Origin of the sequence: Pseudomonas sp. 1 R 17, assembly GCF_900067035.1 — a bacterium.
GTDB classification, from domain to species: Bacteria; Pseudomonadota; Gammaproteobacteria; order Pseudomonadales; family Pseudomonadaceae; genus Aquipseudomonas; species Aquipseudomonas marginalis.
Genome location: NZ_FKLB01000024.1, coordinates 1 through 57,671 on the forward strand (window position 1 = coordinate 1; position 57,671 = coordinate 57,671).

Below are 57,671 nucleotides of genomic sequence, written 5' to 3' on the forward strand. Positions count from 1 at the left end.
AGTATAACCAGATTGCTTGGGGTTATATGGTCAAGTGAAGAAGCGCATACGGTGGATGCCTTGGCAGTCAGAGGCGATGAAAGACGTGGTAGCCTGCGAAAAGCTTCGGGGAGTCGGCAAACAGACTTTGATCCGGAGATGTCTGAATGGGGGAACCCAGCCATCATAAGATGGTTATCTTGTACTGAATACATAGGTGCAAGAGGCGAACCAGGGGAACTGAAACATCTAAGTACCCTGAGGAAAAGAAATCAACCGAGATTCCCTTAGTAGTGGCGAGCGAACGGGGACTAGCCCTTAAGTGGCTTTGAGATTAGCGGAACGCTCTGGAAAGTGCGGCCATAGTGGGTGATAGCCCTGTACGCGAAAATCTCTTAGTCATGAAATCGAGTAGGACGGAGCACGAGAAACTTTGTCTGAATATGGGGGGACCATCCTCCAAGGCTAAATACTACTGACTGACCGATAGTGAACTAGTACCGTGAGGGAAAGGCGAAAAGAACCCCGGAGAGGGGAGTGAAATAGATCCTGAAACCGTATGCGTACAAGCAGTGGGAGCCCACTTTGTTGGGTGACTGCGTACCTTTTGTATAATGGGTCAGCGACTTATTTTCAGTGGCGAGCTTAACCGAATAGGGGAGGCGTAGCGAAAGCGAGTCTTAATAGGGCGTCTAGTCGCTGGGAATAGACCCGAAACCGGGCGATCTATCCATGGGCAGGTTGAAGGTTGGGTAACACTAACTGGAGGACCGAACCGACTACCGTTGAAAAGTTAGCGGATGACCTGTGGATCGGAGTGAAAGGCTAATCAAGCTCGGAGATAGCTGGTTCTCCTCGAAAGCTATTTAGGTAGCGCCTCATGTATCACTGTAGGGGGTAGAGCACTGTTTCGGCTAGGGGGTCATCCCGACTTACCAAACCGATGCAAACTCCGAATACCTACAAGTGCCGAGCATGGGAGACACACGGCGGGTGCTAACGTCCGTCGTGAAAAGGGAAACAACCCAGACCGTCAGCTAAGGTCCCAAAGTTATGGTTAAGTGGGAAACGATGTGGGAAGGCTTAGACAGCTAGGAGGTTGGCTTAGAAGCAGCCACCCTTTAAAGAAAGCGTAATAGCTCACTAGTCGAGTCGGCCTGCGCGGAAGATGTAACGGGGCTCAAACCATACACCGAAGCTACGGGTATCACGTAAGTGATGCGGTAGAGGAGCGTTCTGTAAGCCTGTGAAGGTGAGTTGAGAAGCTTGCTGGAGGTATCAGAAGTGCGAATGCTGACATGAGTAACGATAATGGGTGTGAAAAACACCCACGCCGAAAGACCAAGGTTTCCTGCGCAACGTTAATCGACGCAGGGTTAGTCGGTCCCTAAGGCGAGGCTGAAAAGCGTAGTCGATGGAAAACAGGTTAATATTCCTGTACTTCTGGTTATTGCGATGGAGGGACGGAGAAGGCTAGGCCAGCTTGGCGTTGGTTGTCCAAGTTTAAGGTGGTAGGCTGGAATCTTAGGTAAATCCGGGATTCTAAGGCCGAGAGCTGATGACGAGTTAACTTTTAGTTAACGAAGTGGTTGATGCCATGCTTCCAAGAAAAGCTTCTAAGCTTCAGGTAACCAGGAACCGTACCCCAAACCGACACAGGTGGTTGGGTAGAGAATACCAAGGCGCTTGAGAGAACTCGGGTGAAGGAACTAGGCAAAATGGCACCGTAACTTCGGGAGAAGGTGCGCCGGTGAGGGTGAAGGACTTGCTCCGTAAGCTCATGCCGGTCGAAGATACCAGGCCGCTGCGACTGTTTATTAAAAACACAGCACTCTGCAAACACGAAAGTGGACGTATAGGGTGTGACGCCTGCCCGGTGCCGGAAGGTTAATTGATGGGGTTAGCTAACGCGAAGCTCTTGATCGAAGCCCCGGTAAACGGCGGCCGTAACTATAACGGTCCTAAGGTAGCGAAATTCCTTGTCGGGTAAGTTCCGACCTGCACGAATGGCGTAACGATGGCGGCGCTGTCTCCACCCGAGACTCAGTGAAATTGAAATCGCTGTGAAGATGCAGTGTATCCGCGGCTAGACGGAAAGACCCCGTGAACCTTTACTATAGCTTTGCACTGGACTTTGAATTTGCTTGTGTAGGATAGGTGGGAGGCTTTGAAGCGTGGACGCCAGTCTGCGTGGAGCCAACCTTGAAATACCACCCTGGCAACTTTGAGGTTCTAACTCAGGTCCGTTATCCGGATCGAGGACAGTGTATGGTGGGTAGTTTGACTGGGGCGGTCTCCTCCTAAAGAGTAACGGAGGAGTACGAAGGTGCGCTCAGACCGGTCGGAAATCGGTCGTAGAGTATAAAGGCAAAAGCGCGCTTGACTGCGAGACAGACACGTCGAGCAGGTACGAAAGTAGGTCTTAGTGATCCGGTGGTTCTGTATGGAAGGGCCATCGCTCAACGGATAAAAGGTACTCCGGGGATAACAGGCTGATACCGCCCAAGAGTTCATATCGACGGCGGTGTTTGGCACCTCGATGTCGGCTCATCACATCCTGGGGCTGAAGCCGGTCCCAAGGGTATGGCTGTTCGCCATTTAAAGTGGTACGCGAGCTGGGTTTAGAACGTCGTGAGACAGTTCGGTCCCTATCTGCCGTGGACGTTTGAGATTTGAGAGGGGCTGCTCCTAGTACGAGAGGACCGGAGTGGACGAACCTCTGGTGTTCCGGTTGTCACGCCAGTGGCATTGCCGGGTAGCTATGTTCGGAATAGATAACCGCTGAAAGCATCTAAGCGGGAAACTAGCCTCAAGATGAGATCTCACTGGGACCTTGAGTCCCCTGAAGGGCCGTCGAAGACTACGACGTTGATAGGTTGGGTGTGTAAGCGCTGTGAGGCGTTGAGCTAACCAATACTAATTGCCCGTGAGGCTTGACCATATAACACCCAAGCAATTTGCGTCGAAAGGCCAGATTGCGGTGTGTGAAGACGCAATGAACCGAAAGTTCGAGATTTCACAAAACACCGACAGCTGTCACATACCCAATTTGCTGAAGCGAGGCCAGCCGGCCACGACTCAGTACCCGAATTTCTTGACGACCATAGAGCATTGGAACCACCTGATCCCATCCCGAACTCAGCAGTGAAACGATGCATCGCCGATGGTAGTGTGGGGTTTCCCCATGTGAGAGTAGGTCATCGTCAAGATTAAATTCCGAAACCCCATTTGCGAAAGCAGATGGGGTTTTGTTTTGGGCGCTCGAAAAGTGGGTACGCCTAGGCGGATGAGCTGTTGAGTATCTTCAAGGGCAGCTGCCGTATCACCGTACCCGTCGAGAGGGAACTCACTTCAGAGTGCCGTTGGGGAATTCAATGCAAAGTGTTTCTGCATTTTTGGTATGGTGCAGCACATTTCCCAAGGACTGATCTTTCATCGCAGGATGCGGCGTCGACCTTCTTCAACGAGATGCTGTAGAAATGCCTGAACCGATACCGATTAAAGATCACGAAAAAGAAAACCGCCTGGTCAACAAGCGCCTGCTCGCTTGTGCGTTGTTGGTGATAGGCATTACGTGTGCCCTGGTGGGGCGTATGTATTTCCTTCAAGTCGTACAGTTCGACTACCACTCCACGATTTCTGAAAACAACCGCGTCCACGTGCTGCCCATCACTCCGACGCGCGGCCTTATCTATGACCGTAATGGCGTGGTGCTGGCCGATAACCGACCCAGCTACAACCTGACCATCACCCGCGAGCGCACCACTGACCTCAAGGGCGAACTCGACGCCATCGTCAACTTGCTGCACCTGCCTGTCGAAGACCGTGCGTTGTTCGACAAGGCCCTGAAGCAGGCACGGCACCCCTTCGTCCCCGTGACGTTGTTTTACGAGTTGACCGAAGAGCAAGTCGCATTGCTGGCGGTGAATGAGTTCCGCCTGCCAGGAGTAGATGTAGAGCCGCAATTCGTCCGTCACTACCCGCTGGGTGCGCATTTTGCCCACTCCATCGGCTATGTGGGGCGGATCAATGAGAAAGAATCCAAAGCCCTCGACTCGGTGGAGTACCGTGGCACGCAGTCCATCGGCAAAACCGGTATCGAGCGTTTCTACGAATCCGAACTGCATGGTCATGTCGGCTACGAAGAGGTCGAGACCAATGCCCAAGGCCGCGTACTCCGTGTGCTCAAGCACACCGACCCGATTCCTGGCAAAAATATCGTCCTGAGCCTCGACGTGAAGCTCCAGGAAGCTGCGGAAGAAGCCCTGGGTGATCGCCGTGGCTCAGTGGTTGCCCTCGATCCGCAAACCGGCGAAGTACTGGCCATGGTCAGTAAGCCGAGTTTTGATCCGAACCTGTTCGTCACCGGCATCAGTTTCAAGGAATATGCCGCCCTGCACGACTCCATTGACCGGCCGCTCTTCAACCGTGTCCTCCGGGGGCTCTATGCGCCGGGCTCGACCATCAAGCCGGAAGTGGCCATCGCTGGCCTCGACAGCGGTGTCGTCACCCCACAGACCCGTGTATTCGACCCCGGTTACTACCAGCTCCCTGACTTTGACCACAAATACCGCAATTGGAACCACAGCGGCGACGGCTGGGTAGACATGGACGCTGCCATCATGCGTTCCAACGACACTTACTTTTACGACCTTGCTCACAAACTCGGCATCGACCGTCTGCACGACTACCTGGCGGAGTTTGGCCTGGGCCAGAAAGTCTCCCTGGACATGTTCGAAGAGTCCGCTGGCTTGATGCCATCCCAGGCTTGGAAGCGCGCCACGCGGCGCCAACCCTGGTTCCCGGGCGAAACCGTGATCCTCGGCATTGGCCAGGGGTATATGCAAGTCACTCCGCTGCAATTGGCCCAGGCCACGGCGTTGATCGCCAACAAGGGTGTGTGGAATCGCCCGCACCTGGCCAAGACGATCAATGGTGAGCCGCCGGTGGACCAGAATCCAATGCCCAACGTCGTCCTCAAGGATCCGCGTGATTGGGAGCAGGTCAATCACGGTATGCAGTTGGTGATGCATGACCCGCGAGGTATCGCCCGGGCCGCCGCACAAGGGGCGCAATACCGCATTGCCGGCAAGAGCGGTACTGCGCAAGTGGTTGCGATCAAGCAAGGTGAGCGTTACAACCGCGAAAAAACCCTGGAGCGCCATCGCGACAACGCGTTGTTCGTTGGCTTCGCTCCGGCCGAACATCCGAAGATCGTGATTTCGGTGATGATCGAAAACGGTGAGGCCGGTGGTCGCGTCGCGGGTCCGGTGGTGCGGCAAATCATGGATGCCTGGCTACTCGACCAGGACGGTCACCTGAAGCCGCAATATGCGACGCCGGCAAAAGCGCCAGGTGACCCCCACGTCTAAATCATGCCTTCCACTCGTCCCATTGCTCTATGCCTTCATGGTCAAGCCAGGGCACATCATGGGCCATCCAGATGTGCGAGGTGGGCCTGACGCCCGGATCATCGTCCAGCGTCGCCACCCGCACGATCACATGGGGCTGATGCCCACGTTCTGCTATCAGATGTGAGCCACAGCGCGAGCAGAAATGCCTGAGCTTGCCCGGCGAAGATTCAAAGGACGCCAACAGTTCCTCCCCCAGCGTCCAGCGAAAATGTTCGCGCATTACTCCTGCGGTGGCGACAAACGGTGCCGCATGTATTTTGCGGCAGCTTGCGCAGTGGCAGTGGCTGATAGGCATGTCCAACTGGTCCACCTGATAGCGGACACCTTTGCAGAAGCAACTTCCATTCAATGGGTCAGTCATAAACGTATTGCCGGTTCAAGGACGGGGTCATCATGATTGCTTACAACCTGAGGTTGCGCATTATTTGGTGTCGCCTACTGTCAATGGAGGAGGTGACTTATGCACGTATTAGATCGCATTGAGCGAAAAGTTCTGCTGAACGCTTCACGTAAACAGGTCTGGGAAGCGCTCACCAATGCCGAGCAATTCGGCGATTGGTTTGGCATCGCCCTCAAGGGCAAAGCCTTTGTGGCAGGGGAAACCATAGAGGCGCCGATTACCTACCCAGGTTACGAACACGTGATCTGGAAAGCCAAAATCGAACGCATCCTGCCGCAAACGTTGTTCTCTTTCTGGTGGCACCCCTTCGCGGTAGAAAAGGGCGTCGACTACGACAAGGAAACCCCGACACTGGTTGAATTCACCATTGAGGATCGGGCGCCGGGCATTTTGCTGCGGGTGGTTGAATCCGGTTTCGACGCGGTGCCGGAGGCTCGTCGGCAAAAAGCCTTCAAGATGAATTCCCGTGGCTGGGACGAGCAGATGGGCAATATCGAAAACTATTTGAGCAAAACACGTCGGGCGTGAGCTGGAGAAATGGCACCATTGCGGTGCCCGCTTTCGCCGCCTTTAGAAGTCCACCGCTTGCGTGCGCGTTTACCTGCCGCGTTTGCGCAGATGCCGCGTAGAATCAACGCCTGAAAGCTATTCCTGAGGTGCGGTACGGTGGATTTACAGCAGGGTTTTGTCCTGACCCGGCATTGGCGCGATACCCCGGCGGGCACGGAGGTCAGTTTCTGGCTGGCCACAGACCAGGGGCCACGGTTTATCCGCCTACCCGTGCAGACCTCGGTGATGTTCATTCCCGAGGCCCATCGCAAGCCGCTGGATTGGTTGCTCAAAGGCGAACGCGATATCGAATTGCGCCCGCTGCAACTCTGCGATTTCCATCACCGCCCGGTCCTGGGCCTCTACACGCGCCAGCACCGCCAGTTGATGGACGTGGAAAAGCGCCTGCGCGCCGCCGGTGTCGACGTCTACGAAGCCGATGTACGCCCGCCCGAGCGCTACATGATGGAGCGTTTCATCACCGCTCCGGTCTGGTTCGGGGGGGCACCGGATGCCAGTGGTGCCCTGTGCGATGCGCAGATGAAGCCCGCGCCCGACTACCGCCCGCCGCTCAAGCTGGTGTCCCTGGACATCGAGACCACCGCCCAGGGCGACCTCTATTCCATCGCCCTCGAAGGCTGCGGCGAACGCCAGGTGTACATGCTCGGCCCGCCGAACAAGACTGACGCGGTGGATTTCAAGCTCGACTACTGCGACACCCGCGCTCAACTGCTCGAATGCCTCAACCAATGGCTCGCCACCCATGACCCCGATGCAATCATCGGCTGGAATGTGGTGCAGTTCGACCTGCGCGTACTCCACGAACATGCCCAGCGCCTCAACGTACCGTTGATGCTCGGTCGCGGCGATGAGCCCATGGCCTGGCGCGAACACGGCAGCCGCAACCATTACTTCGCCGCAGCGGCGGGGCGTCTGATCATCGACGGTATCGAGGCCCTGCGTTCGGCCACCTGGAGTTTCGAATCCTTCAGCCTGGAAAACGTCGCGCAAACCCTGCTCGGCGAGGGCAAGGACATCTCCACACCGTATCAACGCATGGACGAAATCAACCGCATGTTCGCCGAGGACAAGCCCGCCCTGGCGCGTTACAACCTCAAGGACTGCGAGCTGGTCACGCGGATTTTCGAGAAGACCGAACTGCTCAAGTTCCTGCTCGAACGCGCCAGCGTCACCGGGTTGCCGGCCGACCGCAACGGCGGCTCGGTGGCGGCGTTTACCCACCTGTACATGCCGCTGATGCACCGCCAGGGCTTCGTCGCGCCGAACCTGGGCGACAAACCACCCCAGGCCAGCCCCGGCGGGTTTGTCATGGATTCGCGTCCTGGCCTCTACGAATCGGTGCTGGTGCTCGATTACAAAAGCCTTTACCCGTCGATCATCCGCAGCTTCCTGATCGACCCGGTGGGCCTGATCGAAGGCCTCAAGCACCCCGACGACAGCGACTCCGTCGAAGGCTTTCGCGGTGCACGCTTTTCTCGCACCCGGCACTGCCTGCCGGCCATCGTTGCGCGTGTCTCCGAAGGTCGCGAAGAGGCCAAGCGTGAGCACAACGCGCCGCTGTCCCAGGCGCTGAAAATCATCATGAATGCGTTCTACGGCGTACTCGGTTCCAGCGGTTGCCGCTTTTTCGATACACGACTGGCTTCGTCGATCACGATGCGCGGCCACCAGATCATGCGCCAGACCCGCGAACTGGTTGAAGCCCAGGGGTATGAGGTGATCTACGGCGACACCGACTCCACCTTCGTGTGGCTCGGCAGCGCGCATTCCCAGGACGACGCCAGCCGTATCGGCCAGGCGCTGGTCAAGCACGTCAACACCTGGTGGCGTGAGCACCTGCACAGCGCGTTCGGCCTGCAAAGTGCCCTGGAGCTGCAATACGAAACCCACTTCAGCCGCTTCCTGATGCCGACCATTCGCGGCGCGGAGGAGGGCAGCAAGAAGCGCTACGCCGGCCTGGTGGTACGTGCCGACGGCAGCGAAGAGATGATCTACAAAGGCCTGGAGACCGTACGCAGCGACTGGTCGCCCCTGGCCCGCCGGTTCCAGCAGGAACTCTACCAGCGCATCTTCCACCGCCAGCCCCATCAGGACTACATACGCGACTACGTGCGCCGCACCTTGAGCGGCGAGTTCGATGAACTGCTGATCTACCGCAAACGTCTGCGCCGTCAACTGGATGACTACGAGCGCAACGTGCCGCCCCATGTACGCGCGGCACGCCTGGCCGATGAATACAACGACCGCCTGGGGCGCCCGCGCCAGTACCAGCGCGGCGGCTGGATCCGCTATGTGATCAGCGTCAACGGCCCCGAACCGCTGGAAGTACGCCAGGCGCCGATTGATTACGACCACTACGTCACCCGGCAATTGCAACCGGTCGCAGATGCCATCCTGCCGTTCGTGAGTGACGATTTCAGCACCCTGGTCGGCGGGCAAATGGGCTTGTTCTAAAATTCTTGATTCATCCAATGGAGGAAAGGCTATGTACACACTCTATGGCATCGACGAATCCGGCTCCTGCATGATTGAAATCGCCCTGCAACGGTGCGCGGTACCATGGCGACGAGTGGACGCCGCCTCCTGGGCCGACGGCGAGGGCAGTGATGAGCTTGCCCGTATCAACCCGCTCAAACAGGTGCCCACCCTGGTTATCCCCGATGGACAGGTGCTGACGGAAAGTGCCGCGATCCTGATCCACCTGGGCCTGGCGTTTCCCGATGCGCATCTGCTGGGCGGCGACCGTGACCAGATCATCCGCGGCCTGGTGTACATCGCGGCCAATTGCTATTCGGCGATTGGCATCATTGACTACCCGCAACGCTGGGTGGGCAATGCCGATGAAGCGGTGCAGGCGCAATTGGTCGCGGGCACGCGTCGCTATCTGCATCAGGCCTGGGTGGTGTTTGCCGAACAGTTTGCCGGCCAACTGTTCGCGTCCAACGGCGAACCGAATGCGCTGGGCATCATGGCGGCGGCGGTGTCGCGCTGGGATGAGGCGCGTGAGGCCTTGACTGCCCTGGCGCCAGGCTTTGCCCAGACCCTGGCGCAGGTGGATGCCGACCCGATCGTGGCGCCTGTCTTTGCCCGCCATTGGCCGGGCTGGAAGGTCTCGTAATGTTTGTGCAATCAAAGGAAACAATGCCGCATGTCGCCGCCAAGCCCTTGCGGAGCGGGCGTCCTGACCTACGCTTTCTGAACGCGGTGTAGGAATCATCCTTGAATTTGACTGTCGCAGACATGAAACTCAAGAACCCTGCATGGAATTCAAAGGAGGTGCGCATGCTCATCCGGTCGCTGACCCTGGCTACCTTGATGGCTTTTACGGGGCCGCTGTTGGCTGCTGATGATATCAACCCGCTCAAGCAGGACCTGGGCAAAGCCCGGCCACTGGTGGTGGTGGAGCTTGATTCCGGCAACGACACACTGGCGACCCTCAAGAAACAACTGGACGAGCCTGCCACCAAGCAGTCCTTTGAAGAGCGCAGCATGGTGTTCTACACCGTGAAGTTTGGCAGCATCGGTGCCGAAGGGGAGAAGTTCGCCAAGGACCCCAAGGACAACAAGAAGCTCACGCCGCCCGAGACCAATGCGCTGATCCGCGCCCTCAAACTGGGTGCCGGCAGCGGCACCAAAGTGATCCTGGTGGGCAAGGATGGCGAGAAGAAAGTCGAGAAGACCGTGCCACCGGATACCCTCGATTTGAAAGAGTTTTTCAGCGCCATCGACCAGATGCCGATGGCCGAGAAAGAAACCGCCGCCGCCCCGGAACCCGAGCCCGTTGCACCGGCTCCGGCCAAGGGCGCCAAGCCGGCGAAACACGCCGGCAAGCCCGCCGCGCAACAACTGGATGACTGAACCCGATACCCGGTAGGAGCACGCTCGCTCCTACCGTTATCTGGCAGCCTTGCGCAGCGGAAATGGAAAGTAGAAAAACCGCAGGAATGCCACCCGCTTGATCACTTCCCCGATCAACAACGGCACCACTACCGCCACCACAAAACCGATGCAGGCCGCGACAAACGCGTGCAGCCCCAGACGCTCCATCAAATCGAATGTCTTGTGCTGGATCTCCCCATGGAAGATCAGCAGGATCAGGGTCGACTGGCCGATGTAGGTCATGACCCGGGTGATCAGGGCCGACGCCATCAGCACCCGCGCCAACGCCCAGCACAGGTACACCCCAATCACCGCCAGCAGGCTGGTCCACAGCCAGTGGTCGTAGCGACGCTGCGCCAGGTCCATGGTATCGCCCCGGTAGAGGAACACCGCCGCGAACAGCGCCACCGACACCAGCAGGGTCAGCATTGACCCCGCATGGGTACGCAGCCAGTCACGCAGCAGGTAGCCGTAGACGAAACACGCGCTGCTGATCAGGGTGATATCCAGGCTGAAGGGCAAGCCGGGCAGCACCCAGGTTTGCCCGCCGAGAGTCACCGGCAGTTGCCAGAACCACGGCAGCATCCAGATGCCGATCAGCAGCGGCACCAGCATCACTGCACAGCTCACCGCCAGCGGCAGGCGCTGAATCAGCCGCAGTACCGCCCAACTGAAGAGGATCGCCACCCAGAAGTGCGGCAAAAACCACAGCGCCTGCCAGGGGATGGTGTCCACCGAGGCGTACAGCACGCCGCCGATATCCGGCAGCAGCGGTTGGCCGCGCAGCACATCGCGCACGATCACATACACCAGCATGGTGAAGAAAAACGGCTTGAGCAGGCCGTCGGCCTTACGCACCGCCATCTCGACAAACGGCTGTTCAGGTTTGAAAAACACCCCCGACAGAAAGAAGAACAACGGCAGTACGAACGACGCCAGGATCGGGTACATCAAGTCCGGCGACGTGGCGACAAACCAACTGTGGGCGTACACGATCACCAGGATGCCGATGCCCTTGGCGATATCCATTTGAATCCAGCGATTTTTCACCTGAGTGCTCCCGATCTATAAACTCCACCGCCCCTGTAGGAGCTGGCTTGCCAGCGAAGAACGCAAGGGCACCACGTGCATCCAGAATGCCCGCGTTATCGTTGACGATTTTCGCTGGCAAGCCAGCTCCTACAATAAGCGTCATGCCTTGCGCCACGGCTTGAGCCACAGCCCCATGCCGAGCAGCACCACGGCGCCCGCCAGGGTGCTCAGCCCCAGTTGCAGCCACACGCCCTCAATACCAAACAGCATCAGCGCCGCCAGCCCCATCAGCAGTGCACTGAGCAGCCAGTGCCGGGCCCAGGGCAGGGCGTCGAGCAAGGCCTGGCGCTGCATCAGCAACAGTGCGGTGCAGAGCACGCCGGCCAGTGCGGCCAAGGGGATACCGGCCAGGCCGAACACCCAGGGCAGCGCTCCCAGCAACAACACGTTGACCAGGCTGCCGAGCAACTCGCAGCGCAGCGGCTGGCGCGTATCGCCGGCGGCGTAGGCATAGCGCGCGAGCAAGGCGTTCCAGGCGCCGAACACCAACGGCACGGCAAACCAGGCCAGCAGCAGCGGCAACGGCGAATCCGCCGATTGCCTGGGCAGCAGCAGCGCCACCAGGCTCGGGGCTGCCGCCACCAGGCCGACACCGGCAGGCAGGGTCAGTACGCTGGCGGTTTCCAGGCCGCGCTTGAGCAGGGCCAGGCGCTCATCGCCCTGACGGCGGCTCATCATGCCCAGCAGTACCTGGTTGAGACTCATCAGCGCAATCAGCGGCAGGTTCATCAGCTTGCGCGCCAGGTTGACCCAGGTCACCGCGCCTTCGCCCAGCAGCGATGCCACCAGCCGCTCGATCAGCGCCAACCCCTGGCTGGCGCCATTGCTCAGCAACAGCGGTCCGATGCGCTGGCCCAGCTCCCGCAAGGGTGCGACGCTCAGTTGCCAGCGCCATGGCCGCCAGCCTTGGCGCCACACCGACGGCAACAGCGCCAGCGGCATCAACAGGCTGCCGGCCAGGCAGGCCAGGGCCAGCGCGTGCGGTTGGCTGGTAGTGCCCGCGAGGGCGAGGTACGTCACCGGCGGCAGGTTGAACAGCAACGAGCCCAGCCCCGCGAGGACAAAACGTTCGCTGGCCTGCAAGGGAATGCTGAACAGCCCATGCAACATCAAGCCCGGCACACACCAGGCGACGATCTGCAGGTTGCTGCTGGCCAAGACTGTGGCGGTGTCGGCCAACCCCGGGCCGAGCATTTGCACCAGCCACGGTGCCAACAGCGTCAGCAGCAGGCTGATGACCAGCGCGATCAGCAGCAACGCCGGGAACAGCACCGCCAGCCACTCCAGGCGTTCGCCATGCTTGCGTTGCAGGTACAACGGCAGCGCGGCGGCGCTCAGCACACCGCCGGCCAACGACATGCGCAGCGCTTCCGGCAAAAACAGCGCGATCAGGAAGGCATCGCTGCGCTCTCCGGCGCCCCAGGCCGCCACCAGCAACCATTCACGGGCAAATCCCAGGCACAGGCCCACCAGGGTCGCCAGGGTCAGCCAGGCGGCGGAGCCGAGCATCAGGGCCGTGCCCCATCAGGCAAGTGTTTGCGGTAGGCCACGGTCTTCACTTGCGGCAGCCGCGCCGGAAACAACCGCCGCGCCTCCAGTACATTGATGCCCACCATCAGCCAGAACAACGCCACCATCACCACCGCAAAACTGAAGTAGTGGTCGAACAGGCCGCTGACCAGCGCCGACAGAATCCCGCCGGTGGTGCCCAGCCACAGGGCATTGTCCTTGGTCAGGCGGATCGGGCCTTTTTGCGGACGCGCCTCACGCCACCAGCGCACGGTCACCGCCACAAAGAACAGCATGCCGACGATGCCGGTCTTGTAGATGAAGTTCAGCCACAGGTTGGAGATCCCCAGCAGGTGGGTACCCGGTACCGGCGGGTCAACCTTGAAGCCGATCCCGAACGGATAGGACACCACCGCCTGCGGGAACATGCGGTACTCGTCGAACCGCACTTCGGTACTGGCGTTGTCCGACGAGAAAATCGTCGCCAGGCGTTCCTGTAACGGTGGGTAGGCCATTACCAGTGCCACGGTCAGCGCCGCGCCGATCATCAGCAGGCGCCCGGTGTAGGGCACGCGGCGCGTAGCCATCCACACCAGCACCAACGCCAGGCTGACCATCGCGCCGCGGCTGCTGGCCAACAGCAACGCGGCCGCGCCCAGGCAGGCGACGCCCAGGCCCAGCGCACGTTTCCAGCCCTGTTCGGTCACGCCGAAGCAGAAGGCCAGGGGCAGCAGCAATGCCATGATCCCGCCGATGGCATTCGGGTGCATCCACGGCGAACCCATGCGCGAAGACATGGCCTCCAGGCCGAATTTCAACATGTCGAAGTTGCCGTAGTTGAACAACGCCAGAATCGGCGCAATGCCAGCCCCGGAGCGCGTGCGCACGAACACCGCAATCGACAGCACCAGCATCGCCAGGCTGCCCAGCAACAGGGCGATGACCAAGGATTCACGCTGCTTGCGGTCCACCAGCAACCTGGCGCAGAGAAACACTGCCGACAGGCTCAGCAACCAGCGCAGCCAGTTGGCCACGCCGCTGCTGTCGGCGTGGACGGTGACCTGGCCGACGATGAACGGGAACACGCTGAACAGCATCAGCCACAGCAGCATCTGGTCGGTGGGACGGCGGGTCAGGCTGGGCGTATCGGGCAGGCGGGCCAGGAAGTTGTGCCACAGCACCGCGCCCCAGGTCAGGGCCAGGATCGCTTCGCTGACGGTGCTGCGGATCCCCAGGTTGATAGTCGAGTACGGCATGAACGTGGCGATCATGGCGAACAACAACAGCCCCCACAACGGAAAGCGCAGGATGGTCACTGCCCCCGCCAGGCCGACCACGGCCAGGAACGCCTTGGCCGGCGACAGCAACAGGGCGAGGGCGCCAAACAGCAGGCCGAAGAGGATCGCGACGAGGCTTGCCAGGTTCACTCTCACTGAAGTTCCTCGATCAGTTCGGTCAGGCGCTGGCGATAGGCATGATGGTTGAAACGTTGCGCCCACAGGCGCCGTTGCTCGGCGCAGTCTTCATCCGGCCGCGCGCCCAGGCTGAGCATCAATTGCACCAGCGCCGGGCCATCGATGGGCGAAAAGCGCGGGGCCGACGGCGGGGTGATTTCATCCAGCGAAGTGCCGCTCGCCACCGCCACCGGCGTACCGACGCTCAGGGCCTCGATCACCGGCAGGCCAAAGCCTTCGGCATAGGACGGCTGCCACAGGCGTGACGCCTGGCGGTAAAGCGCCTGCAACTCGGCGTCCGACACGCCGCTCAGCGCACGAATCCCCGGCAATGTGCGCTGGGCTTCGGGCAAGTGTTCCAAACTGCCCACCAGCACCAACTCCGGCACCGAAGGGGATTGGCGCCGCGCCTGCTGCCAGGCGTCCACCAAAAACGGCACGTTCTTGCGCAACTCGCGGGTGCCCACCAGCAGCCAGTAGTGCTCGGGCAATTGATGCCGGCTCATGTCCGCCACCAGCCCGGCAAAGCCATCGACCTGATTGGGCAGCACACGAATCTTGCCCACCGCCTTGGGAAACAGCCGCGCGGTTTCATCGGCGCTGTACTGCGACGGCGTCCACACGCGGTCGGCGCTGTGCACCGCGTAGGCAATCGACAGGCGATCGCTGGTCTTGTAGATCAGCGCCTTCAAGCGGTTGGCATGGTAGTTGTCCAGGGTGATCTGGAACAGGTCATGCAGCAGCACCACCGTGCGCAAGCCTTTCGGTTTGGGCGGCAAGGGCAGGCCCATATTGAAGGTGCTGATGTACAGGTCGATACGCTCCTCGCGCAAGGCGCGCGGCAGAAAACCGGCCTCAAAGCGCAGACGATTCTGCGGCTGGTGCATGGCGGTCTTGGCACAGCCCCACGCCGGGCAGTGGGCCTGCAGGCGCGTTTCATCGCCCAGTGGTGCCACGGTAAACCGTTCAAGCTCGATGCCCGGCAAGGTGTGCAGGGCGCTTTCCAGTGCATACACCTGGCGGCTGATGCCCGATTGCGGCGAGGTGCCGACGGTGCGGTAATCCAGGCCTATACGCATGCGGGCTCCCTCTGGCTCAGCGGCACGAGGGTGGCGTACACCTGCTCCAATTGGCTGGCGGCGACGCTCCAGTCATGGGCGCGGCGTACGTAGGCGCGGCCCGCCTCACCCATGGGCGCGGCGGCTTCAGGGCATTGCAGCAGGCGCACCACGGCATCGGCCAGGTCGTCGGCGCTTTGCCCGCCGAGGTAGTCCAGGCCTTCCACCAGGTCCAGCCCCGACACGCCTTGTTCGGTGCTGGCCAGCGGCAGGCCGGCGGCCAGGGCTTCGAGCACCTTGAGCTTGGAGCCGCCGCCGTGGCGCAACGGCGCCAGGAACACCGAACAGCTCGATTGCAGGTCGAGCAGGTTGGGCACGAAGCCTTGCCACTCGATACGCGGGTCTTTCCAGCGCTCGCGCCAGCTGCCGGGCATGCCGAAGCCGCACACGCTCATGCGCGCATCCGCACAGCGCGCCCAGACTTTGGGCAGGATTTCATCCAGGGCCCATTCGATGGCGTCCACGTTCGGCGCGTATTCATAGTTGCCGAGGAACAGCACGCGGCGTGTCGACGGGTCGGGATGGGCGGCGGCGAAGTGATCGCAGTCCACGCCATTGACCACCACCGGTACGGGTTTGCCGGCGATTTTTTCCAGGACGTGCGCATCGTTTTGAGTGACCGCCACCACCTGCGCGGCCTGGCGCATCACCCGGCGTTCCCAGCGGGCATAGCGCCATTGATCGTAGCGAATGAACGGCAGCGACCAACGCGGCAAACGGTCGTAGGTGGCCGCGCCCAGGGCCGACTCCACATTGTGTTCGGTCAGCACAAAGGGCTGTGATTTACGCGCCAGCGCATCTTCGTAAGGCTGGAAACTGTAGCTGTGCTCGATCTGCACCACGTCCCACTGCTCACCCAGCAACCAGTTGAAGGTGTCCTGCAACTCGCCCGCCAGCCCATTCACGCTGGCCAGCAGCGGGTAGGGTGCAAACAGCCCCGCCACCAGGGTCTTGAGGCTGCGCAACGGCCGGCGCGGCAGGATGATCAACTGTTCGACAAATGCTTCCAGCACCTGGCGGTCGGCAGGGGACACCGGATGCTTGTCATGCAGCAGCAAGGTGAGCCGATGCCCCCGCGCCGCCAGGCTGCGCAGCAGGTGGAACTGGCGGGTCTTGCCGCCGCTGGTGGCGGGCCAGGGCGAGTAGGGCAGGATCCATAAAATGCGCATGGCGGGCCTCACTCCCATAACAGAATTTGCAGGTTCGGCTTGACCATGACGGTCAGCCCGTGGGTGCCACTTACCGGGGTTTGCGTACCGTGCAGCGGGTCATACAGGGTGGCGCTGGCCAGGTTGGGCAGGTGTGCGTTGCCGCCCCCGGCCGCCCAGAAGAACCATAGCTTGCGCCCGTCGGCGCGGGTCCAGCCGATGCTGAACAGGCCGTCGGGCAACTGATCAGCGCTGGGCGGGTCGCCGGGGGTGAGCGTCGGACCGCTGACGTCGAGGAAATTTTTCAGCGCGGTGTAGACCGGCTTGGGGTTGGCGTCGATGTCGAGCAAACCGTAAGACTGATCACGCACACTGGCGCGCTGGTCCAGATCACTGAGGGTAAACAGGAAGATCCGGTCGTAATCCAGCGCACTCATCAGCGCCAGGCGGCGCACCACGTAATCGGCCTGGGCCTGTGGGGTGATGATGTCCTGGGCGTCTTTGGGACCTGTGTAGGTCGACCAGCCCCACTCGGTGCTCCACAGGGTCTGCACACCGCCGTTGCGCAGGGCCTGGTTGAGCGCGGTGGTCCTGGCGATAAAGTCCAGGTTGGCCGGGTCGTTGCCTTCGGGCAATTGGGTATAAGGGTGGTACGAGACGACGGTATTGAGGCTGGCCACGCCCAGGGCGCCGAGGGCATCGAACATGCTCTGGCCGTTGGGCATTTCGCTGAAGAATGCCATGCCGGCGGCCACCACCGGTTTGCTCGGGCTCATTGCGCGCAACGCGGCGGCGGTGGTGGTCAGCAGTGCGGCGTAGCCGGCCGGGTCGGCTGCCGGGCGCCAGAAGCCCAGCAGGTTCGGTTCGTTCCACACCTGCCAGGCGTCGACACTGGGGTATCGCTGTGCCAACAGCGCCATGCGGTTGGCGAACACGTTCGGGTCTTTCGGCGGGTACTGGTCCTGATACGGCGCACCCACCGGCGCAGTGGTGGCGAACGGCGCCGACCCGACCAGGTAGAACACCGACTTGAGCTGGTTGTCCTGCAGTTTGCCCACCAGCTGATCCAGCGTCGCAACCTGGTATTGCCCTGGGACCGGCTCCAGCTGGTCCCAATGCAAATCCAGGCGTACCCACTCCAGGCCCAGCGCCTTGAGACGGTCTATCTGCTTCTGATAGCGCTCAGGGGCGAACCACAGGAACTGCGCGTTCACCCCGAGGAAATCCTTCCACACCACGGTTTTGTTGCCCTTGAGCACATGGCTCTCGGCATCGGCCTGGCGCCCCCACAAAAACGCGGTCAGGCCCAAGGCGGCGACCACGACCAGGGTGGCGACGTACGTGCGTTTACGCGCCATGGCGGCTGCCCTCGATGGCTTGCTCAAACAGCGCCTTGAACTTCTGCGCGGTCAACGGCCACAAGCGTTCGCGGCCGATTTCGCCGGCGCGTTCGGCCCAGTCCCGGGCCAGCAGCGGCATGCGTGCCAGGCGCAGCAGTTGCTCGCTGAGGGCATCCACATCGCCTTCGGGGTAGATAGCGCCATTGCCGCTGGCGACTTCCTCGGCAAACGCACGAGCGTCAGACGTGATCGCCCCACGCCCGCAGGCGGCAGCCCAGGACAGCGCGCCACTGGTACCGCGCTGGCGCCCGAGCAGGCCGAGTTTTTTCGATTCGCGATAGGGCAGCACCATCACATGGTGGGCCTGGATGGTCTGGGCAATCTCTTCAGCCGGCAGGTTCAGCCGCCAGTCGATGGCATCCGCCAGGCCGAGTTCAGCGATCTGGCGGTTCAACTGCTCCAGGTAGTTGCCGCCTGCGCCAAACGCCATTTCGGCGGCGGTGCCACCGGCCAGGGTCAGGCGCACACGCTCACGCAATTCGGGGACCTGCTTGAACACGCCGGCCAGGGCCTCTAACAGGTCTTCGATGCCTTTACCCCGGTATATAAACCCGAAGTACAGCAGGTGCAGCGTATCCAGGGGCGGCAACGGCGCCGATGGAATCGCCAGGTTTGCATGGTTGATCACCGCGACTTTCCCCGTCGGCAGTTGCATGCGTTGGCCCAGGCACTCGGCGCCCAGGCGGGTGAGGGTGATCAAACGGGTCAACCCGGCGGCGACCTGGCGCTCTTCACGCAAGGTCAGCGGATCCGCCAGCACCACTGCCGCCTGTGGCATCGGGCTGGGCAAGCGCTCCAGCAGGTTCAACGGGAATGGCAACCGCTCACGCCGCCAGACGATGCGTTCCGGATCATGCACCGTGGCGGTCAAGGGCAGTGCCGGGTAGGCCTTGCGCAATTCGCGCAGGGCCAGGAACTCCCCCAGCCGTCCACCGCCCAGCTCGGCGTGGACCAGGTCCACGCTGTGCCAGTCGAACCCACCGATGGCCTGTTTGATTGCCTCGCTGTTGCCCGCCACCCCGGCCAACGGCGTCAGCACCGTCACCTCCAGTTGTTCCAGTGCCGTGCGGAAATGGTTCGCGTAGTCGGCGATGCCATTTTTCTCCGGTGGCAACGGGGCGAGCAGGGCGACGCGCATCAGAACGCCCCCCGGTACTTGGCGATGGTTTTCAGCACCTTGGCCGGCACTTCGAATTTGCGCCGGTTGATGATGATGCCGTCGACCTTGCCGAACGCGGTGTTGAGGATCGACAGCGCGTGCTCCACCACCGGCACCGTGCTCTTCTGCGCTTCCACCACCAGCCCGATCAGGTCTGCCCGACGCAGGTTGATAAACGCATCGCGGTTATCCAGCAGCGCCGAGGCGTCCAGCAGCACCACTTCACCTGGCGCCGCCGGTTCGGCGCCGCCCACACGCACGTTGATACTGTTTTCCTGCAGCAACTGACGCAGTTGTTCCACCACAAAGGTCACCCCTTCGCCGTGCCGTGCCGAGGTCAGCCCCAGGGTCAGGCCCTGCTCGGCGATGCGCTCCAACTGCAGCAACCCGTACAGCCGGTAGATGCTCGCATTGAATGCGTTGGTGCTTTGGGCGGTGCTGGTGTCCAGCTCGGGCAAGGTGGTCCACAGCGGGAGGCCGAACTTGCGTTCCGCCAGGCCGCCATCGTGGATGCGCTGGTCGAGCAGGTAGCACAGGTAGATCACCAGCAGGCCGACGACGAGGGCGAATGGGACCGCCAGCACCAGCATCACCAGGGTTTTTGGGAAGATACGGCCGGGGTTCAGGGTGGCCTCTTCGATCACCGCGATGTTGCTGATCTGGCTGTTATCCAGTTCGCGGTCAATGCGTGATTTTTCCAGGTTGTCCACATACAACGCGTAGTTGCGTTCGGCGGCGCCCAGCTCCCGGGCGAGGCGTGTCAGTTCCGGTTCGATCTCCAGGGCTTGCTTGCGCTGGGCTTCGAGGTTGGCCAGTTGTTTCTGTTGTTGTGTCAGTTGGGTACGCAGCGCGAGGTTGTTGCTCGACTCATCCAGCAGTACTCGCTGCAAGTGGATTTCCAGGGTATTGGGCGCGCGGTTTTCCGAGCTTTGCACGGTGTTGCTTTCACTCGCGACATGGGCCTGCATTGCGCGGATCGATGCATCCAGGGCTTTGACCGGCGGCGCGTTGTCCGTGTAGGTGCGCATCATGTCGGCCTTTTCCAGCAGCTTCTGGTTCAGCAGGCGGCGCAGGTCCTGCTGCTGGGGGTTCAGTGCGATCTGGCGCACCGTGGTGACTTCCTTGGGCTGGCTCTTGAGCTGGGTGCGGGTGCTCTGGATGGCGCTGTCGGAGGAGGCGATCAGGCGCGTGGTGTTGAACGTTTCGCCCCGCAGTACGTTGATGCGCTCGGACAAGTCTTCCAGGCGATCGGTGATGCTCGCCGCGCCGATCTGGTTCAGGTGCGTGAGGATCTGTTGCTTGTAGCTCTGGATCTCGGTGGCGCTGGTGGCGACCTGGCCTTCATAGAAGACGTACAGGCTCTTGCGCCCCAGGGCCTGGGTGCGTTCGTTGACATAGGTCTCGACCCAATCCTTGACCACCGCCTGGGCTATCTCCGGGTCGCCCCAGGTAAAAGTGATGTCCATCACCGTGGAACCGGCCGCGTGGCTTACCTCGAAGTTCTTTTCCAGGCCCGCCGCCAGGCGTTCCACCGGCGTGGTTTTTTCCACCACGCCGACAGTTTCCAGTACCACGCGGATGCCATCGAACACCGCGCCTATGCCACTCTTGACGTAGTACTTGGTGCGCTTCCAGAAGCCTTCCGGTGGCGGTGCGTTACTGATCACTTCCAGGTAGTGCTCGGCCACCGCTCGCACAATCGGGCGCCCGGTGAGCAGGCGCTCTTCGTCGACAATCGGGTCGCGCTGGGTGCTGGGCATCACCAGCGCCTGGCGATTGCTGATCTCGATGGGCAAGGTCGAATCACGCCCCGGCTTGACCAGCAGGCGCGCCGTGGATTCGTACTTGGCCGGCAGCAGGAAAGCCCCCAGCAGAATGATCACCAGCGCCGCAATGGCGGCCAGTTTGAACTCGTGGCGGAAGATGAAGAACAGGCGTAGCAGATCACGAAAAGAACGGATCTCGATCATGGGATGTCGCTCCTTTAATTGCTGCCGCCGCTGGTTCGCGTGTAGTTGTAGCCGACCCCGATGGACTTGGTGAACGGGATCAGTTGGTTCATGTAGGTGTCCACGCCCTGGATGCGCTCGCCGACGTTGGACTTGGGCACGAACACCACATCGCCGCGTTGCAGGCGCACCGGCTTGCGTCCGTTGGCGCCTGTCTTGAGGAGCTGGCTGAAGTCCAGGAAGTAAGCACGATAGGCGCCCTGGGCATCTTCGCGCAGCAGCGCGACCATGCTCGCGTTGCCCGCCGGGCTGACCCCGCCGGCGCCGACAATCGCCTGCTCCAGGGTGTTGGCCGTGGCGATCTGCACCGCCGTGGGGTTATTCACCGCACCGCCGACGATCACCGAGTTGCTCGGCGCCTGGTTGATGTTCACCGTCACCCGGGGTTCGCGGTAGGTCGCCGCGAGCTCGTGGGTCAACTGGGTGGCCAGCTCCGATGGCTGGCGCCCGGCAACCTGGATCGGCCCCAGGAACGGGTAGTTGATCTTGCCGTCGGTCTGCACCGTGTACAGCGTCAGCTCGTAGATGGTGCTGACGTTGAACGCCGACAGCGTCGGCATCTCGCCGGCATCGCGGACGATGCGCAACTGGTCGCCGATACGGATGCGTTCCACCGCCGGTGGCAGCTGGGCCAGTTGGTCGAGGGCGCGCTTGCCGTCCTCGACGGTCTTGCTGTCCGGTGGCTCGATACGCGCCGGGGTGTTGCAGGCGGCCAGGGCCAGCATGGCCAGGGCGAGCACGCTTCGCTTCATCAAGGGGGACTTCCTGTGGGTCATGCTGCTCACCTCCAATAACCGGGAAACATGCTGATGCGCCGCTTGAGGGCGAGCGGCAGGCGGCGTTCAAGATGGCCCAGGCGGTAACCGAGCAGTTTGAACACGCTGCGCACCAGCACCTCGGGCACGCGGTGCAAGGCGCCGGCTTTGCGCAGCGCCGCGAGTTCGGCCAGCACATAGCGTTTGCCCTCGCCACCCGCGTCGCCAAAGGCCTGCTTGATCCACGGCTCGCGGCCGTAGAACACGCCAATGTCGAAGTAGCGGTGAAACTCGTCCATGAGTTTGTAATCGTGGGAGTGATGCACCAGCGCGGTGGCGGCGTAGCGCACCTTGTAGCCGTCGAGCAGCATGCGTGCGGCCACAAAGGCGTCTTCGCTGCCGATCACGTCGGCAGGGAAGCCACCGACGGCCTGCAACACACTGCGCCGGTATACCGAAAACGAGTCGGAGCTGAAGCAGGTCTTGATCCCAAGCTCCGGTGCATCGGCCAGGCTTTTGCTGCGGCTGTGTTCCGGGTAGTTGAAGTGCCGCGATTGCGCGCCCAGCACGCCCGCATCGGGATGGGGCAATTGCCGCCCGTAGGCGACGCCGTTGAGCGGGTCCTGCTGCAATTCATCGAGCAGGTTGGCAAAGGTCTCGGGGGTGGCGGGGATGGCGTCCTGGGTCATCACGATCAGTGCGTCGCCACCCACCTGTTCGCTGGCCCAGCGGCGGGTGCCGCCGTGGTTGAAGTCACGGGCGTCGATCACCTCGACCCGCGCGCCGAACGCTCGAAAGCGCGCCACGGTGTCATCGCTGGAGGCGCTGTCCACCACCAGCATCTCGTCAGGTTGCAGGGTTTGCATCTTCAGCGCGGGCAGCAGGCGTGCCAGGTGGCTGGAGGCGTTACGGGTGGGGATGATCAATGAAGTGCGCATGTCATTTTTTCGCCTCGGCAGGCGCGCGGCCGTAGATGTCGTCGAAGCGCACGATGTCGTCTTCGCCCAGGTACTCGCCGCTCTGCACTTCGATCATCACCAGGTCGATGATGCCGGGGTTGGTCAGCCGGTGTTTGTGCCCGGCGGGAATGTAGGTGGACTCGTTGGCGTTGATCAGGAATTCGCGGTCGCCATTGGTGATCTGTGCCGCGCCGCTGACCACCACCCAGTGTTCGCTGCGGTGGTGGTGCATCTGCAACGACAGCGAGGCCAGGGGCTTGACCACGATGCGCTTGATCTTGAAGCGACTGCTTTCCTCCAGCACGGTGTAGGTGCCCCACGGCCGGGTCACCGTGCGGTGCAGGCTGTACGCCGGATGATTCTGGCGCTTGAGCTCGGCGACGATGTAGCGCACATCCTGGCTGCGGTGGGCGTCGGCGATCAGCAGCGCGTCGGGGGTGTCGACGATGATCAGGTCGCGCACCCCAACGGCGCCCAACACGCGCTTGGGCGAGTCGATGTAGCAGTTGTGCACGTCATGCAAAATCGCTTCGCCATTGACCTGGTTACCATGGGCATCGCTGGGGGTGAGCTGGCGCAGCGCTTCCCAGGACCCGATGTCGCTCCAGCCAATGTCACAGGGCACCACGGCCACTTGCCGGGACTTTTCCATCAAGGCCACGTCGATGGAAATATCCGGCGCACTGCCGAACGCATCCGCATCCAGTTCACGTTGACGCGAGGTTATGTTCTGCAGGCTCTGGCTGTGCTCCAGCGCGGCGCGTGCGGCCTCCAGCACGTCAGGTGCATGGGTGGCGAGCTCATCCACCAGGGTGCTGGCCTTGAAGCAGAACATGCCGGCGTTCCACAGGTGCTTGCCGCCGTCCAGATAGGCCTGGGCGGTGGCCAGGTCGGGTTTCTCGACGAAGCGTTTGACCCGGTAGCCCTGGCTCAGCGCCTCGCCTTGCTCGATATAGCCAAAACCGGTTTCCGCGTGGTCGGGCTGGATGCCGAACGTCACCAGGTAGCCGGCTTCGGCCAGGTCGCGGGCCTGGGTCACGGCCTCGGCGAACGCCACTTCATTGAGGATCAGGTGGTCGGCGGGCATCACGAGCAACTGTGCGTCGCCGCCGAAATGCTCCTGCACATGCAGGGCCGCCACGGCGATGGCCGCCGCCGTGTTGCGCCCGAACGGTTCCAGCAGCAGGTCCAGGGGCAGGCGGGCGTTGTTCACTCCGCGGTAGTCATCGAGGGTACGAAACAACAGGTCGCGGTTGGTCACCGTGAGCACGCTTTCCACGCCGGGCAGTTTGGCCGCGCGCAGGAAGGTTTTTTGCAGCAGGCTCTGACCATCGCGCATGCGCATGAAGGGCTTGGGCATGTTCTGCCGCGACACCGGCCACAGTCGAGTGCCCGAACCACCGGAAACGATGCAGGGAATTAATCCGTTGAGGGTCTTCATCAATAGACTTCCTTGGTGGAAAGGACGGCCGGGACCGTCATGAAAACGATGTACAGGTCAAACCACACCGACCACTTGGAGATGTACTCCAGGTCGTACTCGACACGTTTCTGGATCTTGAACAGGGTGTCGGTCTCACCCCGGTAACCGTTGATCTGCGCCCAGCCGGTGATCCCCGGTTTCACGCGGTGGCGCGAGCTGTACTCGCTCACCGCCACTTCGAAGGGTATGCCGGCGGCCTTGGTCGCCGTGGCATGGGGGCGCGGGCCGACCATGGACATGTTGCCCAGCAGCACGTTGAACAACTGCGGCAGCTCGTCGATGCTGGTCTTGCGGATGATGCGCCCCACCCGGGTAATGCGCGGGTCTGCGCGGGTGGTCTGGCGTTCGGCGGTGAAGTCGCTCTGGTCGGTGTACATCGAGCGGAACTTGAACACGCGGATTTCGTTGTCGTTGTAGCCAAAGCGGTTCTGGCGAAAAAGGATCGGCCCTTTGGAGTCGAGCTTGATCGCAATCGCCGTCGCCACCATCACAGGGGACAGCGCCACCAGGGCCAGGCTGGCCAGCAGCACGTCCTCCAGGCGCTTGATCACCGGCGACCAGCCACGCAACGGCAATTGCGAGGTGTTGAACATGAGGATCCCGCCCACGTCGGTGATGCGGCTATGGCCGTAGCGCAGCGCGGCCATGTCGGGCACCAGCATCACGTTCACCGACATCTGCCGCAGGCGGTTGACCAACCCATGGATGCGCTGCTCGGCGGCCCAGGGCAGGCAGATCATCACTTGGTTGACCTGCTCGGCGCGGATGAGTTTTTCCAGCTCACGGGTGTTGCCCAGCAGGGGCAGGTTGCTCAATTCCTTGGGGATCCGCTCGGTGCGATCGTCGATAAAGCCGATCAGGCCGGAGCGGATATCACCGTTGCGTTGCAGGTGGTCGGCGACGTGCATGGCGGTGTCGGTAAAGCCCAGGATCACCGTACGTTGCAGGTATTTGCCCTTGCGCATCAGGCTGCGGTACAGGCGCAGCATCAGCAGGCGCTCAAGGCAGAACAACCCGAGGCTGGCGAAGTACCAGGCCACCAGGTTACGCGGGGTCAATTGCGGGAAAAACTGCAGGATCTGGTACATGAACAACAGGATGCAAAACGCCGCCGACCATGCCTTCACCTTGGTTTTCAGGCGCAGTCGGTTGCTGAACAGTTCTTCGGAATAGATGCCCAGGGCCTGGAACAGAATGATCGTCAGGACCGCGAAAAATACCAGCAGGCCGAGGAAGTGCCCGCGCAGTTCAGGGTCCATCGGGTCGATGAACATCACCAGGATCAACGGGGGCAAAATGGCACTCAGGCCATGTATGAACTTGACGAAAACAACAAAGAACTCAACAAAACCGGCGCGCGTTAAAAACAGGCTGTCGACGGACGACTTCTCTCGCATAAAACATCCCTCATTGCACGCCAGAGCTATTGTTTGGATGTTTGTTCAATAAAGCAGCGAACTGCTTTAGAGGGCACTTCCAACTACGGCTACTCTGGGTAATACGCAACTATCAATTCAAATGCAGCTATCCATTTGAAGGGAATTTGCGGGGGTAGTGACTACAGGAGTGTTCCCTTAATCAACTTGTCAATGAATTGACGATGGTGCGGAGGTGGCAGGGCAGACAGGTTTATCAGTGTTTTGTTCGGCATTTTATTGACATTCCTTGTCCGGGTACGCGGTGATTGGGTGTGTTTTTGAGTGTAGAAACAAATGCAGGATTTTTCCTGCATAAAGGAAAAACCTTTTTTCAAAGGCGGTAGGAAGGGGGGGCAAAGAGGGGTTGGCAGGGCGCACGAAGTGCCCTGCCTGCGGGACTTTCGCCAGATCAGAAGTTGCCTTTCAAACTCACCGTAAAATTTCGCGGCTCGCCATAAAAGTTACCCCAGGAGGCTGTACCCACCGTGTTGTAGTAACTTTTGTCGAACAGATTGTTGCCGTTGAGTGCGACGGTCCAAGTGTCGTCGATACGGTACGCCACACGGGCACTCCAGGTTGCGTAACCGGCCTGTTCGAGCTTGATGGTCTGCACGCGGTAATTGCTGCTCTGGGCGTTGACGCCGGTGCCCACGCTCCATTTCGACAGGGCGCCGTCGAGCTGGTAGTCGCCCCACATGCGCAGCATGTGTCGAGGTACGTAGGTGTTGGACGTGCCGCCTTCCAGGGCGGTATCGATGTTCTTCAGGGACTTGGTCTGGGTGTAGGTGTAGCCGCCGGATACCTGCAGGCGCTCGAGGACTTCACCGCTGATTTCCGCCTCCACGCCCTGGGCGCGCACCTTGCCGCTGTCGGTGTAGCAATAGCCGTCGGCGGAGGTCGGGCACTGGGCGATGTAATCGGATTCGGCCGCGTTTTTCTCGACGGCGCGGAACAGCGCCAGGGAGCTGTTGAGGCGCCCGTCGAACCATTCGCCCTTGATACCCAGCTCGTAGTTGTCACCGATCTTCGGCTTGAGCGCGGCGCCATTGAGCGTGGCATAGGAACTTTGCGGCTGGAAGATATCCGCGTAGCTGGCGTACACCGACAGGTGCTCGTTGAGGTCGTAGATCAGTGCGGCAAACGGCGTCACTTCACCGGTTTCCCGGGTGCGGGCATCCTGCAAGGCCCACTCGCCCCAGGCCAGGTTGTTGGACTGGCGACGGTTCTCGTACCAGCTCACGCGGCTGCCTACGATAAACATCAACGGCTCGGCCAGGCGCAGGCGCAAGGTGGTGTAGGCGCCGTACTGGGTCGCGGTTTCCTTCACCGTGCCGCCGCGATACATGTTCGGCCAGAAAGTGCTGTTGGCCGGCTCCGGGAAATGGTGGTCGGGTTGGTAGATGCCCTGGCGCCTGGGCAGGTTCTGGATCGCGTACACATCGTCCTGGGTACCACGGCTGCCATTGGCACCGAGGATCAGTTCGTGTTCCAGCCCGAAGGCTTCGAACTTGCCGTCCACATAGGCGTCGAGACCGAAGTCCTTGTGGTCGTAGTCCATCAGCGCCGCATAGGAGTTGGCCGTAGGCGTCGGGTTGCCGTAGGCAATGGTGCCTTCGCTGGCGGCGTATTTGGTGTCTTGCAGGTTGCGGCTGTGCACGGCCGCAACCTTGAGTTTCCAGTCATCGTTGAAGGAGTGGGTGAGGTCGGCGAAGAAGGTGGTGCGCCGGCTTTGCCAGTCGTTCCAGGATTGGCCCAGGCAGGTGGAGCGGCTGAGGTGGGCGCTTTTGCCGTCGGCATAGCGCGGCAGGCCGCCCCAGCACGGTGTGGCGTCGACGTCTTCATGGCTGGCGCCGAAGCCCAGGGTGGTGTCGGCGCTGAGATCGACATCCAGGGCGCCATAGAAAGCCTGGTCCTGGCGCTTGGAAATATCCATGTAGGAACCGCGATTCTGTTGGCTGATCGCCGCGCGGCCGCGCACCGTACCGCTGTCATTCAGCGGGCCGCCGGTGTCGACGTCGGCGCGGTAGTTGTCCCAGGTGCCGGCGGACAGCGACAGGCTGGTGGTGGGCCTGGCCTGGGGCCGTTTGCGCACGAAGTTCACCGCGCCGCTGGCGGTGCCGGCGCCCTTGAGCATGCCGGCCGCGCCCTTGAGCACTTCGACGCGGTCGTAGATCGCCATGTTCGCGCTGAAGCTGTCGGCCTGCACGTAGTCCTTGCCCATGTCCAGGGGCACGCCATCGTACTGGTACTGGCCGAGCATCTTGAAACCACGGGAATAAAAATATTTGCCGCCCATGGGCGATTCGTAGGTGGTGATCCCGGGCGTGCGTTCCATCACGTCATCGATGGTGGTGAGGTTCTGGTCATCCATCAATTGGCGGGTCATCACACTCACCGATTGCGGCGTTTCCCGCAGGCTGTGTTCGCCCTTGCCGATCGTCACCGCGCCCGTGGTGTAGGCCCCGGTGCCATCGGTGGTGGCGCCCAACCGCTCACCAGTGACTGTGGTGGCGCCCAGGTTCAGCGCGCCGCTGTCGGCCACTTGCGGCAACAGCAGCCAGGTACTGTTGCCCTGGCGCTGGGCGTGCAGGCCCTGGCCACGCAGCAACCGGTCGAGCGCCTGCTCGCGGTCCAGGCGACCACTCAGGCCCGGGCTGGTCTTGCCGGCGACGCTGGTGGCGTCGTACGACAGGCTGATGCCGGCCTGACGGGCGAACTGGTCCAGTGCCGTGGCCAGGGAACCGGCTGCAATGTTCCAGTCGCGGGCCTGGGTGTCGCTGGCCGGCGTTTCGGCCCATGCGAACGGCGGCGCGGCTGCGCAGCTCAGGCAGGCGCCGAGCAAGGCGGCGTGCACCGCGTGCTTGAGGGGGGAACGTGGGGAGGGGAACGCTTGCATGACCGCGGGATGCTCCTGAAGGAAGTGAACAGAACCGGCCTGTTGATCGGCCTTTCCTTACAGGTCGAGCGGCAATGAGAATTCACCTCATTTATTTTCGAGAATGTTAAACGCGGGCGGTGACGGTCACCCAGTAGCGGCTGCGGTAAGTGACATCGAGCTTGAGTGAGTGCGCTACCAGGCCCAGCACTTGATCGGTGTCGTCCAACTGATAAGTGCCCGACACCCGCAACCCGGCCACCGCTTCGCTGCAGCGCAGCAGGCCGTTGCGGTAGCGGCCCAGTTCGGCGAGGAAAGCATCCAGGCGCATGTCCCGGGCGCTGATCACGCCTTCGCTCCAGGCCCAAGGGTCCAGGCCATTGGCGACCAGAGAACGAATGCCACTGCGGTCGAACAGCACCTGTTCGCCGGGGTTGATCACTTGGCGCGCGCCGGCGGCGTGGTTGTCGGCAAACACCGCCACCGTGCCCTGCTGCACGGCGAGCATGGTGCCTTGGGCGTCTTCGCGCACCAGGAAGCGCGTGCCGAGGGCGCGCAGGTAACCGTCACGGGTCTGTACCCAGAAGGGCCGCGTGTCGGCACCGGTATTGACCAGTATTTCACCCTGGCGCAACTGCACCAGGCGCCGCTCCTGAGTCAATACCGCGTCGAATGCGCTGGCGCTGTTCAGTTGGATGCGGCTGCCGTCGTTCAACGCCACCCAACGCCGTTCGCCGGTGGCAGTGCGGTAGTCGGCCATCAAGGCGGGCAGCGGGGTGTAGTCGCGGCCGAACCAGGTCAGGCCGGCCGTACCGGCCACCAGGCCGAGCAGCTTCAACCCTTCACGGCGGCTGATACGTCGACGCGCCCCGTGCAGGGCGTGGCGGCCGACCTGCGCGGGCAGGTGGCTGAACTCATCATTCATCGTCGCCACCCGTTGCCAGACCTGCTGGTGTTCGGCGCTGGTGTGCAGCCAGCGCTCGAACGCAGCGGTGCTCGCGTCGTCGGCGACGTTGAAGCGCAGCTTGATCATCCACTGGATGGCCTGGTCGACCAGGCGCGGGTCAGAGGTCGGCATAGCGCAACCGATAGCAGGCGTGCAGCGCCTTGGACAGGTCACGCTCCACCGTAGCCTTGGACACCCCGAGGCGCAGGGCGATCTGCGCACAGGTCAGGCCGTCCAGTTGCGCCAACAGGAATGCTTCACGCACCCGCGGCTTGAGCTGGTCGAGCAGGCGGTCGATGCGTTCCAGACTGTCGAGAATCAGCAGGCGGGTTTCTTCCGACGGCACGTCGGCCTGGGGGAAATGCGCAAGGCTTTCGAGGTAGGCGCGCTCCAGTTCGCGGCGCCGGTACTGGTCGATCATCAAGCTGCGGGCGATGCTGCTCAGGTACGCGCGCGGCTGCAGTACGGCCTGCTGTTTGCGTGCGTTGAGCAGGCGCACAAAGGTTTCCTGCGCCAGGTCGGCGGCACGTTCACGGCAACCGGTGCGCCGGCTCAACCAGCCGCGCAGCCAGGAGTGATGGGTGTGGTAGAGCTGGCCGATAGCGGCATGGTCCAGTGGGTGATCGCTCGACATGGGCATCCTGGCGCAGCAGTCTTAATTGATAATGTTTCGCATTCTAGACGCTGGTCGTGGCCATTCGCAATTGCCGATGAACAATGTATCCAGCACAATTTTTTGTTCGCCCCAGGCCCACGCACTAATCTGCAGGCTTTTCCCGGTGGACGGCTTGAGCATGATCGACTTTGCGACCCTGGCAGTTTTTTCAGGTGCTGTGCTGTTGTTGCTGTTATCCCCGGGGCCGAACATGGCCTTTGTGATCAGCCATGGCGTCACCCACGGCTGGCGCGGGGGAGTGGCCTCGGCCCTGGGCATCGGTGTCGCCGACATACTGCTGAGCGCATTGACCGCCAGCGGGGTAACGGCGTTGGTCGCCAGTTGGCCGCCATCCTTTGACGTGATCCGCTGTGCGGGTGTGGTCTACCTGCTGTGGCTGGTGTTCAAGACGCTGCAGAAAAAACCTGGGCCAGATACTGCCCACCTGCACCGTGTGCCCCTTGGCCGGGTGTTTCTACAGGCGATGCTCAACAGCCTGCTCAACCCCAAGGCGTTGCTGTTTTTTGTGGTGTTTTTGCCGCAGTTCGTACGGCCGCAGGCCGGCTCCATCGCCGTGCAGTTGATGCTGTTGGGGGGCGTGCTGACTTTGATCGCTGGGGTGTTTCACCTGCTGCTGGGCATATTCGGCGGGGTGCTGAGCCGCTTCCTCGCCAGGCGCCCAAGAGCCGCCTGGCTACAGAAATGGGGCTTGGCGACGGTGCTGAGCGTGTTGGCGGTGCGCCTGGCGGTGATGTCGCGCCCAGCCTGACCCCATGAGGTGAAGGGATTGTGCGGCGAGCAAGCGGTCTGTGGCCAAACGAGCTTGTTGTGGTGAGCGAGCTTGCTCGCGCCGGGGCTGCGCAGCAGCCCCTCCAAAGCTTGGGGCCGCTTCGCGCCCCAGCGCGAGCAAGCTCGCTCACCACAGGTACCGGCTCAGCCCAGCCGTGCTGCTGCGCGCGCGACGATTTCACCGCGCACCCTGCGCGATTCGGCGGTGCGTTTGTTGGCTTCTTCCCGCACATGCGCAGGCGCTGTATCCGGGCGACCCGAATCGAACGGCGGTGCTGGCGCGTATTCAATCTGCAACTGCACCAGTTGCGCCGCCGCTTCGCTGTACAACTCCGCCGCCAGCACCAGGGCAAAGTCGATACCGGCGGTAATGCCACCCCCGGTGAACAGGTTGCCGTCACGCACCACGCGCTCCTGTACCGGGATGGCGCCGAGGGGGGCGAGCATGTCGTGGTAGGCCCAGTGCGTCGTCGCCTTGCGCCCGCGCAGCAACCCCGCCGCGCCGAGCACCAGCGAGCCGGTGCACACCGAGGTCACGTAGCGCGCGGTCTGCGCCTGGGCCTTGAGGAAGTCCAGGGTCTGCGGGTCTTCCATCAATGGGCCCACGCCGGAACCACCGGGCACGCAGATCACATCCAGCGTCGGGCAGTCGGCATAGGTCATGGTCGGCGTGAACACCAGGCCCGTGCTGGAGGTGACCGGCGCCAGGTCCTTCCATATCAGGTGCAGTTTCACGTCCGGCAGCGAACCCAATACGTCGTAGGGGCCGGTCAGGTCCAGTTGCTGAATGCCGGGGAACAACAGAAAGCCGATCTGCAAGGTCATGAATGAAGCTCCGAGAAAGGGGTAGACGACCTCACTCTAGCGGCCTAGGCTTTGGCGAATACGCCATTGAACCCACGAATCACGCCAACCATGCCCAGAATTGTTCACGTACTCGCTTTCGAGAATGCCCAGGTGCTCGACGTCACCGGGCCGCTGCAGGTGTTTGCATCGGCCAATGACCTGGCGCGCCAGCGTGGCGTGCCGTTGCCTTATGCGGTCACGGTGATCGCCGACCAGGCCGGACCGGTGATGACCTCCGCCGGCCTGGCGCTGGTGGCCGAGCCGTTGCCTGCGGTCGACCAGCCCTGCGACACCCTGGTGATCGCGGGTGGCTGGGGCGTGTACGGCGCCGCTGAAAAGCCTGCGCTGGTGGATTGGGTGCGCGAAAAAGCCCGGCACACTCGGCGCATGGCGTCGGTGTGTACCGGTGCGTTTTTGCTGGCGGCCAGTGGCTTGCTCGATGGTTGTCGCGTCGCCACCCACTGGACCCGTTGCGAAGAACTGGCGCGCAAGTTTCCGGCGTTGACCGTGGAGCCCAACCCGATCTTTATCCAGCAGGGCGCGGTGTGGACCTCCGCCGGTGTCACCGCCGGTATCGACCTGTGCCTGGCTCTGGTGGAAGAAGACCTGGGCCGCGCCGTGGCCCTGGAAGTGGCGCGGCACCTGGTGGTGTTCCTGAAGCGCCCCGGCGGCCAGTCGCAATTCAGCGTGACCCTGTCCCTGCAAAAGGGCGGCAGCCGTTTCACCGAGCTGCATGCCTGGATAGCCGAGCATCTGACCCTCGACCTGAGTATCCCGACCCTGGCCGCCCAGGCCGGCATGAGCGAGCGCAGCTTCGTGCGCCACTACCGCGCTGAAACCGGCCAGACGCCCGCGCGCGCCGTCGAACTGATCCGCGTCGAAAGCGCCCGTCGGCAACTGGCGGACAGCACGGCGTCGATCAAGCGCATCGCCGTGCAGTGTGGTTTCGGCTGCGAAGAAACCTTGCGCCGCAGCTTTATGCGGGCCTTGTCGGTGACGCCCCAGGCCTACCGCGAGCGGTTCTCGCCGGTGGCCTAGGCGAGCAATTCAAACAGGGCGTCGAGGGTGGCCCGCGGTGCTTCCTGGGGAATATTGTGGCCCACGCCCGGCAATACCTGGCGTCGGTAAAAAGCGCTGAAATGCTCCACGTCGTCATCCTCTTGCGATGGCGGGCCCACGCCGTCGTCGGCACCGCACAGCGAAATGCTCGGCACCGCAATCGCCGGTTGCCGCGCCAGGGCCTGCTCGATGGCTTCCAGCGCCGGATCGCCAGGCGCATACATGAAGCGGTGGCGATAGGAATGAATCACCACCTCGACAAAGTCCGGGTTGTCGAATGACGGCGCCGTCTGCCCATACAGCCCTGGCCCGTCGGCCCAGGACGGCGACCACAGCGACCACAGCAACTCACAGAGTTCGCGGCGATTGGCCGTCAGCCCGTCCACACCGCGCTGGGTGTGAAAGTAGAACTGGTACCACAACCGATGTTCCGTCACCGGCGCCCGTGGCTGGCGCGACCTGGCAATGTCCTGGATGTTATAGCCATCGCCCGTTACCAGCCCGCGTACCCGTTCCGGCCACAGGGCCGCGACGATACACGCGGCACGCCCGCCCCAGTCATACCCGGCCAGGGTGGCGCGCGGGATCGACAGCGCATCCATGAAATCCAGCAGATCCTTGCCCAGCGCCGCCTGTTGGCCGGAGCGCATCACCTGCGCGTTGATAAACCGCGTAGGGCCATAACCGCGCAGGTACGGCACCAGCACCCGGTAGCCGCGTTCGGCCAGCACCGGCGCAATCTCGTCATAGCCGCGAGGGTCATAAGGGAAACCATGCAGCAGGATCACAGGCTCGCCGTCAATGGGACCGTGGGTTTCATACGCCACATCGAGCATGGAGGTGCGCACGTAGAGGAGTGGGGCGGTGATGGTCATGGTGGACTCCTGTCAGGTGTTGAAACTCTAGTCGAAAGACATGACGGGATGCCCTGCCTGTAAAGGCAGGGCGCCTCAGGGCTGCCAGGTCGTCTTCTCGCCACTGAGCTTGCGGTCCAGGAACGTCGCCGCGCTGATCAACGCCAGATGGCTCAACGCCTGGGGCGTATTGCCCAGGTGGCGGGCCTGGCTGTCGAACTCTTCGGCATACAGGCCCAGCGGGTTGGCGTAGCGCAGCAGTTGTTCGAATTCCAGGTGGGCCTTCTCCACTTGCCCGGCGCGGGCCAGGCATTCGACGTACCAGAACGAGCAGGCGGCGAATGCGCCTTCGGTGCCTTGCAAGCCGTCGATCGCGTTGTCGTCGTTGCGGTAGCGGTAGACCATCCCGTCGCGCACCAGGCTTTTCTGGATCGCCTGCAACGTGCTCAGCCAGCGCGGGTCGGTGGCGGCGACAAAACGCACCAGCGGCATCAGCAGCATCGAACCGTCCAGTGCGGTGCTGCCGATGTGCTGCACAAAATGCCCGCGTTCTTCGTTCCAGAAGTTGCTCCAGATATCGGCATAGATCGCCTGGCGGGTCTGGTCCCAACGTGCAAACGGCGCCGGCAACGAGCGCTTGGAGGCCAGGCGGATCGCACGGTCCAGGGCCACCCAGCACATCAGCCGCGAATGCAGGAAGTGATGCTGCTCGCCGCGCATTTCCCAGATGCCCACGTCTTTGCGGTTCCAGATTTCACACACCTGGTCAGCGACTTCCACCGTGTGTTTCCAGCCCTCGTGGGAGATGGCTTCGCCGTACTTGTTGACCAGGTACACCGCGTCCATCAACTCGCCATAAATATCCAGCTGGACCTGGTCGACCGCGCCATTGCCGATGCGCACCGGCTTGGCGCCGCCGTGGCCGCTGAGGTGCTCCAGCGTGGTTTCGGGCAGCTCCTGGCGGCCGTCGATGCCGTACAGGATATTGATCTTGGTCGGCTGGCCACAGCAGTCGCTGACCCGGCCCTTGAGCCAGCGCATATAGGCGTTGGCCTCGTCGACAAAGCCCAGGCGCATAAAGGCGTAGACGGTAAACGAGGCGTCGCGGATCCAGGTGTAGCGGTAGTCCCAGTTGCGTTCGCCCGCAGGCGTTTCCGGCAAGCCGAAGGTGGCGGCGGCGATGATTGCGCCGTGTTTGCGCGAGGTCAGCAGCTTGAGGGCCAGGGCCGAGCGGTTGACCATTTCGCGCCAGCGCCCGCGGTAGTTCGACTGCGCGATCCAGCCGCGCCAGAACTTCAAGGTGTGGGCCAGGGCCAGGTCGGTGCAGACACTCGCCACACGCTCATCGTCCTGGCCGCCGAGTACGAACTCGGCGCCTTCTTCCTGATCCAGGGTGAAGCGGGCCACGGCGGCGTTATCTTCGATCTGCAACGGATGGCTGCCGCACAGGCGCATGCCCGGCTGGCCATCGGCGTTGAAACAGATGCTGGCGTTATCCAGGCTCGCCTCGGTGGTGGCGCGCGCGTAGTCATGGCGCACGGCGCAGCGCAGATGGAGGGTGGCCGTGCCGCTGACCACGCGTACGCGGCGAATCAGCAGGGGCAAGTCGTCGATTTCTTCGCTGATGACCAGCAGGTCGGTGATTTCCACCACGGCTTCATCGCTGAGCCAACGGGTTTGCAGCACATTGGTGTCGGGCAGGTAGATCTGTTCGCGGCGGGCGTTGGGCAGGTCCGGGGTGAGTTGGAACGTGCCGGCATCGGGGGTGTCCAGCAGTGAGCAGAAGATCGACGGGCTGTCGAACTCCGGCCAGCAGAAGAAATCGATGCTGCCTTTATCGTTCACCAGCGCCGCGCTGCGCATATCGCCGATGATGCCGTGGGCATCGATGGCGCTTTGTGGTTCGTTTTTCAAATCAACCATTGTCACGAAACTCCGGGTAAAGGCTCATGCCGCCATCAATGAAGAGGGTGCTGCCGACCACGTAATCCGAGGCGTCACTGGCCAGCCATACCACGGCGTTGGCCACGTCCTCCACATCGCCGACCCGGCCATAGGGGATCAACTTGAGCAGCTCCTGTTCCGCCGCGCCTTCGGTGGCGGCACGGTTGATCGCCGTACGAATCGCCCCCGGCGCAATGCCGTTGATACGGATGCGCTGTTCACTGACCTCCTGGGCGAGGGTGCGCATCAGCATCTCAACGCCGCCCTTGGACGCCGCGTAATTCACATGCCCGGCCCAGGGGATCAACTGGTGCACCGAGCTCATGTGGATGATTTTGCCGGCGGCGCGGGATACGCCTTCACGGATGCCCTGGCGCTTGAAGAGGCGTACCGCCGCCCGGGCACAGAGGAACTGGCCGGTGAGGTTGACGCCGATCACGGCGTTCCAGTCGTCGAGGGTCATGTCGACCACGGCGGCGTCCTTCTGCATGCCGGAGTTGGCCACCAGGATGTCCAGATGGCCGAACGCGTCGAGGGTCTTTGCGAACAGGCGTTCCACATCGGCTTCTTTCGACACGTCGGCGCCGATGGCAATCGCCCGGCCGCCCTCGGCGTTGATCTGCTCTGCCAACGCCTCGGCGGGCGCGGCCTGGCTGTTGTAATTGAGCACCACCGCAGCGCCGGCTTGCGCCAGGGCCCTGACCGCACCGGCGCCGATACCGGAACTGGCGCCCGTTACCAGCGCCACTTGTTGCTCCAACGAGATATGCATTGCCCACCCGACCTTGAATTCGTGAGTTCAAGTAGCTGACTGACGGCGCATAACGGAAGTTCAGCCGTGTGAAATTAGCGACTACAACCATGGTGGAAAATGGAATAACAGAAGAATAAAAAATAACCATAAGATACTAAAAAACCGCTAAAAAGCGTTTGACAGGGTTTTTTGCCCCGTGTCTTATAAGCACACCTCAACCCGCTCCGCTGGTAGTTCGGAAGTCATGCGGAGTCACCTATAAGAGATGCCTATGTGTTCATCGGCAGCTATAGGGGAACTACCAGAGCAGGGAGCTACGACGTTGCCTAAGTTAATTATTTTCGATTGCGACGGTGTACTCGTCCAAAGCGAAGAGATCACCCTGTCTGTATTGATCGGCATGCTTAATGCACACGTACAGGACGGCAAGACACTGGATAGTGCGTATTTCATTGAGCACTTTCGTGGAAGAAAGATTGCCGATTGTCTGCGCGAAGCAGAACAGTTAATGGGTATTTGTTTGACTCCTCAGTTTGAAGAGGACTTCCGAGTTCGAGCGCTGGAAGCATTGACGCTTAATGTGAAAGCGACTGATGGGGTACTTGACGTATTGGAAGTGCTGGGAATTCCCTATTGCGTAGCCTCGAGTGCGCCGCGCAATAAGATCGAACAGTGTTTACGCCTTGTGGGGTTGTTGCCTTATTTCGAAGGGCGAATATTCAGTTGTTATGAATTGGGGCGTTGGAAGCCTGATCCGCTGGTGTTTTTAACAGCGTGTGAAACTTACAACGTCGAACCCTGTGATGCGCTGGTGATTGAAGACAGTGTCACAGGGATTCAAGCCGCCGTGGCAGCCACTATAAAAGTCCTGGGTTTTGGTCCGTTGTCTCGACATCGAATATTGGCCGAAGCCGGCGCGTTACCTTTTGCCGATATGCGTGAGTTACCGACCCTCATTGATCACGTTACTCAAGGAGCAAGTGTTGTGGGCACACTGGGTTATATAGAGCGACTTAAACGTAATGATCCCTGTTCGGAAGTGTGGTGGGATTCGTCGCCCGTGGTGTACGCACCGTATAAACAGCATTTGTTGGACAAGTACCCGGCAGCCGCCGCCCATATCGAACAGTTGATGCCGCAGGATCTCTCCCAGCCCTGGGGCTTCAGCAGTGTGACCACCAACCCCCGGCTGGTGACGGCGACGATCCTCGACAAGAAAGAGTACTGGTCGTCGCGTTTTAATCTGGCCAGCCTGTCTCCCGGCGAATTGCGCAAGCAACTCTACAACGAAGTGATTGCAGAGGGCGCCTCGACGCTCAAGCCGCTGTGGGTGCAATCGGCCCAGGCCGACGGCTGGATATGCGCCCAAGTCGACCCGTCGGATGTGCGGTGCAGCGAACGCATGACCGCACGAGGCCTGGAGCTGCATCGCCTGGCCGCGAATGTGATGGTCAAAGTGCCGGGCAGCCTGGAGGGTTTCGCGACGATCGAACACCTGGTGGCCCAAGGCGTTTCGGTCAATATCACGTTCTGCTTCACCGTTTCGCAATTCCATGCCGGTATACAGGCAATAGAGCGGGGCATCGCCTGCGCCCGCCGCAATGGCGTCGACACCGGCTGTTGCAAGTATGTGATCACCTTTATGATCGGGCGTTTTTCCTGCCAGCCCGAGTTCGCCTTGCAGGCCGCCGAGCGTGGCCTGGCGCTGGGCCCGGAGGACATGCGCTGGGCCGAGCTGATGATTTACCAGCAGATCCAGGCCCTGGTCGCGGCCTCGAAGGTGCCGGTCAAGACCCTGCTTTCCAGTATCAAGGTCGACGTTGACGAACGTGGCCACAAGCACTGCTGGCACCTGGAAAAGACCGGGCTGACCACCACGTGCTACACGCTGACGCCGGAGGTGGTGGAGTTTCTGATCGAGCGTGAAAGCCACGGCAAACCGGTGGCACCCGCCTGTGAACCCCAGCAGGCGCCGGCTGAGACGTTCGCCCGGCTCATCCGCATTCCGTACTTCTGCGAAGCCTATTTCATCGACAGCATCGAGCCCTACGACTTTGGCAATCATGAGGCGTTTATCAACGCCTGCAACGAAGCCAACAGTGCGCATCGGCGCCTGACCGACTACTGCGTGCGCCTGTGCCCGGTGACGAAGCCTTTCGCACGCTCGCTCAACGCCATCCTGGCCGCTGAATACGGGGTGCTGGCATGAACAAGATGGTCGGGTTGTGGGCGCACCCGCGTTCCCGTTCCACGGTGTTGGAGCGTGTGTTTATCGAGCGAGGGGATTTTGAGGTTTTCCACGAGCCGTTTGCCCATATGGCATTTTCCGCAGATTCAATGATTCCTTCGGATGAATGGGACCACAGTTTGCCCACCACGTATCAAGGTATAAAAGAGCAACTGCTCAAGGCCCGGGAAAGTACCAATGTCTTTCACAAAGACATGTGTTACCACTGCCTGGATGACTTGAAAGTTGACCGGGACTTTCTGGCGCAACAACACAATATTTTTATTATTCGCGAGCCCGCCAGCAGCATTGTTTCCCATCACCGGGTACACCCCGATATGCCCGTGCAGGCCATCGGGCATAAAGCCTTGTACGAGATTTTTTGTGTGGTCACCAAACTCATCGGAAAAGTGCCTTATGTGATTAATGCCGATGACCTCGCCGCCGAGCCGGAGCGTGTCATTCGTAAACTGTGTGACTACTTGCAGATTGAATTTTTGCCCCATGCCATGACATGGAAACGTGAATGTCCACGACAGTGGAAAACCTGGAGAAGTTGGCATGTGGCGGCGGAGAACAGTGAACGCATTGCTCTGCCGGATAAACCTGCTATCGATATGGATACTTTCGATCAGTCGCCAAAATTAAAAGCCTTTTACGAATACCACCGACCCTTCTACGCACGCATGAATGAATTTTGCCAATAAGGATTGTTGTATGAAAAAGTTGATTGTCACCGGTGCGGCCAATGGGATCGGCCGGGCTACTGTGGAAAAGGCTATCCAGGCAGGTTATTTCGTTATCGGTGCCGACAAGGATGCCGAAGGCCTGCGTGCGTTACAGCGCACTTACACGGCGGATGTATTGGAAACCCATGTCGCGGACTTTTCGGATAATGCGCTGATCAAGGGTTTTATCCCTGCGCTGTACGAGCGCCACGCAACTATTCATGCATTAATCAATAACGCCGGTATTTACCACGGCAAAAGCATCTACGCCTATTCCGATGCCGAAGTGGACGAAATCCTGACTGTGAACCTCAAGGCCTTGGTCTATCTCTCCAAAGACTTCGCCGAACGGGAGATGAAACACGAGGCGCCGCGCAGCATCGTCAATATCGCCTCGGTGGCGGGCGAAGTGGGCAGTTGTGATGCCTTGTACGGCGCCACCAAGGCGGCGGTGATCGGCCTGACCAAAGCCAATGCCTGGAATTTTGCGCCGTTCGTGCGGGTTAACGCAGTGTCGCCGGCGCTGATCCACGACACCGCCATCTACGACACCATCCCTGAATACCGCCGCGCCGAGTACGCGCGCCAGGAAATCCTCAAGGAACCGATCCTGCCCGGCGGCGTCGCCGAGGTCATTTTGCTGGTGATCAGCGATGCCATGCGGCATGTCACCGGCAAGGTCATTCCGGTAGACAACGGAGCCTACCCACGATGAGCCCGTCAGCCTCCAAGAAGAAACTGCTGCTGGTGGGCGCAGGCAACCTGTGCCTGCAGATCCTGAAGATTCTCGGGCCGAAAAATGCCTTTGAATTCGTGGTGCTGGGGCGCAATGAAGACGCGACCGTGCGGCTATGCAACCTGGTGGCCCTGTCGTGTGCGCAGTTGGGGCACTGCATCACGATCAAGCCGGTGATCGCCGACCTCACCGATATCGACCGGGTCACCCAGGTGCTGCGTGCAGAGGCGCCGGACCTGGTGGTGAACTGCGCGTCGTTGCAGTCGTGGCGGGTGATCACCGGGTTGCCCAGGCTCTCGTTCGAGCAACTCGACCAGGCGCAGTTCGGCCCCTGGCTGCCCATGCACCTGACGCTGATGCATCACTTGATGCAGGCGGTGAAAGCCTCCGGTATCGCGGCCAGGACGGTCAACGCGGCCTTTCCCGATGCGGTCAACCCGATCCTGGCCAGGGTCGGGCTGGCGCCGGATATTGGCGTGGGCAATGTCGCCAACCTGATCCCGGCGCTGCGATTTTCCATCGCGCGGCTGCTGGAGTGTGCGCCTGCCGATGTGCAGGTGTGCCTGTATGCCCAGCACTATTTCAGCCACTACGTGCCGCGCGGCGGCTTGCCCCCGCGTGCCAGTTACCGCTTGTTGCATGAGGTGCGCGACCGCCCGGCCGCGGCCCACCTGCCGGCCGAAGCGATTTTTTCCACGGTTAAATCCGAGTTCCGCCGCCTGGGCGGTATCGATGGGCAGTTCCTCACGGCGTGCTCGGCCGTCACCGTGATCGAAGGACTGTTTTCGCCCACCCCGGTGCGGGTACATGCGCCCGGCCCGCTGGGGTTGCCGGGCGGCTATCCGGTGTGGTTGCAGGAGGGGCAGATCAAGGTGCAGTTCAGCGCCGACTGCCCCCAGGACGAAGCGGTGCGTATCAACACCATCTGCCAGAGCCAGGATGGCATCGATGAGATTCATTGCGATGGCTCGGTCACCTATAACCCGCAATGCATGGCCGTGATGCAGGCGATGCTGGGGTACTCGAAGAAAACCATGTCCATCGAACAGTCCGCCGAGTTTGCCCACGAGCTGTCGAGCAAATACCTGTCTTTCAAACATTCAACCTGGTAGGTGTGTGATGAATCAAATGTCGCGGCACAAGCACAGCGAAGTCGCCAGTTACGCCACGCAATACTCGAAAAAATTCGTCGAACGCTGGGATGACTTGATCGATTGGGACAAAAGAAAGGGGGGGGAGAACGGGTTCTTTGAAAACCTGCTGAAGCAGCACGGCGTGAAGTCGGTGATCGACGTCTCCACGGGCAGTGGTTTTCATGCGGTCCAGCTTAAGCAGGCGGGGTTCGATGTCGTCGCCACGGACGGCAGCAGCACGATGTTGACCAAGGCCCGGGAGAATTTTCGGCAACGCGGGTTGGCGATCGAATCGCACTACCGGGATTGGCAGGCCCTCGATCCCGCCGAACTGGGGCGCTTCGATGCTGTGGTGTGCCTGGGCAGTTCGCTGTGCCATGTGTTTGCAGCCCATGAACGGCTGGAGGTGCTGGAGAAATTCAGGGCATTGCTCAATCCGGGCGGCTTGCTGATTGTGGATCAACGTAACTTCTTTGCCATTCGCGCAGGCAAGTTCAAATCCAGCGGTCATTACTATTACTGCGGCACGCAGGCATCCGTCGGCCTGGGGCAGGTGGATGAACACGTGTGTGAGTTCATCTACTCGTTCGATAACGCCGAGCAGTATCGGTTGCAGGTCTATCCGCTGTTGCCGGGCGAGTTGAAGGGGGAGGTGCTCAAGTCCGGGTTTTGCGCCCATGAGAGTTACGGGGATTTCCAGCGTGACTACGACATGATGAATTGTGATTTTGTCATCCACACGGCACGCGCCGTTTAAGGAGTACCTGATGAGCACACTGGTACACAGTAGCGCGCGCCCGTTGGACAGCGTCGTGCTGGCGGTGGTGTTGACCGGGTTCGTGGCCAGTACCTACGGGTTTGGCGTCTACCTGTTCGCCAACCTGGTGGTGGACATGCGCCGCGACATCGGTTTCGACTACACCACGGTGGGCCTGATCACCGGCGGTGCGCAGATCGGCTTCCTGCTGTTTTCATCGGTCACCAGTTACATCAGTCGTTTTTTCGAAGGCTGGAAGATCAGCCTGGTGTCGACGCTGATGACCTCCCTGGCGCTGTTGGGGCTGAGTGTCAGCAACAGTATCTGGCTGTCCGGGGCGCTGTTGATTTTGCTCGGCGGCTGCTCGGCCTCGGTGTACATCCCGTTGGCGGAGATTGTCACCAAGGGTTTCAGCCCGGGTAATCGCTCGCGGGTCATGGGGCTGATTTCCAGCGGCACCAGCTACGGCGTGTTCATCAATGGCTTGCTGGTGTCGTTCCTTACCCTGCAGGGTGGCTGGCGCTCGATCTGGCTCACCGCGGGCCTGATCTCGGTGGCCCTGTGCGTGGTGGCCTGGTTTCTGCTGCGCAACCTGGTGGCGGACAAGGACGCCGGTTTTTCCGGGCCGCGTTCGACGGCGTTCGAGAGTCATGCACCTTGGTTGAGTCGCTCGCTGTACCTGACCTGGGCCATTGCGTTTTTGAATGGGATGGCGCTGTTGCCGTTCCAGACTTACCTGGCTCCGTTCCTGCGGGACGAGTTGGGGGTGTCGGTGCAGGACGCCGGGTTTGTCTGGACCACCATTGGCGCGGTGGGCATGGCCTCGGGCTTTCTGGTGGGGTGGATCGCCGACAAGGTGGGCGTCAGGGCGTCGCTGGCCATGTGCTTTTTGAGTGCGGGGCTGGCCGCCACCCTGGTGTTCAGTTTCAACAGCCTCCCGCTGTTCTACCTGGCGGCATTTTTGTTTGCCCTGGCGTTCTACCCCATCTTCGGGCTTGTCCCCAGCTACATCGGGCAAATCGTGCCGGTCAGCCGACTGACCCAGGCATTCGGCATTGCCAATGTGCTGATCGGCCTGGGGGGTGTGTGCGGTAACTTCCTGGGCGGTTTTTCCAAGGACCTGACCGGCTCGTTCGCGACCGTCTACTGGGTGGTTGCGCTGTTGCTGTTCGTGCAATGCGTGATGGTATTCCTGTTGGGTAAACCGCCTGTGGCGGTGACGGAGGGTGAGCGGCCATGAGTCATTTTGCGGAACGTCCAGAACGGAATCTGCATGCGTTTGCGTTCAGCCATCTCGTCGCGGAACGCTCGCGTATGGGGCAAAAGCCCTTGGTCATCTGGATGACGGGCATCTCGGCGGCCGGCAAGTCGACGATTGCCGATGCGCTGGACAGGGCCTTGCAGGCACAGGGGCGCTTGACCTGCATCATTGACGGCGACTCGGTGCGCGGCGGCCTGTGCCGCGACCTGGGTTTTACCGACAGCGACCGCGATGAAAATATCCGGCGGGTCGCCGAAGTGGCGCGCTTGATGCTGGACGCAGGGCTGGTGGTGATCGTGGCGTTGATCTCACCGTCGGCGGCCAGCCGGCATTACGCGCGCGCCATTGTCGGCAATGAGCATTTTGTCGAGGTGCATGTGGATGCGCCGCTGGAAACGGCGGAGCAACGTGACCCTAAGGGCTTGTACAAAAAAGCCCGCCTGGGGTTGATCCAACACTTCACCGGGATTGATTCGGACTACGACGTGCCGATCTTTCCGGAAGTGCACGTGGACACCCAGGCGCTGTCTGTCGAACAGTCTGTCGCGACTATTCTCGATTGGATGGCCCGCAACGACGAGCGCACATAGCCGCTGGTCTTTGCGCCGCGGTGGCGGTGCCTGCACCTTCGGAAAACAAGGTAATCTGCGCCATCGCAGGCATACCGCGTTTTTTCAGGAGCAGGCATGACGCATTTCACCGGCACTGCAAAATCCATCCGCCTGATCGGCGGGGCCCAGGTGTTGGACTTCATCAATACCACCAACGGCCGCCGCCCTGGGTCGCCGCTCAAAGTCATGGAAGAGCGGCTTACCAGTTTTCAGTTTTTCTTTGAATGGGCGCTGCACGCCTCGTTGATCTCCACCCAGGAGTTCGCTGAATACAAGGCCATGGTGTTTGAGTCGCCTATTTCCTACCAGCCGGATCTGGACGCCATCATTGCGTTCCGCGAATGCCTGTATGCCGTGTTTTACCCGTTGTCCTTGCGCCAGGCTGCGGCCGATGACGCCTTGCAGCAGATCAACCTGAATTTCCAGCAAGGCACCGCCTGGCGGGTGCTGCGCATGGTTGATGGGACACCGGCCTGGGCGTGGAAAACCTGCACCTCTGCCCAGGAACTGAGTGCAATGTTGATCGGGCGCCTGGCGATCGAGGCCACGCAGTTGCTGGTGTCCGGTGATCTTCGCGTGCTGAAGTGCTGCACGGCCACCGACTGTGATTGGCTATTCCTGGATATCTCCAAGAACAAACTGCGCAAATGGTGCCAGATGAGCGTGTGCGGCAGCCGGGAGAAATTGAGTCGCCTTAAACAGGCGCTTTAGTTTCCAGGCAGTGGCGCGGTCGACGGGTAGCAATTGCTCCACTTAATAGGAAGCATTACTATTCACGCCCCGCCTCCCCAGTGCTCCCGCGATGATCCCTCAGCCGCCCCGCAGAACAGGCTTTTTCGAGCACTACGAAGAGTTGATCGGCACCTGGACACGCCGCCTGAGAAACCGTCAGCAGGCCGAGGACCTGGCCCATGACACCTTTGTGAGAGTGCTGGAGACAACCGCCTCCCAGGTAGAGCAACCGCGCGCTTATCTGCATCAAACTGCGCGAAATATCGCCGTGGACGCCTACCGACGCGAAGACCGGCGGGAAGCCATGGCGTTGGAAGCCTTTGATCAGAGCCAGCCCCACGGCGGTGACCCGGAGCATTTCATGCACGCGATCCAGCTCGCGGACTCCATCGAGCGGGCATTGGCCGAGTTGCCGCTCAACTGCCGCAGGATCTTTATCTGGCAGAAGATCGAGGGCCTGACCCAGCAGGAGATCGCCGAGCGCCTGGGCTTGTCCAAGAACATGGTGGAAAAGTATATGATCCGCACCCTGCGGCATTTGCGTGACCGCCTGGATGCGATGGCCCCATGACACACGCTCGCTCTGAAACAGGACCTTCCATGATGGATAACCGTGCCCGCGACGAAGCCGCGCAATGGTTTGTACGCCTGCAAGACGCTGGGTTGGACGCCACCGAGCGCGAGCGTTTCGATGTGTGGCGCAATGAAAAGCCCGAGCACCAATATGAATTCGATGTGCTGCAAGGCCTGTGGGGCGCCGCCGACCTGGTGCCCAAGGCCCGCTTGCAGGCGTTGGGCGAGGCGCCGGCCGAGCGTCCAAAACGTCGTGGCGTGTTGCGTTACGCCGTCGCCGCCAGTGTGGTCGCCGTGGCCTTGGGGCTCGGCTTGTTCAGCGGCCTTGATCATCCGAAGCCCTACCGGGCCGATTTCAGCACGCGCCTGGGTGAGCATCGCCAGGTGGCATTGCCCGACGGCTCGATGATGGATTTGAACAGCCGCAGTGTTGTCTCGGTGCACTACGAAAAAGGCCGCCGCAGTATTGAACTCAAGCAGGGCGAGGCCATGTTCAATGTCGAGCATGACAGCAGCCGTCCCTTTGTGGTCGCCGCCGGTGCAGGGCAGGTGACGGTCACCGGCACGCGCTTTGATGTGCGTCGCGATGATGACCAGACCCGTGTGGTGGTCGAGGCCGGTACGGTGAAGGTGCAAGGGCGCTCACCGAACGAGGGGGTGACGCTGACGGCGGGGCTGGGAACCCATATCAATGACCAAGGCTTGGTGGCAGCGTCCTACGCAGTGAATGCCGAGGAACTGACGGCCTGGCGCAGCGGCAAACTGGTGTTCAACAACGCATCCCTGGGTGAAGTCGCCCGTGAGGTGTCGCGTTATCGCGAGCGCCCGTTGCGCGTCAGCACACCCGCCGTTGGCAACCTGCGACTGACCAGTGTGTTCAAGGCCAATGACACCGATGCCTTGCTCAAGGCCTTGCCCCATATCCTGCCCGTGGCCCTGAGGACCCTGCCGGATGGCAGCCAGGAAATTATTTCACGCTGAGATTCAGGTTTTTTCCGAGTTCTTCGTCTTCTCCTGCAGCTGCAACTGGTTTGCATTAACAGCCGCATACTCTTGCGATTACAGGACTGGGGTCGACGTGAAAAAATGTGCCGTTCACAACAATAAAATCTCCCGCTGGGCGCCGCTTGCCCTTGCGCTTGCTGTCAGTGCCGCAGTGCCGGCGGCCTATGCTGGCGACGCTATCCATATCCAGGCCCAACCCCTGGGGAGCGCGCTGAGCCAACTGGGGCAGCAGACGTCCCTGCAAGTGTTTTTCAGCCCCGACCTGGTCGCCGGCAAGCAGGCCCCCGCAGTAGATGGCAACCTGTCGGCGGAACAGGCCCTGCGCCAATTGCTGCAAGGCAGTGGCCTGGACTATCAGATCGACGCTGGTTCCGTGACCCTGCGCCCGCTCGGCAGCGGCGCCGGTGACGCCGGTTCGCCCCTGGAACTGGGTGCCACCGACATCAGGGTGGTCGGCGACTGGCTTGGGGATGCCGATGCCGAAGTGGTGCAGAACCACCCGGGCGCGCGTACGGTGATTCGCCGCGAAGCCATGGTGGAGCAGGGCGCGATGAATGTCGGTGATGTGCTGCGTCGTATGCCTGGGGTCCAGGTGCAGGAATCCAACGGCACAGGTGGCAGCGATATTTCCCTCAATGTCGGCGTACGCGGGCTGACATCACGTCTGTCGCCACGCTCCACCGTGCTGATCGACGGGGTGCCGGCGGCATTCGCGCCCTATGGCCAGCCACAACTGTCGATGGCGCCGATTTCCGCCGGCAACCTGGACAGCATCGACGTGGTACGCGGCGCCGGTTCCGTGCGTTATGGGCCACAGAACGTCGGTGGCGTGATCAACTTCGTGACCCGCGCGATCCCCGAGAAATTCTCCGGTGAAGTCGGCACCACCCTGCAAACTTCCGCCCATGGTGGCTGGAAGCACATCGAGAGCGCTTTTATCGGCGGCACTGCCGAAAACGGCATCGGCGCTGCGCTGTTGTACTCCGGAGTGAATGGCAACGGTTACCGCAACAGCAACAACGGCAACGACATCGACGACGTGATCTTCAAGACCCACTGGGCGCCGACCGACCAGGACGACTTCTCGCTGAACTTCCATTACTACGATGCCAGCGCCGACATGCCCGGCGGGCTGACCCAGAAACAGTTCGATGCCAACCCGTACCAGTCGGTGCGCGATTGGGACAATTTCAGCGGGCGCCGCAAGGACGTGTCCTTCAAGTACATCCGGCAAATCGACGACCGGACCCAGGCCGAAGTGCTGACTTATTATTCCGACAGTTTCCGCGGCAGTAACATCGCTAACCGCGACCTCGCGACCCTCGGGTCCTACCCGCGCACCTACTACACCTTCGGCATCGAGCCGCGGGTATCCCATGTATTCGACGTGGGCCCCAGCACCCAGGAAGTCAGCGTCGGTTACCGCTACCTCAAGGAAGGCATGCATGAGCAGGCCACCAGTCTGAACCTGATCAACAACGTGCCGACGCCGGGTGGCCGCAGCGATGGTCACGTCTACCAGGATCGCACCGGTGGCACCGAGGCCAACGCCTTCTATGTGGACAACAAGATCGATATCGGCAAGTGGACCGTCACCCCGGGCATCCGTTTTGAAGACATCCGCACCGAATGGCACGACCGTCCGGTCATCCCCCTTACGGGGCCCCGCACCCAGGAAAAACGCCGCGAGGTCCATAGCCAGGAACCGCTGCCGGCCCTGAGCGTGATGTACCACCTTTCCGATGCGTGGAAATTGTTCGCCAACTACGAAACCTCCTTCGGCAGCCTGCAGTACTTCCAACTCGGACAAGGCGGCAGCGGCGACCAGACCGCCAGCGGCCTGAACCCGGAAAAAGCCAAGACCTATGAGGTCGGTACGCGCTACAGCGACAGTGTGTGGGGCGGGGAACTCACGTATTTCTACATCGACTTCTCGGATGAGCTGCAATACGTCAGCAATGCCGTGGGCTGGACCAACCTTGGCGCCACCAAGCACACCGGCATCGAAGCGTCGGCCCACTATGACTTGTCGAACCTGGACCCTCGCCTGGACGGCCTGACCGCCAACGCCGGCTTCACCTACACCAAGGCTACCGCCGAAGGTGACGTACCGTTCAAAGGACGCGACCTGCCACTGTATTCCCGGGAAGTGGCAACCCTGGGCCTGCGCTACGACGTCAACCACTGGACCCACAACCTGGATGTGTACGCCCAGTCCGGACAGCGTGCACCGGGTACCACCAGCACCTACATTACCCAGGGCAGCGCCGATGGGCAGTACGGTGATATCCCGGGCTATGTCTCGGTCAACGTGCGCAGTGGCTACGACTTTGGCGAACAACTGTCGAACCTGAAGCTGGGGGTGGGGGTGAAAAACGTCTTTGACCAGCAGCACTACACCCGCTCCAGCGACAACAATGCCGGGCTGTACCTGGGCGAGCCGCGTACGTTTTTTGTACAGGCCAGCGTCGGGTTCTGACCTTTATCGGTTTGGAAAAGTCGCAGTCTTGCAAGAGGCTGCGATCGTTTGTCCTGTTTCTTACATCCTCGCAGTGCATATTGCGGCTGGTTCAGGAACCGTTTCCGACAGAAGTGCCACACATGGGAAAGCTAAAGGGCTTCGACGTTGCGTTGGAGCGGCAAGCTGAAGATCGCGCCCACTGTAATGGAGAAAACTATGTCGGTATTGGTGTCCGATACACAGGCCTCGACCTCATCAACTTCTGACCTTTTGCAGGCCACTTCCAGGCCTGAGGTCAAAGCCCCTCGGCCAGCGACTGCCCCCAACGGCCAAGCGGCTGCAAACGTCAGCTTCCTGCCTCGGGAAAACCAGAGGGGGCCCGTGTTCGGCGCGCCCTCTTCGCAGGCCCCCCGTCAGAGTGCTGCTGACAACGTGATGCGTCACTCCAGCGAGCCGGCCAGGCAGGGCCTGATGGATACGGTCAGACACTGGGTGAGCCCTTGGTTTGCCTGGCATCGCCCACAACCAGGTCCTGGCTACTGCAATCCGCCACCACGCCCCGATCCTACCGTGGGTAAGCCGTATCCGCCCGCGCCGGGCTGGCCTGATCCGACGTACTCGCTGAAAAGCAATGACGAGTTGGCGCAACAGTTACGTGACAATTTCAATGCCTTCAGGGACCGCAGCAACCCTGGGTATGTCAGCGTTGACAGTATCTATGGGATGGCGAAAAAAACCTGGTCTCCCAATCCGGTCACGAACGCGAACATTCGCCTGGCCAACGAGTTGCTGCGACGTCCGGAACTGATGAGCGCCCTGGACCGGCACTCCTCCACCGGTGCATTGGATGGCCTGATCGACCGGCAAAATGTGAACATCGTGGTCAAGGGGGAAAACTACTTCAAGTACAAGACCGACAAGGAAATGGCCGGTGAAATGCTTGAGCATTTCGACGAGTTGAAACGTAATCCCTGGGACCGGGAGCTGAGCTTCAACCACCTGAGGAGCCTGGCGGCCCAGGAGCAGACAGGCGATTCGCCCATGGATCATCTGATCCAGCTGTCCCAGGAGATACTCAAGCGCAGTGACGTGTTGAGGAAAATGGACAATCTCGCCGGTCGTGATAATGACGGCCGGATCAGCTGGCAAGCGCTTTACCTGCTTTCCCGCTGACCGTCCGCCAGGCGCCGCCGCTGAATGACGGTGCCTGGCTCAATTTTGTCAGGAACTGTTTACGCCGACTGACCAAGTAGTTCATAGGCACCGGCCTTGATCAAACCGGTCGGCTTTCAGATTCCGTGTGGAGAGCTAGCAAATGACGTCAAGCTCGTTTCACCCGCCCCAGCCCAGCTGTCATGAGCTCTTTCGCAATACGGATGATGGCGATCCGACTGTGCCCACGGGTGCCATCGTTGCGCAAGAGCCCCCGGCCCTGGCCGATGTGCATGCTGTCGAAGCCAGGCGCATGAGGGCTTTCGCCGGTCAGTGCCAATTCCAGGCGCCGGTCGAGGAAGACTTTTCCCGGGGCATGCTCGCGACCGGGCAGATGGCGAGTGACGACGCCAAGCCCCCCAAGTATTCCAGGCTGATCAATAGCCTGACGACCTGGTTGCGTCGGTAAGGGTGGGAATCACCGTACCTTCTGGTCGTTGTTTACATGCTGTCATTGGTATTCATCGGTTGTCCGGAACTGTTGTGTTTGTCCAACCACACATGGGGTGCTTGCCGGTGGAATCCATTCGCTGATTCCGTCTGGGGGTGGTGATCACCGGGCAGGTATGTATCGGAAACGCGTTGGAGAAAACCCATGACGATCGAGGGTACACCCCCTCATGGTCTGCCCTTGGCACTGGATGAACCGGCTTTACGGTCTACAGTGCCAGCGCCGCTCACGCCCTCTGAAACCTGACAGGGGGCTGTTCCTGCGCGCCTCGACGGCGTGTCGCGGGTGCCTCTGGTGCTGCGCGGAACAATGTCGGTGCTGCGCCAGCGAGCGCTGCAGAACCTGCCCGCTGCTACGCGCGTGAACCTCGCCCAGCCCGGCGTAACGTCCACCGACAGCCAACTGGCGTTGGCCCTGGAAAAAGATTTTGGCAGGCTGTACCCCTTCCTGAACGACGGGCGTTTGACCTGCTCGTCATTGCAGCGTGTTGCAGACGAACGTATGGGGAAAAGCGAGGAGTTGGACCGGACGATTCAAGTGGTCAGCGAGATTCTCAAGCGCCCGCGGTTGAGCGATGCAATTTTGAGCCGCGACGGCGATATCACCCCGGACAGTCTCAGGGCGGCAGCCCAAACGCTACAGGGGAACAGCTCGCCAAGTGTGTTCAGCCAGGACCCGTTCCATGCCCAGAGCAATACCCAGGTGGTGCTGGCCCTGCAGGGCCAGTTCGAACAATTGAGGGATAAATCGCAGGACCGGACGTTCTTCTTTGAACAACACCAGTACGTTGAAATCGCCATGCTCAAGGCCGTCATGCAGGACCCGCATGCCGTTGATCAAGAGGGTGCGCCTGTGCTGGATCCTTCCTCCGGCATGCCTCGGCCCAGGTACAGCGAGCTCTGTGTCTACACGGCGAAGAACATTCTTGAGCGGCCTGGTCTGCTGCCTTCGCTGATACGTGCGAACGGCACACGATTGTTTGGTCTGCCGCAAAAAGACGGCTGGCTCAGTAACAAAAGCCTCGAGCGTTGGCTGGAACAGGACAAGGCCCGAAAAGCGCGCTGATGTGCGGGGGTCATTCCTTGAGGATCTTGCCGCTCAGGGACACACCGGCGAGCAGCACTGCGATCAGCACAAAGGCACTGCTCAGGCTGCTGCCATGGGCAATGAAGCCAATCACTGCGGGGCCGGCAAGAATCCCGGCATACCCCAAGGTCGTGATGGCAGGCACGGCAATATGTTCCGGCATCACCGTTTGTTTGCCGACGGCGGTGTACAGCACCGGTACGATATTCGAACAACCGGCACCTACCAGCGCATACCCCAGCAATGCGGTTTCCCAGGCTGGCAATAACGTTGCCAGCAACATGCCAGCAGTGGCCAGTGCACCACCGACCACAATCACACGGGTCGCGCCCAGGCGCCGCACGATGGCATCGCCGGTCAGGCGCCCGGCAGTCATGGTCAGGGCGAAGGCTGCGTAACCCAGGCCGGCGTAAGCTTCGTCCAGACCGCGTTCGGCACTGAGGAACACGGCGCTCCAATCCAGTACGGCGCCTTCTGCCAAAAACACGATAAAGCACAGACAGCCGATGAACAGTACTACGCCGTGGGGGATCGCAAATGCCGGACCCGAACTTTCACTGCCATAGGGCAACAAATGGGGCCCGGCCTTGAGCAGCGCCAGTGCCATGATGACGATCACCACCAGGGTCGCCTGCAGAGGTGACAGACCCAACCCCAGCAGCCCGGCAACCCCGGCCGCGCCGACGATCCCTCCCAGGCTGAACAAGCCGTGGAAGCCCGACATCATGGTTTTGCCACTGGCGCGCTCAACAATCACCGCTTGCAGGTTCACCGTGGAGTCCACCGTGCCAAGGCCCGCGCCAAACAGGAACAATCCGGCGATGAGTAACGGAATCGAGCTGACCGTGGCCAGCATGGGCAAGGCCAGGCAGATCATGATCGTGCCGGCGCTCAGCACGCGTCGGCAGCCATAACGAGACGCCAGCGCACCGGCGGCCGGCATGGCGATGATAGACCCCACCCCCAGGCATAACAGCAGCAGGCCCAGAGTGCCTTCACTCAGTTCGGCGCGTGCTTTGGCGTATGGCACCAACGGCGCCCAGGCAGCAATGCCGAAGCCGGCGATGAAAAATGCGATACGGGTCGACATTTGTTCCAGCCGCCCGGGAACCACGGGTGCTGAGGTGGGGATGGCAGTCATGAAAAAATCCTTGGTTTTGCGTTCAGCGAACGATGTCCGGCGCGACATCCTTGCACATCAGGCCTTGGGGGGCGAGCCGGGTTCCCCCCGAGATCAGCGGCGATGAGTTTTTTTGCAATTCTGGAACGCCATGGGCGTTGGCAACCACACACGGAGTGTCTTTGCGGAAGGCGTTCTGGAAGGTGTGTAATCCCTGTGGGAGCTGGTGAACCCCCGGGTTTTCACGGTGGATTACCACCTTCCAGGCCGCCTCCCACACACCCTGCATTGTGTAATACGCTGCTGGTCCAACCCTGTAGGCAACCGAGCGGACGCACCGATGAAGATTGCAAGGCAAGTGGCGCCATGACCCAGTTCTATGACGCACGTGGCAACATTTACGGGGTCGCCAGCCCGGCGTTCCTACGACAGCGGGGTATCGAGGTGCCCGACAGCGCGGCGCAGGCCGCGAGGACTCGCGAGGCTTGGGCTGCATCGGCCATAAGGTCTGAATGCGAGTGGGGCTCGACGCCGCGCCCGGCCAATGCCAAGGCCCACCGCTGCGATGGCTTGCTGGTGGGCCCGTTCCAGGCCGAGCCGCCGTTTGACCTGTTGATCGTGAACACCGACGGCTCCCTGGCCGAGCGCAGTGGCAATGGGTTGACGATTTTTGCCCAGGCGCTTACTGACCAGGGCTTGATGACCGAGGCCTGTGATTTGCGCGTGCATCATGACCAGCCTGACGGGGTGTCGCCTTTGGTGACTCGGGTCGAACCTGCCATCTATGAGCACCGCTCTGGATTCTGGCTGGCATTGGGGTTGCCCGGGTTCGGGCCGTCGGCCGTGGGTGCTCAGGGGGTTGAGCAGGTGTTCCAAGGCGACATTGAACTGAGCCATGTGAAGGCGTTGGCGGCAATCAACCCACAGTGGGCGCACAGTCAGTTTGTGCGTGTGGGCAATCCTCATTGTGTGACCCTGGTCGAACACATGTCAGCCTTGCCGGACAATCTGCAGATGCAACAGCCAGCGCTGTTCGAACCGTTGCAGGCGATTGCCTTCGCCCCCCCGGCAGGAAGCGGCGAGCCATGCTTGGCCGGAGTCAATTTGCAATGGGTCGCCAGGCAATCCGGCAACCGGGTGGTTGCCCGGGTGTTCGAGCGGGGAGAGGGCCCCACGGCGTCCTCCGGCACCAGCGCCAGTGCCGTGGCCTGTGCGGCGTGGCGAGCGGGTTGGGTTGAGGGAGGTGAAGTCGCGGTGGTGATGCCGGGTGGCACTGCGCCGGTACGTTTGCACACCCAGGTCGATACGCTGCTGAGCGTCAGTCTGTTCGGGACTGCACGGCCTCGGACATGAAGTCTTTTGAGCAGTTGACGCCCTGAGTGGGTGTCAGCTGTTTCGCTATTAATTAATTGATCAGATAAAAGTTGGTGTAGGGCATTTCTTATGTTTGAGAAGTGGCTCATTGACTTGATTTATTATTTTGTAAAAGACACTTCAATCTCAGTCGTACGAAACTTCTTTTTTATTTTTTTGGGGCCGATTTTTTCCTGGAAACGCTAAGCTTCAAGGCGTTCAGGCGCTTTTCCTCGGCAACTTATTTCATGTTTGGCGGGGGAGGTATCTCAGTCCGGTAATAACTATCGATATTGGCGGGTAACAACGGATGGTTAACGCGTTTGTTTCGTCACGTTTCAAATTAATCCTTCCAGGCATAAAGACTGACTTTCAAGTACTGGCGTTCAACGGTCAGGAGGTGCTTGATCAGCCGTTTTTCATCCAGGTGCAGATGGTCAGCGAAACCCCTTCACTGGACCTGGAGTCACTGCTCCACCAGCCTGCCTACCTGGTTTTTGGCGATGCCAATGAAGGCCTGCACGGGCAGGTTTACGCGATTGGCCGCGATGATCCCGGGCGGCGGCTCACCCGTTATCACCTGACGTTGGCGCCGCATCTCGCCTACCTTGCCCATCGACGCGACCAGCGGATTTTCCAGCAGCGCAGTGTTCCGCAGATCATCGCGGCAGTCCTCGAACACCACGGCATCCTGGCCGACCGCTATGCCTTTGAGTTGGGGCCGGTGGTCTACCCGCCGCGGACGTTCTGCGTGCAATACGCGGAAACCGACCTGCATTTCATCCAGCGGCTGTGTGAAGAGGAGGGCATTCACTACCACTTCCGTCACAGCGAGCACCAGCATGTGCTGGTGTTTGGCGACGACCAGACCGTGTTCCACCGCCTGCCTGCGCAGCGTTATTCAGCTGCCGGCGGGCCGCTGGCCGAGACACGGGTTATCCAGCGTTTCGACGTACGCCTGGCGACCCGCAGCCAGCAAACGGTGCGTCGTGATCATGACTTCGAGCATCCGTCCTTATGTCTGCAAGACAGCGCGGGTTCTGCCTCAGCGCAACCCCTTGAGGACTACCGCTACCCGGCTGGATTTACCGGCCATGCACGGGGCGCGCGCCTGGCTCGCAGGGGGTTGGAGCGCCTTCAGATCGGCGGATATCGGGCATTGGGCAGGAGCGACCAAGCGGTGCTGCGCAGTGGGCATTTTCTTGAGCTGCACGACCATCCGGATCCGGCCTGCAATGATTTATGGTTGATCACTTCGGTCCGTCACGAGGGTTATCAACCGCAGGTGCTGGAGGATGGGACAGGTGAGGTGGATGCATTCAAGGGGTATCGCAACCGTTTCACCGCGACACCCTGGAGTGCGCCGTATCGACCCCCTCTCAAGCACCCCAAGCCGACCATCCACGGCACCCAGACCGCCACGGTGACCGGGCCTGCCGGCGAGGAGGTGCATTGCGATGCATACGGCCGGGTAAAAGTACGGTTTCACTGGGACCGACTGGACAAGAGCGATGACACAAGCAGTTGTTGGGTGCGGGTGGCATCGGGTTGGGCCGGAGACGGGTTTGGCGCAACGATGATCCCGCGGGTGGGTATGGAAGTGCTGGTGACATTCCTGGAGGGCGACCCGGACCAACCATTGATCAACGGTTGCCTGGCCAATGCGTTGCACATGCCGACCTATTCCTTGCCGCAACACAAGACCCGCAGCGTCTTGCGCAGTCGCAGCACCCCGGGCGGAGGCGGCGGCAACGAATTGCACCTGGAAGACCGCCGTGGCAAGGAGCTCATCTACCTTCGTGCCCAGCGGGACCTGGAGCAGCAGGTGGGGCATGACAGTCGCCTGGAAGTGGCCGGTGAGCGGCGTGAAATCATTCGAGGGTTAAGTACGGCGCACCTGGAAAGCGAGGAGCATCGTCACGTCACCGGTGACCGCAAGGTTGTGCTCAAGGCCAGCGATCATCTGGACGTGCAGGGCGACAGCCGGACCTATGTCGGGCAAACCCTGGTGATTGAAGCCGGGCAACAGGTGCATCTCAAGGCCGGCGCCAGCCTGGTGATCGACGCGGGCGTACAACTGAGTTTCAAGGCCGGCGGAGAGCACCTGGTGATCCAGGCAGGCGGCATTTTCAGCAGTCGGCCCATCACCCTCGGTGGAACCCCGTCCGCGACCGGGTCTGCGAACGCCCTGTTGGTTGCGCAGAGCCCGAAAATCTCCGCCACACAGGGCGCCATCATGCACTTGGCCAGGCAACTGGATGCGGACTTCTGCCCGCTATGCGAGGACTGCCGCGAAGGCCTCTGCACTGTCGGCGGGAGGGCCGCCTGATGGAAAACCTTCCAAGCCGATGGATGAGCCAACAGCAACAGGCGGGGCACAGGCTGTGCCTGATGCTTGAGGGGAATAACGCAGCGTGCCAGCCAATGTTGGCGGCACGCGGTTTTCCGGCGTACTGCCACCTCTACGCACAAACCCCACTGGCGGAAATGGCCACGTCTGGCCCCGTGATCCTGTTGCTGGATCAGGTAGGGGAGCCCGCGTTGCTCGATCTTCTGCAAGAACCAGAGATGAATTGGGGCTGGCTGGGCAGCTTGCCAGACGCGGACCTGACGGACATGTCCCGGCATTGGCGCGACCGGCTGCTGGTCGGACCGGAGAATAACCGGACGCTGTACCGCCTTCACGACAATCGTACGTTGGCGCGCGCACTGAACCATCTGGGCCTTGAACACTGGCCAGCATTCCTCGGCCCACTGATCAGTGTGTGCTACTGGCATGAAGGCAGTTGGCACTGCGGTGACAACCCTGCCCCCGGTGACTATCCGGTGCCCGAGCCAGCTCCTTGGCTGAACACGCCCAACCCGAATGCCAGCGCCATCCTGCACGCCAATATCCTGCGTTACCTGCTGGCTGAACACAGTGAAGATCTGGCGGCATTGGTTGAATTCCAAGACCCCAGGGTCTGGCTGACCCAAGTGTTGGAACAGGCTCGCAGTTGGCGATGGAGCCAGCCGGAACAGCTGGAGTTTCTGGTCGTGCGACGGCTGGAAGAGGCCACTCGCAGCAGTGGGATTCGTTGGCAGCCGACGGTTGGAGAAACACCGCAGGATCACTTTGAACGAGTTAAGCAGCAGTGGCTCATGTTGGAGAACAAGGATGAGTAAGCGTGTATGGGGCGTGCTGCTTGCGCTGGCGATGGCGGGACTTTCGGGATGTGCGATGAAGCCGGTTGATCGCTTTACGTTGGAGGTGGATTTACCGGCGGAGTTTAAACTTAAAACTGCCGCCAACTATGGGCCTGCAACAGGTGAGACCTGCACCTTGCCAAGGCGCCGAGGCAAGAGGCCGGAGCGGAAGGTCTTTTTTACCGAGTACAAGCCGGTGGCGAGTCGTGCGAGTTATGAGTTGCCTCTGAGTGAGACGGTACAGGGGTGTCCGTTGGTGCTGCGAAGTGTGGATTTTGATCTTTATGCGAAGTGGGGCAAGCGGGATTCGGACGTTGGGGGGGATATAGGGGGGATTTCCATTCGGGATCTTCTGGAGGGGGATCGGCCAGGAATGCCGGAGTCGGGAGTTAAGGAGCTGTCTTGGCAGTGTCAGTGGTTGTTTCGGACTGCAGGGCGGAAGCACGTAATCATAAAGGTCCTTAAATGTGGATATTTGAGTGACAGTGGGGCGCTATCTAACGCTGGTACGAGAGGTGGTTTGCTGCGAGATGAACTGGGAGGACAAAAGGTACTGATAAAAGTAGGACTC

46 protein-coding genes, 2 rRNA genes and 1 pseudogene (1 of these 49 running past the window's edge) are annotated in these 57,671 nt (G+C 61.1%); 28 read left to right on the forward strand and 21 right to left on the reverse strand.

The window, feature by feature from the left end:
• Positions 1–28 precede the first annotated feature (28 nt).
• From BFP99_RS07970 to mrdA, 3 genes are all read left to right on the forward strand, one after another.
• Positions 29–2,920 (forward strand): 23S ribosomal RNA (locus BFP99_RS07970).
• Between the two features lie 152 nt (positions 2,921–3,072).
• Positions 3,073–3,188, forward strand: a 5S ribosomal RNA gene (rrf, locus tag BFP99_RS07975).
• Between the two features lie 270 nt (positions 3,189–3,458).
• A complete protein-coding gene (gene mrdA, locus BFP99_RS07980) occupies positions 3,459–5,351 on the forward strand; it encodes a penicillin-binding protein 2 (RefSeq protein WP_065926889.1) in 1,893 nt (630 codons plus the stop codon).
• Between the two features lies 1 nt (position 5,352).
• Here mrdA and BFP99_RS07985 read toward each other — a convergent pair whose 3' ends face one another.
• Complete coding sequence (locus BFP99_RS07985) at positions 5,353–5,754, reverse strand: GFA family protein (RefSeq protein WP_065926890.1); 402 nt, start codon at positions 5,752–5,754, stop codon at positions 5,353–5,355.
• Positions 5,755–5,853: 99 nt separating this feature from the next.
• On the opposite strand from BFP99_RS07985, the gene BFP99_RS07990 reads away from it, so the two are divergent.
• From BFP99_RS07990 to BFP99_RS08005, 4 genes are all read left to right on the forward strand, one after another.
• Complete coding sequence (locus BFP99_RS07990; RefSeq protein ID WP_065926891.1) at positions 5,854–6,321, forward strand: SRPBCC family protein; 468 nt, start codon at positions 5,854–5,856, stop codon at positions 6,319–6,321.
• A 138-nt stretch (positions 6,322–6,459) separates the two neighbouring features.
• Entirely contained in the window at positions 6,460–8,817 is a 2,358-nt protein-coding gene (locus BFP99_RS07995) for a DNA polymerase II (RefSeq protein WP_065947044.1), read from the forward strand.
• A 31-nt stretch (positions 8,818–8,848) separates the two neighbouring features.
• Positions 8,849–9,481, forward strand: coding sequence for a glutathione S-transferase family protein (locus tag BFP99_RS08000; protein WP_065926893.1), 633 nt, complete (start codon positions 8,849–8,851; stop codon positions 9,479–9,481).
• 164 nt (positions 9,482–9,645) lie between these two features.
• On the forward strand, positions 9,646–10,221 hold the full coding sequence (locus tag BFP99_RS08005) for a DUF4174 domain-containing protein (RefSeq protein ID WP_065926894.1): 576 nt from the start codon (positions 9,646–9,648) through the stop codon (positions 10,219–10,221).
• Positions 10,222–10,257: 36 nt separating this feature from the next.
• Here the strand turns inward: BFP99_RS08005 and BFP99_RS08010 are convergent, their stop codons facing one another.
• The 15 genes from BFP99_RS08010 to BFP99_RS08080 all read right to left on the reverse strand — a co-directional run bounded on the left by BFP99_RS08010 (position 10,258) and on the right by BFP99_RS08080 (position 30,201).
• Positions 10,258–11,292: an acyltransferase family protein gene (locus tag BFP99_RS08010; RefSeq protein ID WP_074845226.1), complete on the reverse strand. Its 1,035-nt coding sequence runs from the start codon at positions 11,290–11,292 to the stop codon at positions 10,258–10,260.
• A 141-nt stretch (positions 11,293–11,433) separates the two neighbouring features.
• A complete protein-coding gene (locus BFP99_RS08015) occupies positions 11,434–12,843 on the reverse strand; it encodes a lipid II flippase MurJ (RefSeq protein ID WP_065947046.1) in 1,410 nt (469 codons plus the stop codon).
• On the reverse strand, positions 12,843–14,270 hold the full coding sequence (locus BFP99_RS08020) for an O-antigen ligase family protein (protein WP_027603097.1): 1,428 nt from the start codon (positions 14,268–14,270) through the stop codon (positions 12,843–12,845). The genes BFP99_RS08015 and BFP99_RS08020 overlap by 1 nt, the downstream gene beginning before the upstream one ends.
• 2 nt (positions 14,271–14,272) lie before the next feature.
• Entirely contained in the window at positions 14,273–15,376 is a 1,104-nt protein-coding gene (locus tag BFP99_RS08025) for a glycosyltransferase family 4 protein (protein ID WP_065926897.1), read from the reverse strand.
• Positions 15,367–16,584 carry a glycosyltransferase family 4 protein gene (locus BFP99_RS08030; RefSeq protein WP_065947047.1) on the reverse strand — a complete coding sequence of 406 codons (1,218 nt, stop codon included), beginning with the start codon at positions 16,582–16,584 and terminating at the stop codon, positions 15,367–15,369. The genes BFP99_RS08025 and BFP99_RS08030 overlap by 10 nt, the downstream gene beginning before the upstream one ends.
• An 8-nt stretch (positions 16,585–16,592) precedes the next feature.
• Positions 16,593–17,921 (reverse strand): GH39 family glycosyl hydrolase, encoded by a 1,329-nt coding sequence (locus BFP99_RS08035; RefSeq protein WP_065947048.1) that lies wholly within the window; start codon positions 17,919–17,921, stop codon positions 16,593–16,595.
• Complete coding sequence (locus BFP99_RS08040) at positions 17,911–19,101, reverse strand: glycosyltransferase (RefSeq protein ID WP_065947049.1); 1,191 nt, start codon at positions 19,099–19,101, stop codon at positions 17,911–17,913. Before BFP99_RS08040 ends, BFP99_RS08035 begins: the two co-directional genes overlap by 11 nt.
• The gene (locus BFP99_RS08045; protein ID WP_065947050.1) at positions 19,101–21,092 is read right to left on the reverse strand and encodes a GumC family protein; all 1,992 of its coding nucleotides are present in this window, start codon (positions 21,090–21,092) and stop codon (positions 19,101–19,103) included. The genes BFP99_RS08040 and BFP99_RS08045 overlap by 1 nt, the downstream gene beginning before the upstream one ends.
• Positions 21,093–21,106: 14 nt before the next feature.
• On the reverse strand, positions 21,107–21,883 hold the full coding sequence (locus BFP99_RS08050; protein ID WP_027603103.1) for a polysaccharide biosynthesis/export family protein: 777 nt from the start codon (positions 21,881–21,883) through the stop codon (positions 21,107–21,109).
• A gap of 29 nt (positions 21,884–21,912) precedes the next feature.
• Entirely contained in the window at positions 21,913–22,824 is a 912-nt protein-coding gene (locus BFP99_RS08055) for a glycosyltransferase family 2 protein (protein ID WP_065926903.1), read from the reverse strand.
• Position 22,825: 1 nt separating this feature from the next.
• Positions 22,826–24,286: a mannose-1-phosphate guanylyltransferase/mannose-6-phosphate isomerase gene (locus BFP99_RS08060; RefSeq protein WP_065947051.1), complete on the reverse strand. Its 1,461-nt coding sequence runs from the start codon at positions 24,284–24,286 to the stop codon at positions 22,826–22,828.
• Positions 24,286–25,725 carry an undecaprenyl-phosphate glucose phosphotransferase gene (locus BFP99_RS08065; RefSeq protein ID WP_065926905.1) on the reverse strand — a complete coding sequence of 480 codons (1,440 nt, stop codon included), beginning with the start codon at positions 25,723–25,725 and terminating at the stop codon, positions 24,286–24,288. Before BFP99_RS08065 ends, BFP99_RS08060 begins: the two co-directional genes overlap by 1 nt.
• 430 nt (positions 25,726–26,155) lie before the next feature.
• Complete coding sequence (locus BFP99_RS08070) at positions 26,156–28,642, reverse strand: TonB-dependent siderophore receptor (protein WP_065947052.1); 2,487 nt, start codon at positions 28,640–28,642, stop codon at positions 26,156–26,158.
• 106 nt (positions 28,643–28,748) lie between these two features.
• Positions 28,749–29,699 carry a FecR domain-containing protein gene (locus BFP99_RS08075; RefSeq protein ID WP_065926907.1) on the reverse strand — a complete coding sequence of 317 codons (951 nt, stop codon included), beginning with the start codon at positions 29,697–29,699 and terminating at the stop codon, positions 28,749–28,751.
• The gene (locus BFP99_RS08080; RefSeq protein WP_053132260.1) at positions 29,686–30,201 is read right to left on the reverse strand and encodes a sigma-70 family RNA polymerase sigma factor; all 516 of its coding nucleotides are present in this window, start codon (positions 30,199–30,201) and stop codon (positions 29,686–29,688) included. The genes BFP99_RS08075 and BFP99_RS08080 overlap by 14 nt, the downstream gene beginning before the upstream one ends.
• Before the next feature lie 160 nt (positions 30,202–30,361).
• Here BFP99_RS08080 and BFP99_RS08085 point away from each other — a divergent pair, with 160 nt between their 5' ends.
• Positions 30,362–30,991: a LysE family translocator gene (locus tag BFP99_RS08085; protein ID WP_065947081.1), complete on the forward strand. Its 630-nt coding sequence runs from the start codon at positions 30,362–30,364 to the stop codon at positions 30,989–30,991.
• A gap of 164 nt (positions 30,992–31,155) precedes the next feature.
• Here BFP99_RS08085 and inhA read toward each other — a convergent pair whose 3' ends face one another.
• Positions 31,156–31,836, reverse strand: coding sequence for an isonitrile hydratase (gene inhA, locus BFP99_RS08090; RefSeq protein ID WP_065947053.1), 681 nt, complete (start codon positions 31,834–31,836; stop codon positions 31,156–31,158).
• A 90-nt stretch (positions 31,837–31,926) separates the two neighbouring features.
• On the opposite strand from inhA, the gene BFP99_RS08095 reads away from it, so the two are divergent.
• On the forward strand, positions 31,927–32,895 hold the full coding sequence (locus tag BFP99_RS08095) for a GlxA family transcriptional regulator (RefSeq protein WP_065926909.1): 969 nt from the start codon (positions 31,927–31,929) through the stop codon (positions 32,893–32,895).
• Here BFP99_RS08095 and BFP99_RS08100 read toward each other — a convergent pair.
• From BFP99_RS08100 to BFP99_RS08110, 3 genes are all read right to left on the reverse strand, one after another.
• The gene (locus tag BFP99_RS08100) at positions 32,892–33,791 is read right to left on the reverse strand and encodes an alpha/beta fold hydrolase (protein WP_065947054.1); all 900 of its coding nucleotides are present in this window, start codon (positions 33,789–33,791) and stop codon (positions 32,892–32,894) included. The genes BFP99_RS08095 and BFP99_RS08100 overlap by 4 nt on opposite strands.
• A gap of 75 nt (positions 33,792–33,866) precedes the next feature.
• A complete protein-coding gene (locus BFP99_RS08105; protein WP_065926911.1) occupies positions 33,867–35,693 on the reverse strand; it encodes a glycoside hydrolase family 15 protein in 1,827 nt (608 codons plus the stop codon).
• Positions 35,686–36,486: a glucose 1-dehydrogenase gene (locus BFP99_RS08110; protein ID WP_065947055.1), complete on the reverse strand. Its 801-nt coding sequence runs from the start codon at positions 36,484–36,486 to the stop codon at positions 35,686–35,688. Before BFP99_RS08110 ends, BFP99_RS08105 begins: the two co-directional genes overlap by 8 nt.
• 253 nt (positions 36,487–36,739) lie before the next feature.
• Here BFP99_RS08110 and BFP99_RS34015 point away from each other — a divergent pair.
• From BFP99_RS34015 to BFP99_RS08180, 15 genes and pseudogenes are all read left to right on the forward strand, one after another.
• Positions 36,740–37,330, forward strand: a pseudogene (locus tag BFP99_RS34015) (HAD family hydrolase); the annotation flags it as partial.
• Between the two features lie 123 nt (positions 37,331–37,453).
• Positions 37,454–38,677: a transaldolase family protein gene (locus tag BFP99_RS34020; protein ID WP_065947056.1), complete on the forward strand. Its 1,224-nt coding sequence runs from the start codon at positions 37,454–37,456 to the stop codon at positions 38,675–38,677.
• Positions 38,674–39,402, forward strand: a complete 729-nt coding sequence (locus tag BFP99_RS08120) for a sulfotransferase-like domain-containing protein (protein ID WP_065947057.1) — start codon at positions 38,674–38,676, stop codon at positions 39,400–39,402. Before BFP99_RS34020 ends, BFP99_RS08120 begins: the two co-directional genes overlap by 4 nt.
• A 10-nt stretch (positions 39,403–39,412) precedes the next feature.
• Complete coding sequence (locus BFP99_RS08125; protein WP_027603118.1) at positions 39,413–40,138, forward strand: SDR family oxidoreductase; 726 nt, start codon at positions 39,413–39,415, stop codon at positions 40,136–40,138.
• Positions 40,135–41,271 (forward strand): hypothetical protein, encoded by a 1,137-nt coding sequence (locus BFP99_RS08130; RefSeq protein WP_065947058.1) that lies wholly within the window; start codon positions 40,135–40,137, stop codon positions 41,269–41,271. Before BFP99_RS08125 ends, BFP99_RS08130 begins: the two co-directional genes overlap by 4 nt.
• 7 nt (positions 41,272–41,278) lie before the next feature.
• Positions 41,279–42,049 (forward strand): class I SAM-dependent methyltransferase, encoded by a 771-nt coding sequence (locus BFP99_RS08135; protein WP_065947059.1) that lies wholly within the window; start codon positions 41,279–41,281, stop codon positions 42,047–42,049.
• Positions 42,050–42,059: 10 nt separating this feature from the next.
• A complete protein-coding gene (locus BFP99_RS08140) occupies positions 42,060–43,289 on the forward strand; it encodes an MFS transporter (RefSeq protein WP_065947060.1) in 1,230 nt (409 codons plus the stop codon).
• Entirely contained in the window at positions 43,286–43,900 is a 615-nt protein-coding gene (gene cysC, locus BFP99_RS08145) for an adenylyl-sulfate kinase (RefSeq protein ID WP_065947061.1), read from the forward strand. Before BFP99_RS08140 ends, cysC begins: the two co-directional genes overlap by 4 nt.
• 96 nt (positions 43,901–43,996) lie before the next feature.
• Positions 43,997–44,632 (forward strand): CGNR zinc finger domain-containing protein, encoded by a 636-nt coding sequence (locus tag BFP99_RS08150; protein ID WP_065926920.1) that lies wholly within the window; start codon positions 43,997–43,999, stop codon positions 44,630–44,632.
• Positions 44,633–44,723: 91 nt separating this feature from the next.
• Positions 44,724–45,224, forward strand: coding sequence for a sigma-70 family RNA polymerase sigma factor (locus BFP99_RS08155; RefSeq protein WP_065926921.1), 501 nt, complete (start codon positions 44,724–44,726; stop codon positions 45,222–45,224).
• Positions 45,225–45,253: 29 nt separating this feature from the next.
• Complete coding sequence (locus BFP99_RS08160; RefSeq protein ID WP_065947062.1) at positions 45,254–46,207, forward strand: FecR family protein; 954 nt, start codon at positions 45,254–45,256, stop codon at positions 46,205–46,207.
• Positions 46,208–46,304: 97 nt separating this feature from the next.
• Positions 46,305–48,710 carry a TonB-dependent siderophore receptor gene (locus BFP99_RS08165; protein ID WP_065947063.1) on the forward strand — a complete coding sequence of 802 codons (2,406 nt, stop codon included), beginning with the start codon at positions 46,305–46,307 and terminating at the stop codon, positions 48,708–48,710.
• A 198-nt stretch (positions 48,711–48,908) separates the two neighbouring features.
• Positions 48,909–49,865, forward strand: a complete 957-nt coding sequence (locus BFP99_RS33245) for a type III secretion effector protein (protein WP_065926924.1) — start codon at positions 48,909–48,911, stop codon at positions 49,863–49,865.
• Between the two features lie 142 nt (positions 49,866–50,007).
• Entirely contained in the window at positions 50,008–50,313 is a 306-nt protein-coding gene (locus tag BFP99_RS33575; RefSeq protein WP_065947064.1) for a hypothetical protein, read from the forward strand.
• Between the two features lie 327 nt (positions 50,314–50,640).
• Complete coding sequence (locus tag BFP99_RS08180; protein ID WP_256098106.1) at positions 50,641–51,420, forward strand: type III secretion effector protein; 780 nt, start codon at positions 50,641–50,643, stop codon at positions 51,418–51,420.
• Positions 51,421–51,430: 10 nt separating this feature from the next.
• On the opposite strand, the gene BFP99_RS08185 is transcribed toward BFP99_RS08180, so the two are convergent.
• Positions 51,431–52,582, reverse strand: a complete 1,152-nt coding sequence (locus BFP99_RS08185) for an MFS transporter (RefSeq protein ID WP_065947065.1) — start codon at positions 52,580–52,582, stop codon at positions 51,431–51,433.
• Positions 52,583–52,927: 345 nt separating this feature from the next.
• Between BFP99_RS08185 and BFP99_RS08195 the strand changes: the two genes are divergently transcribed.
• The 4 genes from BFP99_RS08195 to BFP99_RS08210 all read left to right on the forward strand — a co-directional run.
• On the forward strand, positions 52,928–53,914 hold the full coding sequence (locus tag BFP99_RS08195; RefSeq protein WP_065947066.1) for a diaminopimelate epimerase: 987 nt from the start codon (positions 52,928–52,930) through the stop codon (positions 53,912–53,914).
• Between the two features lie 310 nt (positions 53,915–54,224).
• A complete protein-coding gene (locus tag BFP99_RS08200; protein ID WP_065947067.1) occupies positions 54,225–56,243 on the forward strand; it encodes a type VI secretion system Vgr family protein in 2,019 nt (672 codons plus the stop codon).
• Positions 56,243–57,079 carry a DUF4123 domain-containing protein gene (locus BFP99_RS08205; protein WP_065926929.1) on the forward strand — a complete coding sequence of 279 codons (837 nt, stop codon included), beginning with the start codon at positions 56,243–56,245 and terminating at the stop codon, positions 57,077–57,079. Before BFP99_RS08200 ends, BFP99_RS08205 begins: the two co-directional genes overlap by 1 nt.
• On the forward strand, positions 57,072–57,671 hold the 5' portion of the coding sequence (locus BFP99_RS08210) for a hypothetical protein (RefSeq protein ID WP_065926930.1). 183 nt of this gene lie beyond the right edge of the window; the window shows 600 of its 783 coding nt (coding positions 1–600); the start codon lies at positions 57,072–57,074; its stop codon lies beyond the right edge, outside the window. Before BFP99_RS08205 ends, BFP99_RS08210 begins: the two co-directional genes overlap by 8 nt.

Excerpts from the sequence above, each read along its gene's own strand:
- mrdA (WP_065926889.1), top strand. The coding sequence starts at position 3,459 with ATGCCTGAACCGATACCGATTAAAGATCACGAAAAAGAAAACCGCCTG.
- BFP99_RS07985 (WP_065926890.1), bottom strand. The coding sequence starts at position 5,754 with ATGACTGACCCATTGAATGGAAGTTGCTTCTGCAAAGGTGTCCGCTAT.
- BFP99_RS07990 (WP_065926891.1), top strand. The coding sequence starts at position 5,854 with ATGCACGTATTAGATCGCATTGAGCGAAAAGTTCTGCTGAACGCTTCA.
- BFP99_RS08000 (WP_065926893.1), top strand. The coding sequence starts at position 8,849 with ATGTACACACTCTATGGCATCGACGAATCCGGCTCCTGCATGATTGAA.
- BFP99_RS08005 (WP_065926894.1), top strand. The coding sequence starts at position 9,646 with ATGCTCATCCGGTCGCTGACCCTGGCTACCTTGATGGCTTTTACGGGG.
- BFP99_RS08015 (WP_065947046.1), bottom strand. The coding sequence starts at position 12,843 with ATGCTCGGCTCCGCCGCCTGGCTGACCCTGGCGACCCTGGTGGGCCTG.
- BFP99_RS08025 (WP_065926897.1), bottom strand. The coding sequence starts at position 15,376 with ATGCGTATAGGCCTGGATTACCGCACCGTCGGCACCTCGCCGCAATCG.
- BFP99_RS08030 (WP_065947047.1), bottom strand. The coding sequence starts at position 16,584 with ATGCGCATTTTATGGATCCTGCCCTACTCGCCCTGGCCCGCCACCAGC.
- BFP99_RS08035 (WP_065947048.1), bottom strand. The coding sequence starts at position 17,921 with ATGGCGCGTAAACGCACGTACGTCGCCACCCTGGTCGTGGTCGCCGCC.
- BFP99_RS08040 (WP_065947049.1), bottom strand. The coding sequence starts at position 19,101 with ATGCGCGTCGCCCTGCTCGCCCCGTTGCCACCGGAGAAAAATGGCATC.
- BFP99_RS08045 (WP_065947050.1), bottom strand. The coding sequence starts at position 21,092 with ATGATCGAGATCCGTTCTTTTCGTGATCTGCTACGCCTGTTCTTCATC.
- BFP99_RS08050 (WP_027603103.1), bottom strand. The coding sequence starts at position 21,883 with ATGAAGCGAAGCGTGCTCGCCCTGGCCATGCTGGCCCTGGCCGCCTGC.
- BFP99_RS08055 (WP_065926903.1), bottom strand. The coding sequence starts at position 22,824 with ATGCGCACTTCATTGATCATCCCCACCCGTAACGCCTCCAGCCACCTG.
- BFP99_RS08060 (WP_065947051.1), bottom strand. The coding sequence starts at position 24,286 with ATGAAGACCCTCAACGGATTAATTCCCTGCATCGTTTCCGGTGGTTCG.
- BFP99_RS08065 (WP_065926905.1), bottom strand. The coding sequence starts at position 25,725 with ATGCGAGAGAAGTCGTCCGTCGACAGCCTGTTTTTAACGCGCGCCGGT.
- BFP99_RS08070 (WP_065947052.1), bottom strand. The coding sequence starts at position 28,642 with ATGCAAGCGTTCCCCTCCCCACGTTCCCCCCTCAAGCACGCGGTGCAC.
- BFP99_RS08075 (WP_065926907.1), bottom strand. The coding sequence starts at position 29,699 with ATGCCGACCTCTGACCCGCGCCTGGTCGACCAGGCCATCCAGTGGATG.
- BFP99_RS08080 (WP_053132260.1), bottom strand. The coding sequence starts at position 30,201 with ATGTCGAGCGATCACCCACTGGACCATGCCGCTATCGGCCAGCTCTAC.
- BFP99_RS08085 (WP_065947081.1), top strand. The coding sequence starts at position 30,362 with ATGATCGACTTTGCGACCCTGGCAGTTTTTTCAGGTGCTGTGCTGTTG.
- inhA (WP_065947053.1), bottom strand. The coding sequence starts at position 31,836 with ATGACCTTGCAGATCGGCTTTCTGTTGTTCCCCGGCATTCAGCAACTG.
- BFP99_RS08095 (WP_065926909.1), top strand. The coding sequence starts at position 31,927 with ATGCCCAGAATTGTTCACGTACTCGCTTTCGAGAATGCCCAGGTGCTC.
- BFP99_RS08100 (WP_065947054.1), bottom strand. The coding sequence starts at position 33,791 with ATGACCATCACCGCCCCACTCCTCTACGTGCGCACCTCCATGCTCGAT.
- BFP99_RS08105 (WP_065926911.1), bottom strand. The coding sequence starts at position 35,693 with ATGGTTGATTTGAAAAACGAACCACAAAGCGCCATCGATGCCCACGGC.
- BFP99_RS08110 (WP_065947055.1), bottom strand. The coding sequence starts at position 36,486 with ATGCATATCTCGTTGGAGCAACAAGTGGCGCTGGTAACGGGCGCCAGT.
- BFP99_RS08120 (WP_065947057.1), top strand. The coding sequence starts at position 38,674 with ATGAACAAGATGGTCGGGTTGTGGGCGCACCCGCGTTCCCGTTCCACG.
- BFP99_RS08125 (WP_027603118.1), top strand. The coding sequence starts at position 39,413 with ATGAAAAAGTTGATTGTCACCGGTGCGGCCAATGGGATCGGCCGGGCT.
- BFP99_RS08130 (WP_065947058.1), top strand. The coding sequence starts at position 40,135 with ATGAGCCCGTCAGCCTCCAAGAAGAAACTGCTGCTGGTGGGCGCAGGC.
- BFP99_RS08135 (WP_065947059.1), top strand. The coding sequence starts at position 41,279 with ATGAATCAAATGTCGCGGCACAAGCACAGCGAAGTCGCCAGTTACGCC.
- BFP99_RS08140 (WP_065947060.1), top strand. The coding sequence starts at position 42,060 with ATGAGCACACTGGTACACAGTAGCGCGCGCCCGTTGGACAGCGTCGTG.
- cysC (WP_065947061.1), top strand. The coding sequence starts at position 43,286 with ATGAGTCATTTTGCGGAACGTCCAGAACGGAATCTGCATGCGTTTGCG.
- BFP99_RS08150 (WP_065926920.1), top strand. The coding sequence starts at position 43,997 with ATGACGCATTTCACCGGCACTGCAAAATCCATCCGCCTGATCGGCGGG.
- BFP99_RS08155 (WP_065926921.1), top strand. The coding sequence starts at position 44,724 with ATGATCCCTCAGCCGCCCCGCAGAACAGGCTTTTTCGAGCACTACGAA.
- BFP99_RS08160 (WP_065947062.1), top strand. The coding sequence starts at position 45,254 with ATGATGGATAACCGTGCCCGCGACGAAGCCGCGCAATGGTTTGTACGC.
- BFP99_RS33245 (WP_065926924.1), top strand. The coding sequence starts at position 48,909 with ATGTCGGTATTGGTGTCCGATACACAGGCCTCGACCTCATCAACTTCT.
- BFP99_RS33575 (WP_065947064.1), top strand. The coding sequence starts at position 50,008 with ATGACGTCAAGCTCGTTTCACCCGCCCCAGCCCAGCTGTCATGAGCTC.
- BFP99_RS08185 (WP_065947065.1), bottom strand. The coding sequence starts at position 52,582 with ATGACTGCCATCCCCACCTCAGCACCCGTGGTTCCCGGGCGGCTGGAA.
- BFP99_RS08195 (WP_065947066.1), top strand. The coding sequence starts at position 52,928 with ATGACCCAGTTCTATGACGCACGTGGCAACATTTACGGGGTCGCCAGC.
- BFP99_RS08200 (WP_065947067.1), top strand. The coding sequence starts at position 54,225 with ATGGTTAACGCGTTTGTTTCGTCACGTTTCAAATTAATCCTTCCAGGC.
- BFP99_RS08205 (WP_065926929.1), top strand. The coding sequence starts at position 56,243 with ATGGAAAACCTTCCAAGCCGATGGATGAGCCAACAGCAACAGGCGGGG.